51 protein-coding genes and 1 other RNA gene (2 of these 52 running past the window's edge) are annotated in these 57,671 nt (G+C 45.2%); 10 read left to right on the top strand and 42 right to left on the bottom strand.

Annotation, left to right across the window (positions count from 1 at the left end):
* Both OCV12_RS03050 and grpE read right to left on the bottom strand, forming a co-directional pair.
* Window positions 1-673, bottom strand: partial view of a dicarboxylate/amino acid:cation symporter gene (locus OCV12_RS03050; protein ID WP_017629404.1) — the 5' portion only. Its footprint begins 602 nt before the window's first position; the window shows 673 of its 1,275 coding nt (coding positions 1-673); it begins with the start codon at window positions 671-673; its stop codon lies beyond the left edge, outside the window.
* Between the two features lie 380 nt (window positions 674-1,053).
* Window positions 1,054-1,635 (bottom strand): nucleotide exchange factor GrpE, encoded by a 582-nt coding sequence (gene grpE / locus OCV12_RS03045; RefSeq protein ID WP_017629405.1) that lies wholly within the window; start codon window positions 1,633-1,635, stop codon window positions 1,054-1,056.
* A 143-nt stretch (window positions 1,636-1,778) separates the two neighbouring features.
* On the opposite strand from grpE, the gene nadK reads away from it, so the two are divergent.
* The 3 genes from nadK to bamE all read left to right on the top strand — a co-directional run bounded on the left by nadK (window position 1,779) and on the right by bamE (window position 5,147).
* Window positions 1,779-2,663 (top strand): NAD(+) kinase, encoded by an 885-nt coding sequence (gene nadK, locus OCV12_RS03040; RefSeq protein WP_017066747.1) that lies wholly within the window; start codon window positions 1,779-1,781, stop codon window positions 2,661-2,663.
* 292 nt (window positions 2,664-2,955) lie between these two features.
* Window positions 2,956-4,620 carry a DNA repair protein RecN gene (gene recN / locus OCV12_RS03035; protein ID WP_261885316.1) on the top strand — a complete coding sequence of 555 codons (1,665 nt, stop codon included), beginning with the start codon at window positions 2,956-2,958 and terminating at the stop codon, window positions 4,618-4,620.
* 167 nt (window positions 4,621-4,787) lie between these two features.
* Entirely contained in the window at window positions 4,788-5,147 is a 360-nt protein-coding gene (bamE, locus tag OCV12_RS03030; protein WP_009848326.1) for an outer membrane protein assembly factor BamE, read from the top strand.
* Window positions 5,148-5,349: 202 nt separating this feature from the next.
* On the opposite strand, the gene OCV12_RS03025 is transcribed toward bamE, so the two are convergent.
* Both OCV12_RS03025 and OCV12_RS03020 read right to left on the bottom strand, forming a co-directional pair.
* Complete coding sequence (locus OCV12_RS03025; RefSeq protein WP_004737569.1) at window positions 5,350-5,658, bottom strand: RnfH family protein; 309 nt, start codon at window positions 5,656-5,658, stop codon at window positions 5,350-5,352.
* 3 nt (window positions 5,659-5,661) lie between these two features.
* Complete coding sequence (locus OCV12_RS03020; protein ID WP_016767156.1) at window positions 5,662-6,090, bottom strand: SRPBCC family protein; 429 nt, start codon at window positions 6,088-6,090, stop codon at window positions 5,662-5,664.
* 119 nt (window positions 6,091-6,209) lie between these two features.
* Between OCV12_RS03020 and smpB the strand changes: the two genes are divergently transcribed.
* Complete coding sequence (gene smpB / locus OCV12_RS03015) at window positions 6,210-6,695, top strand: SsrA-binding protein SmpB (RefSeq protein WP_004735156.1); 486 nt, start codon at window positions 6,210-6,212, stop codon at window positions 6,693-6,695.
* Between the two features lie 66 nt (window positions 6,696-6,761).
* Window positions 6,762-7,128, top strand: a transfer-messenger RNA (tmRNA) gene (gene ssrA, locus OCV12_RS03010).
* A gap of 208 nt (window positions 7,129-7,336) precedes the next feature.
* On the opposite strand, the gene OCV12_RS03005 is transcribed toward ssrA, so the two are convergent.
* From OCV12_RS03005 to OCV12_RS02990, 4 genes are all read right to left on the bottom strand, one after another.
* Window positions 7,337-9,217: an ATP-dependent zinc protease family protein gene (locus OCV12_RS03005; protein ID WP_261885315.1), complete on the bottom strand. Its 1,881-nt coding sequence runs from the start codon at window positions 9,215-9,217 to the stop codon at window positions 7,337-7,339.
* A gap of 305 nt (window positions 9,218-9,522) precedes the next feature.
* A complete protein-coding gene (locus OCV12_RS03000; protein WP_261885314.1) occupies window positions 9,523-10,332 on the bottom strand; it encodes a M15 family metallopeptidase in 810 nt (269 codons plus the stop codon).
* A 78-nt stretch (window positions 10,333-10,410) separates the two neighbouring features.
* Window positions 10,411-11,139 carry a DUF429 domain-containing protein gene (locus OCV12_RS02995; RefSeq protein ID WP_261885313.1) on the bottom strand — a complete coding sequence of 243 codons (729 nt, stop codon included), beginning with the start codon at window positions 11,137-11,139 and terminating at the stop codon, window positions 10,411-10,413.
* Window positions 11,140-11,190: 51 nt separating this feature from the next.
* Window positions 11,191-12,903 carry a class I SAM-dependent methyltransferase gene (locus OCV12_RS02990; protein ID WP_261885312.1) on the bottom strand — a complete coding sequence of 571 codons (1,713 nt, stop codon included), beginning with the start codon at window positions 12,901-12,903 and terminating at the stop codon, window positions 11,191-11,193.
* A gap of 244 nt (window positions 12,904-13,147) precedes the next feature.
* On the opposite strand from OCV12_RS02990, the gene OCV12_RS02985 reads away from it, so the two are divergent.
* The 4 genes from OCV12_RS02985 (at window position 13,148) to OCV12_RS02970 (ending at window position 18,541) form a co-directional block, all read left to right on the top strand.
* A complete protein-coding gene (locus OCV12_RS02985; protein ID WP_261885311.1) occupies window positions 13,148-14,092 on the top strand; it encodes a hypothetical protein in 945 nt (314 codons plus the stop codon).
* Window positions 14,093-14,283: 191 nt separating this feature from the next.
* A complete protein-coding gene (locus tag OCV12_RS02980; protein ID WP_261885310.1) occupies window positions 14,284-15,051 on the top strand; it encodes a 1-acylglycerol-3-phosphate O-acyltransferase in 768 nt (255 codons plus the stop codon).
* Between the two features lie 142 nt (window positions 15,052-15,193).
* On the top strand, window positions 15,194-16,534 hold the full coding sequence (locus tag OCV12_RS02975; RefSeq protein WP_261885309.1) for an MBL fold metallo-hydrolase: 1,341 nt from the start codon (window positions 15,194-15,196) through the stop codon (window positions 16,532-16,534).
* 459 nt (window positions 16,535-16,993) lie between these two features.
* Window positions 16,994-18,541 carry an alanine/glycine:cation symporter family protein gene (locus OCV12_RS02970; RefSeq protein ID WP_176681909.1) on the top strand — a complete coding sequence of 516 codons (1,548 nt, stop codon included), beginning with the start codon at window positions 16,994-16,996 and terminating at the stop codon, window positions 18,539-18,541.
* A 124-nt stretch (window positions 18,542-18,665) separates the two neighbouring features.
* Here the strand turns inward: OCV12_RS02970 and OCV12_RS02965 are convergent, their stop codons facing one another.
* The 5 genes from OCV12_RS02965 to guaB form a co-directional block, all read right to left on the bottom strand.
* Window positions 18,666-19,259 carry an acetate uptake transporter gene (locus tag OCV12_RS02965; RefSeq protein ID WP_261885308.1) on the bottom strand — a complete coding sequence of 198 codons (594 nt, stop codon included), beginning with the start codon at window positions 19,257-19,259 and terminating at the stop codon, window positions 18,666-18,668.
* Between the two features lie 854 nt (window positions 19,260-20,113).
* On the bottom strand, window positions 20,114-21,664 hold the full coding sequence (locus OCV12_RS02960; protein ID WP_261885307.1) for a Na+/H+ antiporter NhaC family protein: 1,551 nt from the start codon (window positions 21,662-21,664) through the stop codon (window positions 20,114-20,116).
* A 274-nt stretch (window positions 21,665-21,938) separates the two neighbouring features.
* Window positions 21,939-23,636, bottom strand: a complete 1,698-nt coding sequence (locus tag OCV12_RS02955; protein WP_261885306.1) for a chitinase — start codon at window positions 23,634-23,636, stop codon at window positions 21,939-21,941.
* Window positions 23,637-23,977: 341 nt separating this feature from the next.
* A complete protein-coding gene (guaA, locus tag OCV12_RS02950) occupies window positions 23,978-25,531 on the bottom strand; it encodes a glutamine-hydrolyzing GMP synthase (protein WP_017059729.1) in 1,554 nt (517 codons plus the stop codon).
* 202 nt (window positions 25,532-25,733) lie between these two features.
* Window positions 25,734-27,197, bottom strand: a complete 1,464-nt coding sequence (gene guaB, locus OCV12_RS02945; RefSeq protein ID WP_017062496.1) for an IMP dehydrogenase — start codon at window positions 27,195-27,197, stop codon at window positions 25,734-25,736.
* Window positions 27,198-27,441: 244 nt separating this feature from the next.
* On the opposite strand from guaB, the gene xseA reads away from it, so the two are divergent.
* Window positions 27,442-28,788 (top strand): exodeoxyribonuclease VII large subunit, encoded by a 1,347-nt coding sequence (gene xseA / locus OCV12_RS02940; protein WP_261885305.1) that lies wholly within the window; start codon window positions 27,442-27,444, stop codon window positions 28,786-28,788.
* Between the two features lie 92 nt (window positions 28,789-28,880).
* On the opposite strand, the gene ureG is transcribed toward xseA, so the two are convergent.
* From ureG to hscA, 29 genes are all read right to left on the bottom strand, one after another.
* A complete protein-coding gene (ureG, locus tag OCV12_RS02935; RefSeq protein WP_017062498.1) occupies window positions 28,881-29,519 on the bottom strand; it encodes an urease accessory protein UreG in 639 nt (212 codons plus the stop codon).
* 48 nt (window positions 29,520-29,567) lie between these two features.
* Window positions 29,568-30,248, bottom strand: coding sequence for an urease accessory protein UreF (locus OCV12_RS02930; protein ID WP_239849061.1), 681 nt, complete (start codon window positions 30,246-30,248; stop codon window positions 29,568-29,570).
* Between the two features lie 40 nt (window positions 30,249-30,288).
* Window positions 30,289-30,885 (bottom strand): HupE/UreJ family protein, encoded by a 597-nt coding sequence (locus tag OCV12_RS02925; RefSeq protein WP_261885922.1) that lies wholly within the window; start codon window positions 30,883-30,885, stop codon window positions 30,289-30,291.
* Between the two features lie 73 nt (window positions 30,886-30,958).
* Complete coding sequence (gene ureE / locus OCV12_RS02920; RefSeq protein ID WP_261885304.1) at window positions 30,959-31,411, bottom strand: urease accessory protein UreE; 453 nt, start codon at window positions 31,409-31,411, stop codon at window positions 30,959-30,961.
* A 104-nt stretch (window positions 31,412-31,515) separates the two neighbouring features.
* Window positions 31,516-33,219 carry an urease subunit alpha gene (ureC, locus tag OCV12_RS02915; RefSeq protein WP_123306348.1) on the bottom strand — a complete coding sequence of 568 codons (1,704 nt, stop codon included), beginning with the start codon at window positions 33,217-33,219 and terminating at the stop codon, window positions 31,516-31,518.
* A gap of 40 nt (window positions 33,220-33,259) precedes the next feature.
* Window positions 33,260-33,595: an urease subunit beta gene (locus tag OCV12_RS02910; RefSeq protein ID WP_017069302.1), complete on the bottom strand. Its 336-nt coding sequence runs from the start codon at window positions 33,593-33,595 to the stop codon at window positions 33,260-33,262.
* 11 nt (window positions 33,596-33,606) lie between these two features.
* A complete protein-coding gene (gene ureA, locus OCV12_RS02905) occupies window positions 33,607-33,909 on the bottom strand; it encodes an urease subunit gamma (protein WP_004735119.1) in 303 nt (100 codons plus the stop codon).
* Window positions 33,910-34,042: 133 nt separating this feature from the next.
* Complete coding sequence (locus tag OCV12_RS02900) at window positions 34,043-34,990, bottom strand: urease accessory protein UreD (protein WP_261885303.1); 948 nt, start codon at window positions 34,988-34,990, stop codon at window positions 34,043-34,045.
* The gene (urtE, locus tag OCV12_RS02895) at window positions 34,987-35,682 is read right to left on the bottom strand and encodes an urea ABC transporter ATP-binding subunit UrtE (protein ID WP_017629849.1); all 696 of its coding nucleotides are present in this window, start codon (window positions 35,680-35,682) and stop codon (window positions 34,987-34,989) included. The genes OCV12_RS02900 and urtE overlap by 4 nt, the downstream gene beginning before the upstream one ends.
* Window position 35,683: 1 nt before the next feature.
* Window positions 35,684-36,526: an urea ABC transporter ATP-binding protein UrtD gene (gene urtD / locus OCV12_RS02890; RefSeq protein WP_076650850.1), complete on the bottom strand. Its 843-nt coding sequence runs from the start codon at window positions 36,524-36,526 to the stop codon at window positions 35,684-35,686.
* Window positions 36,523-37,695 (bottom strand): urea ABC transporter permease subunit UrtC, encoded by a 1,173-nt coding sequence (gene urtC, locus OCV12_RS02885; protein WP_261885302.1) that lies wholly within the window; start codon window positions 37,693-37,695, stop codon window positions 36,523-36,525. Before urtC ends, urtD begins: the two co-directional genes overlap by 4 nt.
* Window positions 37,696-37,705: 10 nt before the next feature.
* Window positions 37,706-39,334: an urea ABC transporter permease subunit UrtB gene (gene urtB, locus OCV12_RS02880; protein ID WP_261885301.1), complete on the bottom strand. Its 1,629-nt coding sequence runs from the start codon at window positions 39,332-39,334 to the stop codon at window positions 37,706-37,708.
* 160 nt (window positions 39,335-39,494) lie between these two features.
* Complete coding sequence (gene urtA / locus OCV12_RS02875) at window positions 39,495-40,781, bottom strand: urea ABC transporter substrate-binding protein (protein WP_017629853.1); 1,287 nt, start codon at window positions 40,779-40,781, stop codon at window positions 39,495-39,497.
* Window positions 40,782-41,239: 458 nt separating this feature from the next.
* Complete coding sequence (locus tag OCV12_RS02870) at window positions 41,240-42,253, bottom strand: IS110 family RNA-guided transposase (protein WP_261884832.1); 1,014 nt, start codon at window positions 42,251-42,253, stop codon at window positions 41,240-41,242.
* A gap of 140 nt (window positions 42,254-42,393) precedes the next feature.
* Complete coding sequence (locus tag OCV12_RS02865; RefSeq protein ID WP_261885300.1) at window positions 42,394-42,621, bottom strand: zinc ribbon domain-containing protein; 228 nt, start codon at window positions 42,619-42,621, stop codon at window positions 42,394-42,396.
* Window positions 42,622-42,657: 36 nt separating this feature from the next.
* Complete coding sequence (locus tag OCV12_RS02860; RefSeq protein ID WP_261885299.1) at window positions 42,658-43,659, bottom strand: sensor domain-containing diguanylate cyclase; 1,002 nt, start codon at window positions 43,657-43,659, stop codon at window positions 42,658-42,660.
* Between the two features lie 289 nt (window positions 43,660-43,948).
* On the bottom strand, window positions 43,949-44,851 hold the full coding sequence (locus OCV12_RS02855; protein WP_261885298.1) for an alanyl-tRNA editing protein: 903 nt from the start codon (window positions 44,849-44,851) through the stop codon (window positions 43,949-43,951).
* 133 nt (window positions 44,852-44,984) lie between these two features.
* Window positions 44,985-46,466: a ribosome biogenesis GTPase Der gene (gene der, locus OCV12_RS02850; RefSeq protein WP_017629857.1), complete on the bottom strand. Its 1,482-nt coding sequence runs from the start codon at window positions 46,464-46,466 to the stop codon at window positions 44,985-44,987.
* 158 nt (window positions 46,467-46,624) lie between these two features.
* Complete coding sequence (bamB, locus tag OCV12_RS02845) at window positions 46,625-47,785, bottom strand: outer membrane protein assembly factor BamB (RefSeq protein WP_261885297.1); 1,161 nt, start codon at window positions 47,783-47,785, stop codon at window positions 46,625-46,627.
* Window positions 47,786-47,795: 10 nt separating this feature from the next.
* Window positions 47,796-48,410, bottom strand: coding sequence for a YfgM family protein (locus OCV12_RS02840; protein WP_017062513.1), 615 nt, complete (start codon window positions 48,408-48,410; stop codon window positions 47,796-47,798).
* A gap of 80 nt (window positions 48,411-48,490) precedes the next feature.
* On the bottom strand, window positions 48,491-49,759 hold the full coding sequence (gene hisS, locus OCV12_RS02835) for a histidine--tRNA ligase (RefSeq protein WP_017062514.1): 1,269 nt from the start codon (window positions 49,757-49,759) through the stop codon (window positions 48,491-48,493).
* Window positions 49,760-49,829: 70 nt separating this feature from the next.
* A complete protein-coding gene (ispG, locus tag OCV12_RS02830) occupies window positions 49,830-50,951 on the bottom strand; it encodes a flavodoxin-dependent (E)-4-hydroxy-3-methylbut-2-enyl-diphosphate synthase (protein WP_017629859.1) in 1,122 nt (373 codons plus the stop codon).
* Between the two features lie 7 nt (window positions 50,952-50,958).
* The gene (gene rodZ / locus OCV12_RS02825) at window positions 50,959-51,909 is read right to left on the bottom strand and encodes a cytoskeleton protein RodZ (RefSeq protein WP_261885296.1); all 951 of its coding nucleotides are present in this window, start codon (window positions 51,907-51,909) and stop codon (window positions 50,959-50,961) included.
* 440 nt (window positions 51,910-52,349) lie between these two features.
* Entirely contained in the window at window positions 52,350-53,492 is a 1,143-nt protein-coding gene (locus OCV12_RS02820; protein WP_017629861.1) for a bifunctional tRNA (adenosine(37)-C2)-methyltransferase TrmG/ribosomal RNA large subunit methyltransferase RlmN, read from the bottom strand.
* Window positions 53,493-54,264: 772 nt separating this feature from the next.
* Complete coding sequence (gene ndk, locus OCV12_RS02815; protein ID WP_008222758.1) at window positions 54,265-54,699, bottom strand: nucleoside-diphosphate kinase; 435 nt, start codon at window positions 54,697-54,699, stop codon at window positions 54,265-54,267.
* A gap of 106 nt (window positions 54,700-54,805) precedes the next feature.
* Window positions 54,806-56,101, bottom strand: coding sequence for an aminopeptidase PepB (gene pepB / locus OCV12_RS02810; protein WP_261885295.1), 1,296 nt, complete (start codon window positions 56,099-56,101; stop codon window positions 54,806-54,808).
* 206 nt (window positions 56,102-56,307) lie between these two features.
* A complete protein-coding gene (iscX, locus tag OCV12_RS02805) occupies window positions 56,308-56,508 on the bottom strand; it encodes a Fe-S cluster assembly protein IscX (RefSeq protein WP_004735099.1) in 201 nt (66 codons plus the stop codon).
* Window positions 56,509-56,600: 92 nt separating this feature from the next.
* The gene (gene fdx / locus OCV12_RS02800) at window positions 56,601-56,939 is read right to left on the bottom strand and encodes an ISC system 2Fe-2S type ferredoxin (RefSeq protein WP_017098073.1); all 339 of its coding nucleotides are present in this window, start codon (window positions 56,937-56,939) and stop codon (window positions 56,601-56,603) included.
* Between the two features lie 20 nt (window positions 56,940-56,959).
* A protein-coding gene (hscA, locus tag OCV12_RS02795; RefSeq protein WP_261885294.1) for a Fe-S protein assembly chaperone HscA crosses the window boundary here: on the bottom strand, window positions 56,960-57,671 show its 3' end. The gene runs 1,151 nt beyond the window's last position; only the last 712 of its 1,863 coding nucleotides appear in the window; its start codon lies off the right edge, out of view; its stop codon occupies window positions 56,960-56,962.

The raw sequence follows: 57,671 nt of genomic DNA, 5'->3' as shown, positions 1-57,671 counted from the left end.
AACCAGCAACTGACATTAGCGTGTCTGCATCCAGTGTTGCGCCCAGCTGAATCATCAGAGCAAATACACCGTAAGGCGCCAAGCTCATTACTAGACCGATAAGCTTCATCATGATTTCGTTAGCCATCTTGAATGTCTTGATAGCTGGACCACCACGAGAATCAAGCGCTTGAATAGCAAGACCTGTCAAAATTGCCATGAAGATGATTTGTAGCATATCGCCGCTTGCGAACGCTTCTACAGGGTTGCTAGGAACGATGTTAACAACAAGAGAGAAGATGTCTGGTGTTTCAGTTGTTGTAAGCGCAATTGTCTCAGAAACCGTACCTGCTAGGTTTGCACCTGCGCCAGGTTGGAAAATAAGACCAATCGTTAGAGCAGCTGAAATCGCAATGATGGTGTTAATAATGTAAAGACCAAAGGTTTTACCACCAAGGCGACCAAATGAACGGATATCTTTTAGTTCAACGATACCGCAAACAATAGATACATATACAAGAGGCACTACCAGCAACTTGATAAGTGATACGAACATACCACCAGCGCCTTCCGCAGCACCAAGTAGGTAAGTGTCAAAAATAGCAATACCGCTGAATAGGTACTGAATAGCAGTACCAATAAGTAGGCCGGCAAACAAGCCTACAAAAATCTTACTTGAGAGCGATTTATCCATCGTTCTTCTCCAGTCTGTTGTGTTTAAAATTTGTACTTTTATAGTTATATATGCGACTAAAATCGCTATATGGCAGTGGATTTTACATACAAAGATAACAATTAAAAGTATTTATTTACAAAAACATTACAAATGTGACATCAAAACATTTCTTCATTAACAACCAGTTTCATAATATAAAACTCTAAACCGTTGATATGGATAAAATAAAAAGAACGACATTCTTAATGCGGTTTTGATGACTATTTACGTGGACTCTCAAGTAACAGGCACAAAAAAAGAGAGGCCTATGCCTCTCTTTCATTTTACGGTAGCCAGTGAATTATGTTGCAGCCCCTACTTATTCAGTAAGTGCGCCAGTCAATCACTTGGCGACTTAATTACTTAGCAACCATAACCATTGCAGGACGAACTACACGACCGTTTAGTTCGTAGCCTTTTTGCATCACGAACATAACCGTGTTTGATTCGTGATCTGGGCTTTCTTGGATAGACATTGCTTGGTGGAATTCAGGGTTGAACACTTCACCTTCAGGGTTGATCTCTTTAAGACCAAACTTAGCCACCGTGTCTACAAACGTTTTGTGCGTTAACTCAACACCTTCAAACAAAGGCTTAACCACTTCGTTTTCAGCATCTGCCGCTTGCATTGCACGCTCTAGGTTGTCGATTACAGGAAGTAGACCTTCAGCAAATTTGTTCAAAGCGAATTTACGCGCTTTATCAATTTCTTGCTCGCTACGACGACGCATGTTTTCAACTTCAGCTTTCGCGCGAAGAACAGAATCTTGCTGCTCTTTCACTTTAGATTCGCTAGATAGCAGTGCAGCTTCTAGTTGAGCGATTTTTGCTTCCTGCTCATCAGCAGCGTCTTCGCTCAGCTCAGCAGCTTCCACTTTTTCTGCTTCAGCAATGATCTGATCTAGCTCTTCTTCGGTTACTTTGTTTTCTTCGTTGCTCATGATATCTCCAGAATTCGTTTTCAATGCAAGTGACAGGCGTGTTTGCACCCCAAATTGATATAAAACACTCGCATAGACGTTCAACTTGCCTTTATTATGGGGATGAAGAATTTTGATTCAAGCCTAATTCGTTTGGAAACGTTATGAAAAAGCCATTTGAAGTCATTGCCATTATCGGTAAACCTCGAGATCAGCAAGCAATTCAGACTCATAGAGAGCTCTATCAGTGGTTAAGTGCTGAGGGTTATCAAGTGTTTGTTGATGACAGACTCGCCACAATTTTAGACGATATCCCAAAAGAACATTTTTCTAGCCTGATTGAATTAGGTAAACGCGCCGATCTTGCGATTGTGGTCGGTGGTGACGGAAATATGCTTGGTGCCGCTCGAATCCTGTCACGCTTCGATATTTCAGTGATCGGTGTTAACCGAGGCAACCTTGGTTTCCTAACCGATCTTAACCCTGAAAACTTCCAGAGCGCGCTGACGGATGTGCTTAAAGGCGAGTTCATGGAAGAAGAGCGCTTCTTACTTGAAACGGAAATTCATCGCCACGGCCAAATAAAAAGCCACAACGCCGCACTCAACGAAGCAGTACTTCACCCCGGTCAAGTTGCACACATGATCGAGTTTGAAGTATACATCGATGACAGCTTTGCTTTCTCTCAACGTTCTGATGGTTTGATCGTTTCAACTCCGACAGGTTCTACCGCCTATTCACTTTCTGGCGGCGGTCCTATTTTGTCATCAAGTTTGAATGCGATCTCATTGGTACCCATGTTCCCGCACACACTTTCAAGCCGCCCACTTGTAGTCGATGGCAAGCGCCGTATCAAGCTGATCGTATCGCCTGATAACCGTGGCACTCAAGAAGTCAGCTGCGATGGTCAAATCTCATTACCTGTGTCTCCGGGCGACGAGATCCACATTTACCAAAGCCCAAATGTGCTCAAGCTGATCCACCCGAAAGACTACAACTACTACCATGTCCTACGTAACAAACTAGGCTGGTCGAGTAAGCTGTTTTAACTAAACGGCTCTAACAATAACCGAAAATTTTAAAGGCTGTCGACATTCGTCAGCCTTTTTTATTGTCCATAGAAAGCCCGCTGGCTCTAGCTTCTCCTCAATTTTCTTGTACCGTCATTCCCAAAAAGGAGGAACGACTGAGTTGGGAATCTATAGTGCTTTCAGTGATCTACAAACAAGTTCAATTCTGAGAGCTATCGCAAAAAATTTTCACCTGTCGACTTTACTGTATAAAGAAACAGTATATACTGAGCTTATATACAGTATTGTTCAGTTATACAGGTAAATAAAAATGCTGGCTCATTTAAGTGTTAATAATTTCGCTATTGTTAAGTCTTTACAGCTAGAACTCTCTAAAGGCATGACAACAATCACCGGGGAAACTGGTGCGGGTAAATCTATCGCTATCGATGCTTTAGGCTTATGTCTTGGGGGAAGATCAGATGCAGGAATGGTTAGACAAGGTGAAGAGAAAACCGAAGTCAGTGCCGCTTTTTTACTTGAGAACAATCTGCATGCAACTCGCTGGTTAGAAGACAACGAACTGCTTGATGGCAGTGAATGCATCCTACGCAGAACCATCTCTAAAGAAGGTCGTTCTCGTGCATTCATCAACGGCAGCCCAGTTCCTCTTTCGCAACTGAAATCACTGGGACAACTGCTGATCAACATTCATGGTCAACACGCGCACCATCAGTTAATGAAGAGCGACTACCAAATGGCCATGCTTGATCAATACGCAGGCCACTTAAACCTATTGAAGTCGACACGTAACGCTTACCAAGCATGGCGACAAGCGGATAACCATCTAAAAGAGTTACGTGAAAACAGCCAACAAAACCAAGCTCAAAAACAGCTTCTTGAATATCAAATCAAAGAGCTAAACGAGTTATCGATTGGGGAGGAAGAATATGAAGAGCTCGAACAAGAGCATAAGCGCCTCTCCAATAGCGGAGAATTGGCCTCAACCTGCCAGCAAGCTATCGAACTTATTTACGAAGGTGAAGAAGTTAATGCGCTTGGTATTTTGCAATCGGCCAATCACTCCCTAATTCAACTAGCTGATTTAGATGAAAGATTAGCTGAGCTACCAAACCTACTGTCTGAAGCTATCATTCAAATTGAAGAGACCAATAGCGAACTAAGAAGTTACCTAGACAGCATTGATGTCGACCCTGCTCGCATGGCTTATGTAGAAGAACGCTTCTCTAAAGTGATGTCGATGTCGCGTAAGCACCATGTTTTGCCAGAAGAACTTTATAAGCACCACCAAGACTTGCTACAACAAGTCGAAGCACTGGATTGCTCTGATGAAAAGCTGGATGAATTAGCCAACGAGGTTGAGAGCCAATACCAGTCGTTCGTGGCGAAATCAGAAAAACTTCATAAGTCACGTACTCGTTACGCGAAAGAGCTGAACAAACTGATCACGCAAAGCATGCACGAACTGAGCATGGAAAAAGCGCAGTTTGCCATTGAAGTGAACAACACCAATACACACCCATCACCACTGGGTATGGATAACGTGACCTTTATTGTCTCCACAAACCCAGGCCAACCAATGCAGCCAATTGCTAAAGTAGCGTCTGGTGGTGAGCTATCACGTATCTCACTCGCGATTCAGGTCATCACGGCACAGAAAGTCGACACACCAAGTCTGATTTTCGATGAAGTCGATGTGGGTATCAGTGGACCAACCGCTGCGGTTGTCGGAAAAATGCTGCGTACACTAGGAGAATCAACACAAGTTATGTGTGTGACTCACTTACCTCAAGTAGCAGGCTGCGGTCACCAACAACTGTTCGTTGCCAAGAATACCAAGTCAGGTAAAACAGAGACGCAAATGCACACGCTTGATGAGCAACAACGCGTTTCAGAGCTTGCTCGCCTGCTTGGTGGCAGCCAAATTACAGAATCGACCCTTGCCAACGCAAAAGAGTTATTAATCGCAGCTTAGGTCAAATATTCAGCAATTTTCTGATAATTTACCGAAAATTCTTGGCAATTTTGCAACTAAATTCAAAATTGCCAGTCATAACAAGCTCAAAGCGCAAGGAGCTTTTTACTTCTTGCTGGAGCTTGTTTATTATCAGGCAGTATTTTAGCGAAGAAAGATCTCAAACTATGCGAATTAAAAAGTGGTTAGTTGCAGTTCCACTTGCACTAACAATGTTGACCGGTTGCTCTCTACTAGAGAAGTTGGTTTATCGAATTGACATCAATCAGGGTAACTATGTTGAACAAGAAGCTGTCGACCAGCTCAAGTTTGGCATGACAAAAACACAAGTTCGTTACGTTATGGGCTCACCTATGCTTATCGAAAATGGCTACCCAGATACGTGGTACTACATTTACCACCATCAAAAAGGTCACAACGACCCTATTCAGAAAAACCTTGTCGTGAACTTTGATGCTACTGGCACTCTAGTAACGATCAATGGTGATTTTGAAGCCAGTGATGAGTTCTTCGAAAGCCTTCGCTAGCTTTCCAGTCGACAAAGCTCTAAACCGATAAAACTATCGGTCGACAAAACTATCAGTCGACAAGGTATGAATCGCAAAAGCCTGCTCAAATGAGCAGGTTTTTTAATATCCGCTAACAAATTAACTCACGGTGCCTAACTAACAGGCACAAAAAAGCTCACCAATATAGCGAGCTCTTCTTAATCAAATCGGTTTTACGAAACTACTTGGCAGCAGCTGCTTTCGCTTGTTCTGCACGCTTACGGCGAATCTCTTTTGGATCAGCCAATAATGCGCGATAGATTTCGATACGGTCTTTATCACGAACCGTCGCATCTAACTTAACGTTACGGCTGAATACACCAACCTTGTTCTTCGCTAAGTCGATCTCTGGATACAACTCCAATACACCTGACTGCGCAATGATCTCTTCAACGGTCGCGTTCTTGTTCACGACTAAGGTAAACACACGCTGCTCATGCGGAAGCGCAAACACAACTTCTACGTGGATCATATCTGATTCAATAGTCATGGCTTAGTAAACCTGTTTCGCGCGTTGAGTAAAAGCACTGACCATATTGCTCGTCAGCTCATTGAAAATCTTACCAAAAGCCATCTCAATCATTCTGCTAGAGAACTCAAACTCCAACTTAAGTTCAACTTTACACGCTTGATCGTCAAGCGGAGTAAAATACCAACCGCCTTGCAGTTTCTTGAATGGGCCGTCCACCAGCTCCATCAAAATCTCAGCACCTTCCGCTAAGCGATTCGACGTAGTAAATGTTTTGCTGATACCGGCTTTAGAGACATCAACCGAAGCCACCATAGTTGAATCTGAAGATTCGATCACACGTGAACCAGAACACCCTGGCAAAAACTCGTGATAACGAGCAACATCATTGACCAAGCTGAACATCTGGTCGGCACTAAACGACACTAATGCTGAACGAGTAACCTTTGGCATATAGACTCCTGTTAAAGACAGCGTTACATTAACACAAACTGCAATTTTAATTGTATTGGGCCAGAGCGCAAATAAAAAGGATTCCCCAACTAGGGCGCAATCCGTATAATGAGGCCATTATGGCAAAGAATAAATCAAAATCAAAAGCCGGTAGTAATACCATTGCGCTTAATAAGAAAGCTCGCCACGAATATTTCATCGACGATGAGATAGAAGCGGGGCTTGAGCTACAAGGCTGGGAAGTAAAATCCCTACGTGAAGGCAAAACCAATATCGCAGAAAGCTACGTTTACATCCGAGATGGCGAAGCATTCATCAGTGGTATGACGATCACTCCGCTAACTCAAGCGAGTACTCATATCGTGGCGAACCCAACACGTATCCGTAAACTCCTTATGTCGAGAAAAGAACTCGATAACCTTATCGGTCGTATTAACCGTGAAGGCATGACACTTGTCGCAACCGCACTTTACTGGTCTCGCTCTTGGGCGAAGATTAAAGTTGGCGTAGCGAAAGGTAAAAAGCTGCACGATAAACGTACTGATATGAAAGAAAAAGATTGGGCGAGAGATAAAGCACGAATTATGAAGAGTAATTTGCGTTAATTTTAAGCACTTAAACGCACAGTGCTAGACAGGTTAAGCTTTTCTGGTACTATGCAAATAACACTTGGGGCTGATTTAGGATTCGACAGGAATTTTGAAGTCTGAGGTGCATGCCGTGGGGCGGTTGGCCACGTAAAAAGCCGCAAAAAAATAGTCGCAAACGACGAAAACTACGCACTAGCAGCTTAATAACCTGCTCAGAGCTCTCTTACCCTAGCTTCCGCTCGTAAGACGGGGACCAATAAGAGATCAAACCCAAACTAGCTAGCGTGGCTTCTCCCACCTGAGAGGAAAAGCGCGAATTATAATTCAGGTTAGCCTTTAACTAGCGTGTCGGTTCGCAGGTTGCTGGTGAAATTAAAGATCGACTAAGCATGTAGTACCAATGATGAATGATTTTTGGACGCGGGTTCAACTCCCGCCAGCTCCACCAAACGTTTGGAAAGGGCCAACTCGAAAGAGTTGGCCCTTTTTGTTTGTCTAAAGGTTGTGTATTAGGACATAAAATTTTTAATAACAAGAACTTAGATACCTAACCGTAAATATCAAAAACAGACACTCAATAAAAAAGCCACACATCCCATTACTGAAACGTGTGGCTATTTAGAACTGTTCTATTTCGCTCTTAGTAAGTTGAGGCGTTACTCCATCTCACCTAGTACGTAATCTTCATCACTACTTACTACCGCGCCGTGCTTCAGGAAGTTCTTACCTAAAATCATGCTGTACTCGAAACGAGAGCGATCTTGAAGGTTTACTCTCACCTTCTTCTCTAGGTCGCCTAGCTTAACGTTCATTTCGACTACTGGGCGAATGTTCACCTTCTCGCCTTTCTTGGCTTTAATGCGCATTACATCAATCACTGGCTTAGTGAACTCTTGCTTATCGCCTTGATTGTTTTGATAAGTAAAGGTCACCATGTCTTGACCATCTTTCTTGAATCGTTTGATGTTCACCGCATTCATTGAGCTTACATCAGCACCAGTGTCTAGCTTGGCTGGGAATGTCATGCCGTTCACTTCAACGACTTCAATGTGTCCTACTTTAAACAGAGGTTCGGCTTTCAGTAGGTAGTCAGAACGCGTGTTCACGTAAACGCCCTCTTTCGCCATCTTCTTACCAAGGATGAAGTAAGCTTCTTTTTCATTGCTGTCTAGCACATCAATTGCAAAATCTTGTTGGCGAACTTTGCCAGAAACCGAGAACTCACCACTTACAACAGGGCGAGTATCTTCCCCTACTTTCAGCTTTTTAATAATTGGCTTGGTCACCTTCTGCTTTTCGCCATTGACGTCAGTTAGGTAAAATTCAACGGATTCATCTTTGCCCTTGCCGATAATCTCGAAGCTATCGACCTTCAACAGGGGGGTATTTACCGTGAAAGAAGCCACCGCCTTAAGAGGGAAGTCGTCGATGGTAATGTCTTCTTCCGGCGAGATGATCAACGGTTCACTTGCCTCAGCCACATCACTAAAGCTCTCTGATCCTTCTGAAAGAATATTCTCAGCATTGGTATCAATCATGAAGAGTTCGCTGGCGGTGTTGGTGCCCAATCTTAACTGTGAGCTACTGCTTGAACGGTCACGTAAGTACACGAGAACATCTTTAGTCGTGTTCTCATCAAGTTGAACAGGTACATACACTAATGGTCTCTTGTTTCCGCTTACGCTTAACATGCGAACCAACGGCAATGTCATCTCTTTCTGTTTGCCATCGTTATCGAACATATCAAACGTCACTTCGTTGTTCTTTTTGTCTACGTCGATATTTTTCGCATGCAAAATACTGTAGCGGTTCTTTAAAGAGAAGGTCGCATTCATCGCCATACCCGAGATAGACACTACCTCTTTACGGCCAACCACCGTTGCGTTCTCTTGCTCTTGCAAATAGTCGTAGCCAGCAAAGACTAACGCATTATCTGCAAGGAAGGTTTTTCCGATCAATACAGGCGCGGAGAAGTGACTTCTGTCTGTCAGGTTAACATCGGTTTTTAGCTCTTGGCCTGCAATAGTCAGAGACATTTTAATCGTCGGGCGAAGCAAAGGTGTGCTGCTGGTACGGCTGCGAATCATGCTAACACGCTCTAGTGGCGCCTCAACCAATACCATCTCACCAGTACGTGGGTTTTGAACCTTGAAAGAGACCACAGCTTGGTATTTCGCAAAGGTGCTGCCATCCCAATCATCGTAGTCAACATCACTATTGTTCAACACATCTTCGGTTAATGCCGCCATCAACTCTTTGTCTTTGAGGTTCTTGTAATCGGCATGTGTGCTTTTTACATGAATGTCTTCTGCATGCATGGAGGTGGTTTCAGCACCGGTGTCGATTTTTCCAATGAAAGGAACCTCTTTAAGCCCTTGAACGCTAGAGAGGTACACATTCTCAGTACGACCTAATACCGCCTTACCATCGAGTTCGTAAGTCGGATTTTGCGTGGTGTGTGAAGTGTCTGTAGCCAAAGAATACTGTGAAAAAAGTAGAGTGCTTAAAAGAGTTAGAGCCAAAGGTATCTTTTTCATTAGTTGGTCCGTTGTGATCAGTTCACTAATAATACTGGCGAATAGGCTAGAAGTTCCCCCACCAGCGATGGTTCTCACATAACGTTTACGCTATGACTTTTTCAATGACAAACCGATGACTTTGCGCCGCATTACTTCATCAATTATTGACTAACGGATACCCAATAACCTTTTGATTGCTCGGTGTTCTATTGGAGAAACGAATATAAAAAAGGCCAACGACATGCGTTGACCTTAGCGATTCAAAATACCCTTGAAGCGAGCTTAACTTGCTAAAACACAAACGGTTCTAGATAAACATAGCACTAAAAAGTCCCGACTGTTTTCTTTGCACAGATAGCACGAGCTTTTTCTGCGCCCTCGCCTTTATTTTTATTAAAACATTGGCGATAAGATTCGACGTATCGCTCAAATAGTACTTTGGCTTCAGGTTCTGGTTTAGAGAGCAGTTGATTAACGAACTTTCTCGAACCGACCTCGAAATGCTGAGTATCGATTGGGGTATTCCAGTCCCCTCCCCAGATCATAAAACCATGATGTGCAAAAAGCTCGACCACACCTTCCGCCATGCCTCGGCGTTCAATGTCATTGCGTGCACGAAAGCGCGTTCTGTTCACATAGCTGGTTGCCGATTGTGATGGCTTTACCGTAATGGTCCCGTTGCTATCGAACTCTAAGAAAGGGTTTTGAACTGGGTTGATGTCGATTGCCACACCGTAAGCATGCTTCGACCAACCTCCTCCGCCAGTGATAGGCCGAGCGTTAAACGCACTGCTATTATTGGCTTCCATCGAGGCATTGTCGTCACCGTTGAACTCACGCATTAGGCGCGCAGAATGCAGCGGGAAATTACGCTGTTTGAGTTCTAAAAAGATTTGCTCAACAGAAGGGGCGATAACGTCAAGCACAATCATGTTCCCCTGCTGCGTTTCGCCCTTAAAGTTAACGAAATCAAAGTCTACTTTGGATAGGCGATCACACCCAACAGGTGCTCCGTTATTCAACACCTTGTTCTTTTTCATCATGTCACATTGCCACTGAGAGACAGGCGCAACTTGGGCGTAACTCGCCGCACTGATCAAGGTTGCCAGCAAACCAACAATTAAACGTTTCATATCAAGGCTAAAAAACAATAAGAGTAAAAAACAGGAGGTAGAAAGTAACACACTCAACCTAACAGAGCGCATACTTTGCTATTGCATTTTCTTCCAATACACGATTTCGCGAACTCGACCATTCTGATCCTTATCAGCCTTTCCGCCGACATCAGAAAATTCAGGCAAGCACGACAATGTTGGAGCGTGAGAAGCAATCAACATCAATATGAATGCGTCATAAATATCATCTATCGCGACATCTTTACGCTTGGTGTTTGAGATAGCTAACGCCACAACCTCACACCATTGCGGGGCGAGTTGCTGAATAATCGAAAGCCTTTCCTCTTTGCCCTCTTGAGTTCGCTTAGAAAAGGTAAGCGGCTCCCCTTTCAAAGCAGCGAACACGACCTCAGGGTGAGACTCTCTGATCGATAAGTTTGGGTGATCGTCGATGAGTTTATCCAACTCTCGGATTTTAGGAACAATCCCCCAAGTTTGCTTAGAGAACTTCTTACCAAGCTGCTGCACATTGGCATTACACGCCGTAATGTAATCGGTTTGGTAAACCGCCTCACGACACGGAACTGGAAACACCGAAGAACCACGTTTGCTGGTTAGAAAACGCCTTGCTGCTTTGTCGCATAAACGATCTGGAGTCTGCGCGTCACTGAAACCAATCGGCATGTCGATAAGCGTCGTTGAACCGATGAGATCACTCGCAAGCTCATCAAGCGCCTTTACTACTTTGAAAACTGGCGCCTGATTATCAGAGACAATCCAAGCGATCCAACCCGCCTTACAGCCATCAATTCCGATGTATTTCATTGTTTACTCTACCGTTGTTTAAAAGGTGAATTTTGCGGATAAACGTGGAGATCAATGCCACTCATTGATTAACAGTCGACTTTTCACGCCACGTACCTGTAAACCCATTGCGTCAAACACCTCTTCGAAGTCTCGACACTGTGGTGGAATATTGGGTAAAGAAAGTGCCGCTTCAGAAAAGAACTGCTGTTCAAAATGAGCCGAATCACTCCACGCCAATTGCCACCATTCGAGAATACGAGGTTTAGACGCGCGAAGTTTTTCAGCGGTAGGCACTTTGTCACTTTTACTTAGATTCTCTTTGCTTGTGGTTGGAAAGAGGTTCCACTTATCGTTATTCGGCCAGTAAGCAAAAGGCAGACAGTGATCAACGTGGTACTCGTTTTTAAGTGACTTTCCACTCCAGACGCTGACAATGTCTGCATGTTCAGCTCTAAGTTGCTCAACTCTTTTGCGTACATCACGAGTATCGTGGTTTCGGTCAATCCATACTAAGCAGTCGTGATAGGTCTGAAGTGAGATATTGCGCTGTCGATTTAACTCAAAACGTTGCATCTCCATGACCCATTGATTCACTACTAGCGGCTCAATCCAAGAGTGATAGATTCTGAAGCACTCCCACAAGCTTTCATCCAATGTGAAGTAACCAAAGCTTGCTAAGAACTCACTGTCGATGACCAATGATTCTCGACTCTTACGTCGCTGCTGAGATGGGAGTATCTCAAACAACTTATTCTCTTTAGAGCCCTGATAAATAAAGGTCACTGGACCCGATTTAATAGTACTGATCGTTTGTGAAAACAGCTTCTGCAATGCTTTGGCTTCATCACCAAGAAATAGAGCGCCTATCGCTAAATCATCGGCACTGAGGTGTTTGAGCTTGTTCCAACCATCGTCTTTTACAAAACCTAGGCCTTTACTCGTGTTGCTGTTTTGCTGAATCCCAATGCCTTCTATATCGATATCAATTAGACGCTTAAACTGCCTAACCCAATACAGAGCAACCAAACCCACCGGTAGAGATATTTTGCCATCCGTTCGATCAAGCACGGCACCTGAATGGGCATCTGCGATTCTCAGCAAGGTTCTTAACAATGCCAATTTGTATGTAGCCGACTTATTGTCATTCACAATAATGTGGCGCACCTTGTTTAAATCACCCGAGCCATCATCTGGCAGCGTCATAACTACGGTTTGCCACCAAACCTCACTGCGCTTCAAGGTGTCTTGGCTGTTATCGACATGACGCACCAACAAAGCACTGTTCTTCGATAAACGCTCAAGCTCTTCAACCGAGACCTCATAGCCCTCTCGGTCGTCATGAAACTCTCCGTGACGTAGCGTAATCACCAACTTGCCATTTGGAGCGAGTAAGTTAGATAACTTTCTGAATGCTCGCTCTCGATATGACGGTGCAAGATGCATCCATACTGCACTCACCAGTATCAGGTCAAAACGCATTCCGAGGTTTTCAGTGCGGCTCAATGATGGCAGTGAATCATCTAACCATGTAACACTTGGCCCAGTGTATTCTGAGCCTTGCTTGCGTAATGACGCACTAGGTTCTATCGCAATGACTTCAGCTCCGGCCTTATGCATCCATAACGCATCACGGCCACTTCCCGCACCGACATCTAGCACCTTATCGCCCTCTAAAGGCCAGTATGCTTGCCAGCTTTTATGTACCACTTCGAAAGCCACGGAGTTGTACTGCTGACAAAGTGCATGAGCATTTTTATCGTAAAAAGGAATCGATGAGGACATATGCGCTATTGGAGTAAGGAGACTACTCCCATAGTAATGGTGGCCTAATAGGATTACTAGCGGCACATGTAGGTTCAGCAACATCCGTCAACATTCATCATTAGTGGCTGTTTTATATCAACATATCCCTATCGAGCTAGTCCAAAGAAAAGTGAAATAAACCAGGTGCAAGGTGACACTCGAACAGAGATAATTACTTTTACAACAATACCCCTAACCTCAATCCCTAGCCGATAGAAGTTCAATGACCCAATACTCATACATAGACATCCCATTCAACCTGCGCCACACCTGTTGGTTTTGTGGTGAGCCTTCTAATCACACGGTTGAGTTTCCTAAAACTGCTCAGTTTTTTGCCAAGGTTGGTCATGCGCCGATAGCACTGCCAGCGTGTAAAGAATGCGCGAGTGTGAAATATGCGAAAGACCTGACATCTATATGGACGGTGCGCGACCAGATAAAGCATGCGCTCATTGATAAGTATGCCAAGCACTTAGGCATTGGTGAGAACTGGACTGAGCAAGAGCTGATAGACAGCGAGTTTACAGGCTCGACACTTGGCGGCTTTGGGCGCAGCGCTTGGAAGATGTATCAAATCGCCAAGCAGCGAGTCGAGTATCAAGGCTGGCCTTTGTCGGTTGATAACACCGCCATTGAGGCCTACGACGAAACCAGTGGCTTTGAATTTGAAGGCACTCGTTATGCTTCAATCCACTCTTGTATCGACTATTTCACCAAGGCTGCTGGGGTAGACAAAGAACTGCTGTCGGAACTGGTCAATATTGTGTCATCAGAAAGGTTTAGCTACGCACTGAGAATTGCGAAGCTGAATAAGAATGTCTCAAATATAAAGCGCTTGGCGATCATCGACGAGGTGCTACTGCAAGAATTTGAGCAACAAGAGATTCTACAGGAACAGGCTAACGCGATGTTTAGCCCAAATATCGAAGAAGTGTCAGTTGCAGGTTCAACAGCTCCAGTGTTTGCGATTCAATGGGCAATCGCAAACAAGGTGGAAGATTTAGCTCACCTATGTGCACTTGAAGATGACTATTTTGACTATTTTGAACACCTTGGTGGCCCTGCGGCTTTCATGTCTTATAACGGTCTTCAACTCTATTTAGAAGCTCGCCAAGATCCTGAGTGGGTAGAACAATCCGACCCAAATAAACAATTTTGGTTATCATGAACCATTACTGGTGAACACGTGTAAGCTCGATATGCGCGTCTAATACCTATTGTTAGTCATTGTTTTATATAAAGATCTAAAAAAAGGCTTCTAGCACAGTTAATTGTTGCAATTCGGTTAAATAGAGTGAAAACTTCAACTACCTAAAACTATTTAATTGCTGCACCCTTGCAGTGAATAAGGAGTGAGTTGTGCTTGCTGTTCTTCGTATTATCTTGGCTACGGTGTTTATTATTTTCACCACTCTATGTGCTTTTGTTTACTGCTTGTTTAGCCCCAAGAACCCTAAGCATGTGTACGTTTTCTGCCGTTGGTTCAATCAACTACAAAAGATAGTTGGTGTAAAACTGGTTCAGCGCGGCCTAGAGAATGCGCCAACACCAGAAAAAAGCGTGTATATCTCTAACCACCAAAGCATATTGGATTTTGTCACCGACCCTGGAATGCTAAGACCACGCACCGTTTCTTTAGGAAAGCGCGATTTGTTAGTGGTGCCGTTTTTTGGGCTGCTGTATTGGATCACCGGTAACATCATGATTAACCGTGAAGATAAATCCAAAGCGCGCGATACCATTAAGCAAGTGGCGGAAGCGATTCATCAACGAGATCTGTCTGTGTGGGTTTACCCTGAAGGAACTCGTAGTAAAGGCCGCGGGCTATTGCCTTTCAAAACGGGCGCTTTCCGAATGGCAATTGAGGCGGGTGTGCCTATCACCCCTATGTGCACGAGCACCACTCACAACAAAATCGACTTTAACCGATTAAACAACGGTATTGTGATTACCGAGATGCTTGAACCTATTGATGTGTCTGGATACAAACTGAGTGACGCTAGAGAGCTGGCCAATCACTGCCATGCGCTAATGGCTGAGAAGATTGCAGAGCTTGATGCCGAAGTCGCTAGATTGGAATCACAACAAAACCCAGAGCTTGATTCAGACCGTTCTTCTACTAACTAACTCGCAACGAACACACTGAGTCATCGCTCAGTTACTTAAAAAGATACTCAACGATCGCAACTCTCATTGTTCTTGTTTTACTTGCTGACACTTATCCGCAAAATAAAACGCGGGAAACGGCATAGAGCAATGGGAGTAAACGATGGAAGTAATTCACCATGGCGGTAAACATACGGTCACAGGATCTTGTCACGAGTTAAGAGATTCAGGCCAATCGGTGCTCATCGATTGTGGCCTCTTTCAAGGTTCGGACGCTCGCCCTCTTGATATCGATTTTGAAACATCCCACCTCAATGCTCTACTGCTAACTCATACTCACATTGACCATATCGGGCGACTGCCTTGGTTGCTCGCCAGTGGCTTTAACCAACCGATTTATTGTACTCAAGCGACGGCTGAACTTGCCCCTTTAATGATTGAAGACGGACTAAAGCTGCAAGGGCTCAGTCATAAACAATCCAAACTCATCCTTAAAAAGATTCATTCGCTAATAGCGCCCAAGCCTTATGGAAATTGGTTTCCTATCACCTCTAAACAGCAAAACAACGGAAAGGATCATAATAGGCCAAATACTCTGTATGCTCGTTTTCAACCTGCTGGACATATCTTAGGTTCTGCCTATATCGAGATAAAGTTACCTAATCAAGAAGTGGTGGTGTTTTCTGGGGACTTAGGGCCCAGCAACACACCCTTACTTCCTGACCCTATGCCGCCACAACAAGCCGACTATCTGTTTATCGAATCCACTTATGGCACAAGTACACATGATGATATTGCAACACGAGCAGAGCGTCTTAAAGCGATCATTGATCGTTCACTACTCGATGGCGGTGTCATCCTAATTCCGGCGTTCAGTATCGGTCGAACACAAGAGCTGTTATTTGATATCGAACACCTGATCTTTGAGCATCAACTCAGAGCCGATATTCCTATCATCCTCGATTCTCCGATGGCAGAGAAAGTGACACGTTCCTATCGACGTTTTAAAGAACTCTGGGGACAAGAAGCAAAACAACGCCTAGAACTGAAACGTCACCCACTTGCTTTTGATCAGTGTATTACTGTTGATGGGCATAGAATGCATAAGAAAATCGTTAATCGCCTCAAGTCGACAGGTGAACCAGCGATTGTGGTCGCGGCATCAGGAATGTGTCAGGGTGGCAGGATCATGAACTACTTATCCGCCTTACTTCCAGATAAACGAACCGATGTGATTCTGGCAGGATACCAAGCACACGGCACCCTAGGACGAGAGCTTCAACAGGGTGAAATGCAGGTTTCAATCGACAACAAACAAGTGGAAGTGAATGCTCAAATTCATGGCATGTCTGGCTACTCGGCTCACGCCGATAAAGAGGATCTCAATCGATTCATTACTGGCATTCCTGTTAAGCCAAAAGAGTTGCATTTGATACATGGCGAATCAAATACTCAGTATGAATTCGCTCAAGAGTTGCGAAAACAAGGATTCAAGGTCGTTTGAAACAAGTGTCTAATTAGGCACTTTTCCTACCGTAAAGATAAAAACTATCATTTTATCCCCTCAAAAAATGATAGCGCTCTAAAACTGCCTAACTATTCTGAGCAAGTGATATATTCCAACTTCCCCGTAACAAATGCACTCTAACAGCCGTTCATGCTAAATGGTCGATTCGTCTATTTTATCGCCACCCTTTCTTAGTTACCGACCGCGAAAGTTACTTGTTTGTATTAATCACTATTTATTCACTTTGAAAAAAACCAAAACAAAGCAACTAGTTGCACTTGCGTTTAAATGAAACGATTTCCGAGATAGCACTAAGCGTTAACAATTAGCCCCTGTAACATGCTTTATGTCACAGTAATCCCAATGCGTAGTTAAATAATTTAACACTCAGGTTACAAGTGAAGTATTGTGTTGTTCGAAAAACAATCACAAGTAAAACTAACAGGGAAAATACTCATGCAGTCATTCGTTGATTTTTTGAATGGAATTATCTGGAGTCCAGTGCTTATCTACCTATGTTTAGGTGCAGGTTTGTTCTACTCCGTCATGACTCGATTTGTACAAATCCGTCACTTCTTTGAAATGTGGCGCTTGTTACTTTCGGGTAAAAGCTCATCAAAAGGCATCTCGTCTTTCCAAGCTCTAGCCGTTTCGCTATCTGGCCGTGTAGGTACAGGTAACATTGCAGGTGTTGCTGCCGCTATCGGTTTCGGTGGCCCAGGTGCAGTATTCTGGATGTGGGTTGTAGCCTTCTTTGGTGCAGCGACTGCTTATGCAGAATCAACGCTAGCGCAAATCTACAAAGAAGAAGACGAAGGCCAGTTCCGTGGTGGCCCGGCTTACTACATCGAAAAAGCGATGGGTCAGAAATGGTACGCATGGATCTTCGCAATCGCGACTATTTTTGCTTGTGGTATTTTACTTCCAGGTGTTCAGTCAAACAGTATCGGTAACGCTGTAGAAGCTGCATTTGGTTCAGGTGATATGATCGAAACAGCTGTTGGTACATTCAGTTTTGCTAAAATTTTCACTGGTACTGTTGTCGCTATCATCCTTGCTTTCATCATCTTTGGTGGTGTTAAACGTATTGCGAACTTCACACAGATCGTTGTTCCTTTCATGGCATTGGCTTACATCATCATCGCGTTCGTTATCATTCTGCTAAACATCAGCCAAGTGCCAACTGTTTTCGCAATGATTGTTGGTGATGCATTCACACCTATGGCAGGCTTCGGTGCTGCAATTGGTTGGGGTGTTAAGCGTGGTGTTTACTCAAACGAAGCGGGTCAAGGTACTGGTCCTCACGCGGCAGCGGCTGCAAGTGTTGATCACCCAGCTCAGCAAGGTTTGGTACAAGCGTTCTCTATCTACATCGATACACTTCTAGTATGTTCTGCTACAGCGTTCATGATCATCATCACCGGTGCTTACAACGTTCACGGCGGCGCTGAAGGTGTATTCCTTGTTCAGAACCTAGCAGCAAACATCGGTGCAAATGGTCCTGTATTTACACAGCTCGCTATTGAAAGTGCACTACCAGGCATTGGTAAGCCATTCATCGCATTTGCTCTGTTCTTCTTCGCATTTACAACGATTCTTGCTTACTACTACATCGCAGAAACGAATATTGCTTACCTACGTCGTACCATCAAGATCCCTGGCATGATGTTCGTACTTAAGCTTGTTCTTATCACTGCAGTTTTCTATGGCACAGTTAAAACAGCGAACCTTGCATGGGCAATGGGTGATGTTGGTGTTGGCTTGATGGCATGGTTAAACATCGTAGGTATTCTGATTATCTTCTTCATGTCTAAGCCTGCGCTTAAAGCACTGGCTGATTACGAAGAGCAACAGAAGCAAGGCGTAACTGAGTACACGTTCAACCCTGTAAAACTAGGCATTAAAGGCGCTACTTACTGGGAAGAGAAGTACAAGCGCAAAACGGGTAAATCGCCAGAAGCCGAAGCGGCAGACAGCAAGCCTGTAGAGCAGCCTTCAGCGTAAGACGTTCAAAAAATGATATCGCTTTAAATGATAACGATGTTTTAGATACTGTTTTTCTTTGAAGCAAGATGCAAAAAGGGTTAGCCATGGCTAACCCTTTTTTATATTTCTAAGAAGCTCGAGATTAAGCAGCGATTTCTTGTGTTGCCATTTGAGGCGCTTTCTTCTCACCAACTGGCAGTACTGTGCGACCGTATTCGTTGTTGATCACTTGTGCCATTGCAAAGTAAATAGCAGAAGCGCCACAGAAGATGCCTTCAAAACCAGCGATAGTGCCGATCACTGAGCTGCCTGTGAAGTTATGAGCTGCAAGTAGGAAGAACAAGATAGTTAGTGAACCGAATACTACTTGCTTCGCTACTGGGTAGCATAGAGAGCCGATGAACATGAAGCCTGTGAAGATGCCCCATAGTAGTAGGTACCAACCCATGAATGCAGCAGGACTTGCCGGTAGGCCCATGTAAGGCATTACAATCAAACCAACCAAAGACAACCAGAACAGGCCGTAAGAAGTAAACGCAGTTGTACCGAACGTGTCACCACGTTTGAAACACATAGTGCCCACGATAACTTGGCTCAAACCACCGTAAAAAATACCCATCGCAAGGATCATTGAATCCATAGGGAAGAAACCTGCGTTGTGGATATTAAGAAGAATAGTGGTCATACCGAAACCCATTAAGCCTAGTGGCGCTGGGTTAGCTAGTTTGGTCGACATTGCGAATTTACCTTATTAAAGTGGTTGATTAAAAAAAATCGATAAAATTTGTAAGAAAATTTTAATTGATAAATTGCTTTTGGGATAATCCAGTTATCGAAAACTAAGGTTGTTGAAATGATCACATGGAAAATTAGTTTCATAACAAGCTGTATTGATTCACAGAAACTATCAATGAGCAGATTCCCTATCGCGCTATAAAAGAGATGCGAGTAACGAGATACGAGATGAGAAAAGAGTCTGTAGATTCGAGTAAGCGGGATAAGAGGAACAGGTCTCGATTGAAGCGTCATTCCAGAACCGAGGAACGAGGTATGAATTAAAGAGAAATAGAAGGCATGCATTTCATTGTTCGTTTGCTTACATCTCGTCTCTAGTCTCTCGAGCATCATTCCAGAATAGAGGAACGAGGTATCTGGAATCTCCTCTTCGATATAAGCACGTTTGGAGCACTAAAGAGATTCCCTATCACGTTCGTTCCTCACTGTAGGGAATGACGGAGGTTTAGTAGATGCGGTATGAGAACAGCGCGTTCAGATTGAGTAAGCGAGAAACTAAATAGCAAACTCAAGTAATAATAGGGCGATCTTTTCTTTACTCGTTTACTCGCATCCCGTATCTATTCATCGAATCGTCATTCCAGAATCGAGGAACGAGGTATCTGGAATCTCCTCTTCGGTATAAACACCGAGAACACTCAAGAGATTCCCTATCACGTTCGTTCCTCACTGTAGGGAATGACGGAGGCTTGCTTAGGTGCGAGTAAGTGAGATGAAGAACAAGAGAGCGAGCTTTTCGTTACTCGATTACTCGCATCCCGTATCTAATTTCTCATTCCTCATTTGCATCTAAAATTACGCTTGTTGAGTGTTAGATTCAGAGACTTGAGATTGAACTTCTGAAGAAGCGTTTTTACTCGCATCACGCTTGGCTAGCAGTGTCACAACAACCAACTGAGCGACAAGTGCACCTAGCACAACTAGCGAACTACCAGTAAAGCCTGCAACAACAAAGCTCACTAGAGCAATAGAGCCGTTCATCAATGCATAAGGCAGTTGTGTCTTAAAGTGCTCAAACTGATCACAACCTGCCCCTGTTGAAGAGAGAATGGTAGTTTCAGAGATCGGTGAGCAGTGATCACCAAACAAGCCGCCAGATAGCACCGCACCAATCGCAACCAGCAGTGGTGCATCAATTGCAATCGCCGTTGGGATAACCAATGGCATCATTATCGCGAAGGTTCCCCATGAAGAGCCAGTAGCGAATGAGATGATAGCCGACAGTAAAAAGGCTACCGCAGGCACTAACCAGTAAGGGAACCCGCTCTGCGCTTGCTCCGCAATATAAGCGGCTGCACCTAACTCTTTACCAATAGTGCTTAATGCCCAAGCCAGTACCAAGATAATCGCGACGGGCATCATGTTCCCCATGCCCTTTAGGTATACAGCAACACCATCCGAAAGTTTTCTAACGCCGTAGTAAGCCATCAGCGAGATCAAGGTAATCGCAGCAAAGAAGTAAGCCGAAGATAATGCTGCTCTGAATGAAGAACCTGCAACCTTTTGGAATGGGAAGCCTTGTGGAACTAACATGGCACACAATACCACCAGCATCACTAACAATGGTGCCCAAACAAAAGAGGCCTTTGCATTTTTATGCGAGAAAGGATTAAGTGATTCGCTATTCACGCCAGAGTTGATTCCCACTTGGCAATCACGCTCGGCTTTTGCCATCGGGCCGAAATCTAAGCCTTTAAATGAAACCAATGGAACGATGAAAATCGCTAGGAATGCGTAGAACTGAAAAGGAATCGCACCGATGAAGGCATCCCAGTCAGACATGTTGACATTCAAAGCCGTGAACTCTTTTTGAATCAGGCTCATGATGTAAACGCCCCATCCAATGAAAGGAATCAGGATCGCAACTGGCGATGAGGTTGAATCAATAATGAATGCTAGCTTCTGTCTTGAAAGTTTCAGTTTATCGAAAAGGGGACGAAAAACAGGGCCAACGATTAAAGGGGTGCCTAAGTCAGAGAAAAATATAACGATTCCCCCAAACCAAGCAGACAGTTGAGCTTGGCACTTGTTACTGACCCACTCGGTCACACGCTTAGCAAACGCAACACCACCACCCGACTTTTCCATCAGAGCGACAAAGCCACCGATGAACACCAACAGCATAATCACGCCAGCGTTATAGTTATCAGTAAGCTGAGGGACTAGGTAACCTTTAACCATGGTACCAAACGTATCAAGCGGATTGAGTGCGCTGAACATGCCAGTCAGCATCGCAACGCCACTTAGCACGCCAGCAAAAAGGCCTATCACCACATTCCTTGTCGCCAACGACAACACCAAAGTAATCACAATGGGGATGAGTGACGTGATATCTGTCTGTTCCATAGGTACACCTTAATCCTAAAAGCAAAGAATAAATATAAATTAAATTTGAATATAAATTCACAATAACAATTTGTACAGGACTTTATTCTCTAACTGGATAATTAGTCTTTAAATACGCTTTAACATAGCCTAATAGACCAATCGACCTTCCTAGGTAGCCAAGTTCGAAACGAAAAAAAGCCGAAAGTAGAAACTTTCGGCTTTTGATTATTTATATCGCTACAGTCGTAATACTGAACTCATCGTTTAAACCACCTTTTCGATATTCAGACTATCAATTACAACTGATTTCATCCCAGAACCAATTCGACTGAACAGGACTCTCCCAAACACCCGGACCATTTTTAGCCACGAAGCACTTACCGTTATGTGTCACTTTGTCACCGTTACTTACTTGGCTAACTCCCGCTTCCCATGTGATAAACACCGATGGGTCAACAACGACAGGTGGCTCAGTTACTGGTGGCTCAACTGGTGTTGGGTCCACTGGAGCAGGATCAACAGGTGCAGGGTCAGTCACTACCGGTGGTGTTGGCTCCCCTGCTACTAGTTTCCAAGGGCCGCCATTGGCAGGGTCATCCCCTTGCGTCCACCATTTCGCTTCGTAAGTCGCACCATTGTGAGTCACTTGATCGCCAGCGTTGTAAACCTTAGTCGCGCTCCAACCGTTGCCACCAGGATCGGTTCCTGGGTCTACCGGATCAAGCTTGTCGACCACTTTCACTTCAGGCCAACTCGCATGAGAGCCATAGAAGTTAGTCACACACTTCTCGTAATCGCCCGCCACTAGCGCTGAATATGCAGTTTGGAATCCAACCAACTCACATTCAAACGAGTAGCCTTCAGGACGGTCTGCGTAGTATTTCCAGTTACCATCCCAGTTGGTGTACAGCACGTCAGTGGCACCGTTGAGGTTCAAGCTTCCATAAGGCGTTTGCTGCCAACAGGTATTAGCTTCATCTGCCTCTACAGGAATTTCATAGTGCGCTGCTAGCCCTTCCCAGTAACGAATGCGGTTAACTGGTTGGCCTTTGTCTTTATTCTGTTCACCACACTCAATACCACCGTTGATCACGTTGATGGTAGTACCAAAACCATAACCAATGCCCGCATCCAGTTCTCGTTGAGATGGCGTCCATGTACGGTCGATAACATGCAGCATTGCAGGCTTAGGCGCTTGTGGTGTTAAGAAGAACCAGATAGCTGACGCTAAGTTCAACCAAGAGTCAGCAACTAAGCCCGGATTATTCAATAGTACCGTCGCATCGCCATCAAACATCACCTCAGAGAAGGCACCGTAGTTAAAATGATAAGAAAGCTGCTTAGCGCCACGACCGAAGTATCCCTGCCCTGCGGCACATGGCCAGCGTGCATTTTGCCAATCGTTCTGACCACAACCAGTGGTGTAGCCTTCTTGCCCTTCAGACCACCCCATTTCACGAACATGTACCAGCGCTTGCTGCCACTCTTCGAGAGCTAATGGGTTATCAGAGGTGTTGTCTATCGCGATGTGACCGCCCGTCTCTTGAGAGAAGTGAGCAAAAGCGGTGATGATGGATTTCTTACAGATAGCATCAGAATCACGGCCATCAGTGTACTCTCCACAGAAGGCTGGGAATTTACCAATCGCGCGTAAGAAACGAGTGTAAGTGTATTCTGGTGCCGCCATCTGAGTGAGGGAATCCCATTCAGATTGAGGGAATACACGTTCAACCCGTTTTACGTTTTCAGGGTTAGAAGGTGAACCGGGTTCAATCGCTTCAACGATCGTGTTCGAACGAGTTTGTAGGGCCTGTGACCAGATCGCGTACATAGGATCCGAGGTTTTTGCTTGTTCAGCGGCTTGTAATGCCGACTTTTCAACAAGGTAGCCATTCGGGTTTTTCGGATCAGGTTGAATGTTCAAAGACGCATGACTTTGTGCTGCTAAGGTGCAACCCAGTACTGTCGCCAAATATTTGATTTTTAACATGATGGATTCTCTTATCTGTCCTTAATAAGTCCATCAAAGAGTATGTGGCACGTGGGAAATAGCCTAGCTGTTGCGGTATGAATTTATAAAAAGTGCGAGTGATAGTTTTATGTATAGTTAAACGTAACAACACGTCTCATACTTTCTTGAGCTGATATCTAGTTTCCAACTGATTCGGTTTCTAGGCATTGTTCATTTACTTTCTAGGTATTGCTCACAAGCCTTTAATGCAATGGATCAATATAATGAATCGAAAAGAAAAAAGCCCCGAACTGAGTTCGAGGCTTTTAATAACTAAATCAAATAGTAGCTAAATCAACGCAGGTTAAATCTCTAAGAGATTATTCCCACTCGATAGTTGCTGGTGGTTTACCAGAAATATCGTAAACAACACGTGAAATGCCGTTAACTTCGTTGATAATACGGTTAGATACCTTACCTAGGAAGTCGTATGGTAGGTGTGCCCAGTGAGCAGTCATGAAGTCGATAGTTTCTACAGCACGTAGAGATACAACCCAATCGTACTTACGGCCATCGCCCATTACGCCAACTGAACGTACTGGTAGGAATACCGTGAATGCTTGAGATACTTTGTGGTAAAGGTCAGCAGCGTGAAGCTCTTCAATGAAGATAGCATCTGCGCGACGCAGTAGATCACAGTACTCTTTCTTGATTTCGCCAAGAACACGAACACCTAGACCTGGACCCGGGAATGGGTGGCGGTAAAGCATGTTGTATGGAAGACCAAGCTCAAGGCCGATCTTACGTACTTCATCTTTAAACAGCTCACGTAGAGGCTCAACAAGACCCATTTCCATATCATCAGGAAGGCCACCTACGTTGTGGTGAGATTTGATTACGTGTGCTTTACCTGTCTTAGATGCTGCAGACTCGATTACGTCTGGGTAGATAGTACCCTGAGCAAGCCATTTAGCATTAGACAGTTTCTTAGACTCTTCATCGAAGATATCTACGAATACGTGACCAATGATCTTACGCTTAGCTTCTGGTTCAGCTTCGCCTTCCAGAGCTTTAAGGAAACGATCTTCTGCATCTACTTTGATGATGTTTAGGCCGAACTGATCGCCAAACATATCCATAACTTGCTCAGCTTCGTTTAGACGAAGAAGGCCGTTATCAACAAATACACATGTTAGTTTGTCGCCGATAGCACGGTGAGCGAGCATCGCAACTACAGATGAATCAACACCACCAGAAAGACCAAGGATAACTTCGTCGTCACCTACTTGTTCTTTAATACGTGCAACTGCATCTTCAATGATTGAAGCTGAAGTCCACAGACCTTCACAACCACATACGTTAAGAACGAAGTTCTCAAGCATTTTCAGGCCATTTTTAGTGTGTGTTACTTCTGGGTGGAATTGAACACCGAAGTATTTCTTCTCTTCGTTTGCCATTGCAGCGTATGGACAAGTGTCTGTTTCAGCGATCTTTGTGAAATCAGCTGGGATCTCAACTACTTTGTCGCCGTGGCTCATCCAAACGTCTTGAGTAGACTCAAGGTCAGCGAAAAGTGCAGATTCACCAGTAACTTGTACAGCAGCGTAGCCGAACTCGCGCTCAGTAGACGTTGCTACTTTACCGCCAAGTTGCTCAGCCATAGTTTGCATGCCGTAGCAGATACCGAATACAGGAACACCTGAATCAAATACGTACTGAGGTGCACGTGGAGAGTTCTCTTCCGTTACACTTTCAGGGCCACCAGATAGGATGATACCGTCTGGATTGAATTCACGAATATCCGCTTCTTCTACGTCCCAGCTCCAAAGTTCACAGTAAACACCGATCTCACGAATACGACGAGCTACTAGCTGTGTGTATTGAGAACCGAAGTCCAGAATTAGAATACGTTGGTCATGAATATTTTTAGTCATTGTAAGCAGTCTTATTGGCTATGTGATAAAACGGAGGCGAGTTTACTCACCTCTGATTAACTCTTCAAGAAATAAAGCAAACGTTTTCGTTGGTTATCTGTAAGTCGATGTTTTGCAAAAATCATACGTTCAACAAAACAAGCTTTAGATAAAATAATGTGCCGACTAAATCAGCACATTATTCAAACGTTTGGACGTATTATTAACCTAAACGGTAGTTAGGTGCTTCTTTCGTGATTTGAACATCGTGTACGTGAGATTCTTTCATGCCCGCACCAGAGATACGAACAAACTCAGCTTTAGTACGCATGTCTTCAACAGTTGCAGAACCTGTTAGGCCCATGCTTGAGCGTAGACCGCCCATCTGTTGGTGAACGATCTCTTTTAGACGACCTTTGTATGCGATACGACCTTCAATACCTTCTGGAACAAGCTTGTCTGCAGCGTTGTCAGATTGGAAGTAACGGTCAGAAGAACCTTGAGACATAGCGCCAAGAGAACCCATACCACGGTAAGACTTGTAAGAACGACCGTTGTAAAGGATAACCTCACCCGGTGCTTCTTCAGTACCAGCGAACATTGAACCAACCATCACACAAGATGCACCAGCAACGATAGCTTTACAGATATCGCCAGAGAAACGGATGCCGCCATCTGCGATTACTGGAATACCGTATTCGTTTGCCACTTCAGCTGCGTCTGCGATTGCTGTTACTTGAGGAACACCAACACCAGTAACGATACGAGTCGTACAGATTGAACCCGGGCCGATACCTACTTTAACCGCACTAACACCAGCTTCGATAAGAGCACGAGCGCCAGCGCCAGTTGCTACGTTACCACCGATGATTTGTAGGTCAGGGTATGCAGCGCGAGTTTCGCGGATACGGTTAAGTACGCCTTCAGAGTGACCGTGTGAAGAGTCGATAAGTAGAACGTCTACGCCAGCTTCAACTAGAGCAGCAACGCGCTCTTCGTTACCAGCACCAGCACCAACAGCTGCACCTACACGTAGGCTGCCGCGCTCATCTTTACAAGCGTTTGGTTTACGTTCTGCTTTGTGGAAATCTTTTGCAGTGATCATTCCAGTCAGTTGGAAGTCATCATTTACAACAAGAACTTTTTCAACACGCGCTTCGTGCATTTTCTCTTGAACTTCTTCACGAGTTGCACCTTCTTTAACAGAAGCAAGGCGAGCTTTAGGCGTCATTACTACATCAACTTTCTTAGAAAGGTCAGTAACAAAGCGAACGTCACGGCCAGTAATGATACCAACCAATTCGTTTGTTTCAGTAACAACAGGGAAACCGGCGAAGCCGTGTTTTTGAGTAAGGGCTACAACATCAGCGATTGTCGCATCAGGGCTTACAGTTACTGGGTGAGAAACCACACCAGCTTCGTAAATTTTAACCTGGCGAACCATTTCAGCTTGCTGCTCGATTGACATATTCTTATGAATAAAGCCAATACCACCTTCTTGCGCAAGGGCAATTGCTAGGCGTGCTTCCGTAACAGTATCCATCGATGCAGAGATCATTGGGATGTTTAAAGAAATGTTTTTCGTTAACTGAGTGCGAAGATCAGCTGTGTTCGGAAGAACGGTTGAGTGTGCTGGGACGAGTAAAACGTCATCAAAAGTTAAAGCTTCTTTTGCGATTCGTAGCATTTGCAATATCTCACAACAAAGGTGTTAAAAGGAGTAAACCCAACTTTATCGTTTCGCATAATAAAGTGATTTGGATTTGATATTGCAGACGGATTATACGCACGGCGAAATCGCTTGGCTACACATTTTTGTATTTTTAATTTGCATTTACCCCCTTGCTATGTATTATATTGCCGCTATCTTCCATACTCACGCCCTGTGAGATTCCAAGAAAGACCTTCCTTCAAGGAAAGATAGTGCTTCTATGACTAATCCAAACATCTTTACTGTTTCTCGCCTCAACTCAGAGGTTCGTCTCCTATTAGAAAACGAAATGGGAATAGTCTGGCTCGTTGGTGAAATCTCAAACTTCTCTGCACCTGTCTCTGGTCACTGGTACCTCACGCTTAAAGACTCTCGCGCTCAAGTTAAGTGCGCCATGTTTCGTGGCAATAACCGCCGAGTAACGTTTAAGCCTCAGAACGGCAATCAAGTTTTAGTCAAAGCTCGCCTATCTCTTTATGAACCACGCGGTGACTACCAACTGATCATCGAAAGCATGCAGCCAGAGGGTGACGGTAAACTTCAGCAAGAGTTTGAAAAGCTAAAGATGAACCTTGCCGCAGAAGGACTTTTTGCTCAATCAAGTAAGCAAGCTCTTCCTGAACACCCAAAACGTGTTGGCGTTATCACCTCTAAAACCGGTGCAGCGCTGTTTGATATTCTTGATGTATTGAAAAGGCGCGATCCTTCATTGCCGATTGTGGTTTACCCAACCATGGTTCAAGGCGAAGAGGCGGCGATTCAGATTGCTCAAGCGATTGGACGTGCCAATGAACGCAATGAGTGTGATGTGTTGATCGTGGGTCGTGGCGGCGGTTCACTGGAAGACCTATGGTGCTTCAATAATGAGATCGTAGCTCGCACAATCGCAGCAAGCCAAATTCCGATTATCAGCGCAGTTGGCCACGAAGTTGATGTCACTATCGCCGATTTCGTCGCAGATATGCGCGCTCCAACACCATCAGCAGCCGCTGAATTGGTTAGCCGTGATAACAGTCATAAAGAACAAGCTTTCTCGTCTAAACGTGCTCGCTTAGTGAGTGCGATTCGTCATGTGTTAATCAAACAAGCGCAATCCACTCAAACGTTGAAATACCGCTTAGAGAAGCAACACCCTAGCTACCAGCTGCAAAAGCAGAGTCAGCAGCTTGATGACCTAGACATGCGTTTGCGTCGTGGTATGACTCAATACCTAAAGCAGCATGCACAGCGTGTTGAACGTAAACAGCACCAGCTTCAATTGAACTCACCAGTGAAGCGCCTTGGCGAACAGAAACTGCATCTGCAACGTTCAGAACAAAAGCTATTGGATGCAATGGACAAGACATTACTAACGACTCGCCACCAGCTAGCAATGGCTGCAGAGAAGTTAGAAACAGTGAGCCCACTGGCTACCCTAAAGCGTGGCTACAGCATTACTCATTCTGCATCGAGCAAGACAGTATCATCAATTAACGACGTCGAAGTGGGTGAAGTGATCACCACTCAAGTTGAAGACGGTGTTATTGAGTCGCAAGTGACTACTAGAGTCACCAAGAGCGATCTTTAAGTTCGACTTGAACGTTTGAAACCAGAAAGCCCTATCGATAATCGACAGGGCTTTTTGATATCTAACGGTTTAAAAACTCAATGATTCCCACCCTACTCAGTAGTAGAAGGCTCCTTCATGGTGAGCATCCCTTCGGTCACAATAAAGTTGATGATGAAATCTAACCCTTGGCTCTCTTTGAGGTTGGTGAATACGTAGGGTTTGGTTGGACGCATGCGTTGTGTGTCTTGCTCCATGACTTCAAGTGACGCACCAACATACGGTGCCAAATCGATCTTGTTGATAACCAACAGATCAGAACGCGTAATACCCGGGCCACCTTTACGTGGGATCTTCTCGCCTTCCGCTACATCAATCACGTAGATAGTCAGGTCGGCTAATTCAGGGCTAAACGTCGCACTGAGGTTGTCGCCACCGCTCTCTACAAACACCACATCAAGGTTCTTATGTAGCTTAGCCAGCTCTTCAACTGCCGCGAGATTCATCGACGCATCTTCGCGAATCGCTGTGTGTGGGCAACCGCCTGTTTCCACACCGATAATACGATCAGGTTCGAGAGCTTCAGCTCGTGTAAGTATCTTGGCATCTTCTTGGGTGTAAATATCGTTGGTTACTACGGCAATGTTTAGCTTGTCGCGAATCGCCTTACACAGCACTTCCAACAGTGCGGTTTTACCAGACCCAACTGGGCCACCAATACCAATTCGAAGTGGTTGCTTATAACTTTCCATAATCTACTTCCTTATATTCTTTTCTTGCTACCTCGTTAGCGCTCACCGCTACGAACGAAATAGTCGTGTATATTGTGTTTCGTGCAATGAACTCGCTAATGCCATCGAAGGCGAAAAGCTACCTATCATCCAATCTTCAATCGTGCGTGCTTTCTCAATCACCTCGGGAAAGGTGTTGGTGATATTAATCAGCGCCAACTGCCCATCGGTTTGGCCTAAAGGCACCAGCTTTACACCTGCCGTAACGATATTTTCAAGCCAGCTCCATAGATACCCCTGCTTAAGGCTTTCTAAATCGATGTCCCAATGTTGAGCGGCAATACACATACCCAACAGTTGATTTGGGTGGCTATCAACAGAATCCACCAGCGAAATATCGATCTCTAAGCGCTTCAACAAGGTATTCAATGCATGCCCACGCTGCTTTTCTTCTGCTCGCAATTCACTGGTCTCACGGCTCGAGTACAAGTAGTTACACCAATGCTCAATCTCATCGAGTTCACCTTTTTCTAGAGCATGGTAAAGACGCTCTAAGATAGGTAATTCCAAGGTCGCGACACTGGAACTAACGATGGTATTAAGCCACTGTTCCATGCTATCGCGATTAGTCACCCACCCCGCCTCAACCGCCAGCTCTAAGCCTTGCGAATAAGTGAAACCACCAATCGGTAATGACGGACTGATCAATTGGAACAGACGATAAATCGCGACATTTTCTGTAGTGCTCATACTCTGCTCTCTGTCTTCTAAAATCGAAAAGTTCGAGAGCTTACGCGCCTAACAGTAATACTGCGCTCGCTGAAGCCACGCCAACTGAAAGCCACTTAGAGTAAACTGCGCGCCCAACAAACGTACCGACAACCATTAATACCAAAGCAGTGATGCTCATACCTATCACAAATTGAGTTAAGTTACTCGCAGCTTCAACGCCGTGTGCGTAACCATGGAAAAACAACATCGCAATAGAAGCGACTAATACGCTGTTTACACGCTTTGTTGATGGTGAGAATACGTGCCATAGACATAAGCTGACGACGAACAGAGAAGCGATGATTGCTGGTTCAACAATCACAGAGAAACCTAAGGCTTGGCCTGCGATAAGCCCAACGACTAATGAAGCCAATCCACCGCCAATCAAAGCGGCTTTTATCTTGGTTGAAAACGACAGTGCGCCAATTAACAAACCGAAAGCGATCAGCATGATCAGGTGATCCATACCTGTTACCGGGTGAGTTAAGCCAGACATAAATGAGTGAGACTCATGAACCGAATGCGAACCATGTCCCGGGTGAGCCAATGCCAATGTCGATGTTGTTAGAGAAGCTAGTGTGAAAGTGCATAAGCCTGCAGCTGTTTTAAAGTTCATCGCGAGTTCCTTGCGTTTATAGTTATTAATATCGTTGTTATATAAATCGTTTAGTGAGCCATCAATGACTCGATTAATGATGGTGATGATGACCACCTGAGCGACCGCCATAAGCGCCACCTTCAGGTTCAAAAGGTTGTTTTTCAGTCGTCACTGTCGCGCCCAAACCTTCAACCATTTCATCCAAAACATGGTCGTGTTGATAACGAACCCAGCCCGCTTCCACTTGCAGCGGAACATGTCGGTTGCCTAGATGATACGCAACACGCGTAAGTAGGTGTGCATCGTCACAGTAGACGGTAGATACGGTTTCTGGTGCAGCTTTCACTTCGACAGTTAGGCCACACTCACTAGTTAGCTGTTCTCCGCCACGCAAGATATGACCGCGTGGTAGAAATAGCCCTGCATCTCGACCATCATCCAATGTCACTTTAAGACGGCTTTTAATGCGGCTATCGATAGGCAGGCTTAAATAGCCGTCCGGTGCATTTTGTATTTGAGTATTCAGTTGAGTCAGTTCAATCATGCTATTACCTCAATCTCCTTGTGAGATTTATAACGTTCAAAATAAGAGTCTTCAGTCAAAAGCCCTCAGGCAAAGACTTCAAATAAGAGCCTTCAGCAGAGCTATTAAAATAGAAAATATCTTTGAGCCATTGGCAGTTCTTCAGCAGGCTCACACGTCAACAGTTCACCATCAGCGCGTACTTGATATGTCTGAGAATCAACTTCGATCTTCGGCATCCAATCGTTAAGCTTCATGTCCGCTTTGCTGATATTTCGGCAGTTGCTGACTACGCCAATTAGGCTCTTTAATCCCAACTGCTTATCGATGTTTTGTGCCTTGGCTTCTTTAGAAACAAACAGCATCGATGTGTTCTGACATGCCTTGCCATAGCTTCCAAACATAGAGCGATAGTGAACAGGCTGAGGTGTTGGGATTGAAGCATTAGGATCACCCATTGGAGCCATCGCGATCATGCCACCCTTTAAAATCACACTCGGTTTGACACCAAAGAAGGCTGGTTTCCACAGCACGAGATCCGCGAGCTTTCCTGCTTCGATAGAGCCGATCTCATGTGCCATGCCGTGCGTGATCGCAGGGTTAATGGTGTACTTAGCGACATAACGTCTGAGGCGGAAGTTATCGCTGTAGTCAGAATCTTCTTTTAGACTGCCACGTTGCACTTTCATCTTGTGTGCAGTTTGCCAAGTACGTGTTACGACCTCGCCTACGCGCCCCATCGCTTGTGAATCCGAAGCGATCATCGAGAATGCGCCTAAGTCATGAAGAATGTCTTCTGCAGCAATGGTTTCACGGCGAATACGTGATTCAGCGAACGCGACATCTTCAGCGATCGAAGGTGATAAATGGTGACACACCATCAACATGTCTAAGTGCTCATCGACCGTATTGACGGTGTAAGGACGTGTTGGGTTAGTAGAAGAAGGCAGAACGTTCGGCTCACCTGCTGCGCGAATAATATCGGGAGCGTGGCCGCCGCCCGCACCTTCCGTGTGATAGGTATGAATCACGCGGTCACCGATGGCGCCAAGTGTCGATTCAACAAAACCCGATTCATTTAGCGTATCGGTGTGAATTGCAACTTGTACGTCCATCTCGTCAGCAACACTCAAGCAAGTATCAATTGACGCGGGTGTGGTTCCCCAGTCTTCATGCAACTTCAAACCAACAGCACCCGCTGCTACTTGCTCACGCAATGCTTCCGGTTGGCTCGCATTGCCCTTACCTAACAAACCAAAGTTCATTGGGAATTGATCGAGTGATTCCAACATACGGTGCATGTTCCACGGACCCGGTGTACATGTGGTTGCGTTAGTCCCTGTGTTTGGCCCGGTGCCACCACCTATCATAGTCGTCACACCCGATGCCAATGCTTCTTCAATCTGTTGCGGACAGATGAAGTGAATGTGTGAATCGATGCCACCCGCAGTGAGGATAGAACCTTCGCCGGCCAAAATTTCCGTACCCGGACCAATAACAATATCAACACCCGGTTGAACATCTGGGTTACCTGCTTTACCTAAAGCTTGAACTCGGCCGTCTTTAATAGCGACATCGGCTTTTACGATGCCCCAGTAGTCCAACACAATCGCGTTAGTAATCACCAAGTCTGGCGTTTCGGCACTTGGACGTTGACTTTGCCCTTGCCCATCGCGGATCACTTTACCGCCGCCAAACTTCACTTCGTCTCCGTATACGGTGTAATCCTTTTCAACTTCTAGCCATAAATCGGTATCAGCAAGACGCACTCGGTCTCCGATTGTTGGCCCAAACATTTCGGCGTAAGCCTGTTTGGATATCTTCGCCATGATCAATCCTTTGTTATTTTCATTATTTCCGTGAGAGCGCTTAGAGCTTGCCCATCACTTTCCCTTGAAAGCCATAGATCTCTAACTTACCGGCGTAACGCACTAACTCGACACTGCGAGACTGACCCGGTTCAAAACGGGTGGCGGTGCCTGCAGGGATATTGAGTCGAAAACCTTTAGTAGCTTCTCGGTCAAAGATCAGCGAAGGGTTTGCTTCATAGAAATGGTAATGAGAGCCAATTTGCACGGGACGGTCACCAATGTTTTGAACCTTAACGGACGTCGTGTCTCGGCCTTCATTTAGAGTGATGTCACCGGGAGCGGTTTCTACTTTTCCGGGAACTAAGCCTGAATATTGTTTGGTGGAGCCAGCCATATGTCTTCTCCCTACACGATAGGTTCATGAACGGTCACCAACTTGGTGCCATCAGGAAAAGTCGCTTCGACTTGTACATCTGGGATCATGGAAGGGATCCCCTCCATTACGTCATCGACGGTAAGCAGTGTGCGTCCAAAATCCATCAATTCCGAAACGGTTTTCCCCTCACGGGCACCTTCAAGAATGGCACTGCTGATCAGGGCAATAGATTCTGGGTAGTTGAGTTTTAAGCCTTTTTGTTTGCGCTGCTGTGCCAGCATTCCTGCGCAGAAGATAAGTAGCTTATCTTTTTCTCTTGGTGTTAATTCCATTTAGCCGCCCGCTGTTAGTGTTGTTTTCTTATTGCTCAGAAACGCATGAGCAGTAAGTGGGATTCAATCACAGCAAGCTTGAAAAAATGTACCGAGGGCCGGAAGTCGCCCTCGGTACAAATAGGGCTAATCGCTAAGTCGCCCAAATCCTTGGTAAATCAGGAGTCGTACCACATAAATGAGAGCGAGTTGCTTGCCATATCTGACCAAAGGCTTGGAGGATGTCTTCACTCCAATAACCCAAGGCTCGCACCACAATCAATCCTTCTATCTGCGTCGCACCCAATATTAATGTGGGTTCACTCGACGTTATTGATGTAACTGATTGCTGTGAAGCTTGCTGTGTAATAGATAAGAGCAAGCTCTGTACCAACTCTAAATCTTGCTTCTCATTTGAGGTGAGATAAAAGGTACCCATCATTGAAAAATCAAGTAACCCCATATTTATCATTAACTTATCGCCACCATGAAAATTAAAACCTTCAGTCAGAAGCCTTTGATTATCAAGGTAGATTTCCGTCTTCCCAACCAGGTGACCACGCTCAAATCCCTCATTCTGTGCAGGCCGCCCAAAACAGTGCATCTCCCAACCCCAAAACTGTGCACCCTTTTCAAGGCGAATTTCAGTGTCTAGACGAACGTGTGCATTGGGGAAAAAGATGTTCTCTTGTGGCATCCATTCCAAGCGCGCACCTTTCTTCACTCGAAGGGTTTGCTTTTGCTTGGCGTACTTGTTGTTAGAACGATAGAACTTGGTCGCTCCGGGGGTGGTGATCAACGTATGAGCACCGCTTTCTACGGTTGCCTCAATATTGAGAGTGTCACCACCTACCACTCCGCCGGGGGGATGGAGTAAGTAGGTGTGACACGTTTCCCCATCAGGATACAGGGGGCGTTGCACCGCAAGCGGACCAGACTGCTGACGATTCTTTAATACGGTTTTGTCACCACGGTCGACAAAAGTGAGGTTTAAGCTCGCTTGCCAACCGTCTCGAATATCTTGTTCGATGGTCTCATTCAGAGATAATGCTTCGACTAAAGAAGCCTTCCTTACTTCATTCGGAGAAAAGAGAGAATTCATACGGTTAGGTACTCCTTAATCAAGGACTCATCGAGCCCTGTCATTTCACCTTCTGCCACTTGGCGCCCACGGTCGAGAATACAAAAACGGTCACCGACCTTTCTCGCAAATGGCAGCTTCTGCTCAACCAACAACACCGTGAGTCCCATCTTCTCGTTGAGCATGCGAATGATGTCGCCAATCTCTTGCACAATATTGGGTTGAATACCTTCCGTCGGCTCATCCAAGATCAATAGCTTGGGATTAACCACCAGCGCACGACCAATCGCAAGCTGTTGCTGCTGACCACCTGATAAATCACCACCGCGGCGATGCAGCATCTCTTTCAATACAGGGAAAATATCGAAGATGAATTCGGGGATTTTACGATCGCCCTTCTCACGAATCGGTAAGCCAACCTCTAGATTTTCTTGAACGGTGAGCATCGGGAATATCTGACGACCTTGCGGTACATAACCGATCCCTTGGCGAGAACGATCCTCGGCATCGGTTTTCAAAAGTGACTCACCCGATAAAGAGATGTCACCACTTTCAACCTTAACCAACCCCATGATGCATTGCAGCAAGGTGGTTTTTCCGACGCCATTGCGCCCCATTAACACCGTGCACTTGCCCTCAGGGATCTGCATATCCAAGTCCCACAAGGTGTGGCTCTCACCGTAATATTGATTAACTGATTTAACCTCTAACATCCTATTCTCCGAGATAAACTTGTTTAACTTCAGGGTGAGCCTGCACTTGGTCCATGGTGCCTTCTGCCAACACGTGACCTTGATGAAGCACGGTGACATGGCTAGCAATCGAACGAACGAAATCCATATCGTGTTCAACCACAACCACTGAGTGCTTACCCGCCAATGAGTTCAATAACTCAGAAGTCCGATCCATCTCTTGGTGAGTCATACCTGCAACGGGTTCATCGACTAGCAACAGCTTAGGGTTTTGCATCAGTAACATACCGATTTCTAACCACTGCTTTTGTCCGTGAGACAGATTGCCCGCCAAGTTTGCCGCTTCGTCTTTGAGGTGAATAAGCTCAAGTACCGAGGTCAGTTTGTCTTTTTGCTCACCAGACATCACGGCTGTGAAAGTCGCCCACACCGAGCGATCACCTGCCATGGCTAATTCAAGGTTCTGCCACACGGTTAAACATTCAATCACGGTCGGCTTTTGGAACTTACGTCCAACACCTGCATTAGCAATTTCAGCTTCGTTCATCTTGAGTAGATTGATGTTCGAACCTAGCCACACTTCGCCAGTATCTGGTTTAGTCTTCCCGGTGATGATGTCCATCATGGTCGTTTTACCTGCGCCATTCGGGCCAATGATGCAGCGCAGTTCGCCCTCTTTGATATAGAGATTGAGATCATTTATCGCTTGGAAACCATCGAAGCTTTTATTGACGCCTTCCACGTACAACAACACGTTGTGGCGGGTATCGATGGCAGGATGAACATCGGGTTTAAGGTAATCAAAAACTTCGTCTCGACGAGTGAACGCCTGAACCGATTCCTTTACGCTGTTAAATGTGGTCATGCGATTGCCTCCTTGCCTTTATGTTGATCATCCTCATCTTGTCCTTCGCCTTTTGAGTTCGATGCCTTGCGTAACTGTTGCCACTTTTCACTGACAAAGCCAATCACACCTTGTGGAAAGTACATAGTTGAAAGAACGAATAGACCACCGAGAGCAAATAACCACACCTCAGGGAATTCAACGGTAAACCAGCTCTTGGCGTAGTTGATGATCAGCGCACCAACGATGGCACCAAACAGAGTGGCACGACCGCCCAAGGCAACCCAAACCACAATCTCAATCGAGTTAAGCGGTGCAAACTCTCCCGGGTTGATGATGCCAACTTGAGGAACATATAAAGCACCAGCAATACCCGCGATAACCGCAGACAAAACGAAGACCCATAGCTTAATGCCATCGACGTCGTAACCCATAAAGCGAGTTCGAGACTCGGTATCACGAATCGCCAGTGCCACACGACCTAATCGACTGGTCACTACCATGCGACACGCAATGTAGCTGAGAATGAGTGAAATACCCGTCGCGACAAACAGACCTATCTTGACCGCATCACTCTGCAAACTCAGGCCGATGATGTCTTTGAAATCCGTCAGTCCATTGTTACCACCAAAGCCCATCTCGTTGCGGAAAAACGCCAGCATCAATGCGTAAGTTAACGCCTGAGTCATGATAGAGAGGTAAACACCAGACACGCGAGAACGGAAAGCCAAATAACCGAACAAATAAGCCAATGCACCCGGCACCAACACCACCATCAGACAAGCAAACCAGAACTGATCGAAGCCCTGCCAAAACCACGGCAACGCCGACCAATCAAGGAACACCATAAAGTCAGGCAAGATTGGATCCCCATAAACCCCACGCTCACCAATCTGACGCATCAAGTACATGCCCATGGCATAACCGCCAAGCGCGAAGAAAGCGCCATGGCCTAGGCTCAGTATTCCGAGATAGCCCCATACAAGATCGAGCGCCAACGCCAACATTGCGTAGCTCAGGTATTTGCCCATCAGTGAGATAGTGAAAGTCTCAACATGAAGCGGGTGCCCACTTGGCAACATGGTATTAGCCAGTGGAATAAGAATCACGGCCGCAAGAATGGCAAGGATGGTCAGTTGCCCACCTTTATCACCACGCATCGCCGAAAGTACAAATGATTTAGACTGCATGATGTTGTCCTTAACCTTCAGCCGCACGACCACGTTGCGGGAACAATCCGCGTGGGCGTTTTTGAATAAATAGAATGATGAAAACCAGTACTAGAATCTTGGCGAGTACTGCGCCAGCCCATGGCTCTAAGATCTTATTGAACAAACCAAGACTCAGACCTGCGACTAATGTTCCCCACAAGTTGCCAACTCCGCCGAACACCACCACCATGAAAGAATCGATGATGTACGCCTGTCCCATATTCGGTCCAACGTTAGTCAATTGAGACAGCGCCACACCCGCGACACCTGCAACGCCAGAACCTAAACCAAAGGTCATCGCATCAACACGTTCAGAACGAATACCCATCGCGCGCGCCATGCCACGGTTTTGAGAAACCGCACGAACCTGCAAACCTAGCGGTGTCTTTTTCAGAACCATCAACAAGCCCATAAACACCAAGCCACAAAACAAGATGATATAAAGTCGGTTGTAGGTCAGAGACAACATTGGGTTCAATTGCAATGCGCCAGACATCCATTCAGGCGTGCTCACTGAGCGGTTAAGTGGCGAGAAAATAGAGCGAACGGCTTGTTGCAAGATCAAGCTGATACCGAAGGTCGCAAGTAAGGTTTCCAATGGGCGACCGTAAAGATGACGAATCACGCTGCGCTCTATCGCAATACCGACCAAACCAGACACAATAAATGCCGCTGGAATGGAAAGTATCAGCGCTAAACCGATATGATTCGGCATTAACAATTGCAATACATAGGTGGTGTATGCGCCAATCATGATCAACTCACCATGAGCCATGTTAATCACGCCCATTACGCCAAAAGTGATCGCTAAGCCAATTCCTGCCAACACCAATACCGAACCTAAACTCAAGCCAAAGAACACGGTCTCAACGCCCGAGTAAAGAGCTTGGCTCTGTTGATAATCGTCCATCGCGCGCTCTGCTGCCGCCAAGACTTTTGGGTCTTGTTCGCTGTTGAGCAATTGATTCAAGGTTTTGAGTACCACTGAATGTTTGAAGTCACCGACTCGGTCAATCGAAGCCACACGATCGTCAATCGTGGCACTCTTATCAAGAGAGATGAAAATGGCTAACGACAAGTCCATCAACTCAGCGACTTTGCCCTCTGATTCACTGGTTCTGAGTACAGCTAAACGATCGATAATGTCAGAATCTTTGGTACCGAGCAGATCCACAACCGCTTTATAACGCACGTCTGGGTTACTACTGTTCAGGCCAATCGAGGCAATTTCTCCACGCAAGATCCCGCGAAGCTTGTTATTCACGCGAACTTTTTTGAACTGTCTAGCATTCTCGATACTGAGACTTGATTCATCCCACACCGATTGAGCTGTGGTTGCCGTTTTAATGCTTTGAATCAGGTAGAGCTGTTTATATTGCTCGCTTTGTTTGTCATTAAAGTAATAGAGATTTCCGTTTAACCAGCCATCCAAAATAGGTTTCGACACGTCTTCCGCTTGTGTCTCAATAACCCAATCGATAGCCAACTCTTTATCCGATGTTTTCTTACCAACTAGCGCCTTGGTAAAGCTAGCTTCATCCGTTATTCCAGCAAAAGCCAACTGAGCACTGACTGCCATAAGCAATAGCGCCTTAAATACGTTCAATACGTTTTTCATCCCTGCTTCCTTAATCCACCTAGCTAGATATTGTTATTTTTGCTTAGTGGACATGTGGAGAATTATTGTTAGTTGAAACGATGAGCCTTCCGTTTACTTCACCTCTTAAACAGAGGCGTTCTTCCCAAACAAGAAGGCTCAATGTTCCTAAGTTAACGATCTAGTTACCGCCAGAACACTTCTTGGTTTCGACGTTAAACGCACCACATGAGAATGGCTTAGACCAACTAGAGAACAACTTCGCTGATTCAGGTAGGTAACTAGACCAAGCGTCACCCGCAACAAGGCCCGTGGTTTCCCAAACGATATCGAATTGACCATCGTCTTGGATTTCACCGATCAGAACAGGTTTAGTGATGTGGTGGTTTGGCAGCATGGTGGAGTAGCCGCCAGAAAGGTTAGGAACAGACACGCCAATCAAGGCATCTTGTACAGATTCAGGATCGGTTGTGCCCGCGTTGGTTACTGCTTGCGCCCACATGTTGAAGCCAACATAGTGCGCTTCCATTGGGTCGTTGGTGACACGCTTTTCACTCTTGATGAATGACTGCCATGTTTCAACGAACTCTTCATTGGCTTCGGTATCAACACTCATGAAGTAGTTCCAAGCCGCTAGGTGACCAACCAGTGGTTCAGTATCCATACCTGACAGTTCTTCTTCACCAACAGAGAATGCAATTACCGGGATGTCTTCAGATGAAATGCCTTGTGCGCCAAGCTCTTTGTAGAAAGGGACGTTCGCATCGCCGTTCACAGTAGAAACCACTGCGGTTTTCTTGCCTGCTTCACCGAATTTTTTGATGTCTGAAACGATAGACTGCCAATCAGAGTGACCAAATGGCGTGTAGTTGATCATGATGTCTTCTTCTGCGACACCTTTATCTTTTAGGTAGGCTTCAAGGATCTTGTTGGTCGTGCGTGGGTAAACGTAATCGGTACCCGCGAGTACCCAACGTTCAACTTCAAGCTCTTCCATCAAGTAATCCACAGCAGGAATTGCTTGTTGGTTTGGCGCAGCACCGGTGTAGAAAACGTTTTTCGAAGACTCTTCACCTTCATACTGAACTGGGTAAAAAAGGATGCTGTTAAGCTCTTCAAATACTGGCAGCATCGATTTGCGCGATACCGATGTCCAACCACCGAAGACCACATCGACCTTCTCTTTTTCGATCAGCTCACGGGCTTTTTCTGCAAATAGCGGCCAGTTTGATGCAGGGTCAACAACCACAGGCTCTAGCTTTTTACCCAGCAAGCCGCCCTTTTTGTTCTGCTCTTCGATGAGCATTAGCACGGTATCTTTTAGCGTGGTTTCACTGATCGCCATGGTGCCGGACAGTGAATGTAGAACGCCGACCTTGATGGTCTCGTCAGCCGCAAGCACAGATGCAGAAGAAAATGAAAGTGTTGTACACAGTGCAGCTAGCGATAAATTGAACACCTTGTTCATGATAGTACTCCATAATTGTATTTTTGTTATTCAATTACAGAGTTACAAGAAGAGTGCCAAACTTAAAAATTAACCATCAAAATTATAAGCCATTGTATTAATGGAACTAAAAAACCATTCACACCAATAGCGTGCATAGCAATCATGTAACTATGTTTCATACTGGTGCAGCGACGATAAGAATGAACCAAGATGAGACACAACCGCACAATGGATACAAAAATGTATGGTCCGCCCCGTTATTGCAACTACAATTAAGTAATAACGGAGTTGGTTTGCGCTAATGTATTCGGAGTCCTTGTTGGGAGCACTAGCTTCCCAGCTCCACGATGATATCCGCGCCAGATTACCCTTAAAAAGCCCAAAGCATTGATTGCTATTTTTTGTGTCAGGTTCTTAATCTGGCCGATTGACCGTTTTTGTCATCACGTTCATTGGCGTTGCAAACTTGGTTATAGCTAAACAGCCTTAAAAGCTTGGCGGTGGTATAACACCGCCCAAGCTATCCTCACTAGCTTGTTGGCTAATGCGACTACCACTACATTAAATGGTTTGGTGGCTCGTAGGTTCGCAAGCCACTCTCCGAACACTTTCCCTGTCGTCTCTAGTCTAGAGAGTACAGCCCTTGCCCCATGGACAAACAGAGTTCTGAGGTGTTTATTCCCTCGTTTACTCATACCAAGTAGTTTGGTCTTTCCTCCCGTTGAGAATTGCCTTGGCACAAGCCCCAACCAAGCCGCCATCTCACGGCCATTGGTAAAGTTATTCGGAGAGCTTACATCGGCTATACACAATGTGGAGGTAAGATCGCCAATTCCAGGGATAGTTTTTAATAATTGAGCACTTTCATTGTTATTAACAATAGTTTGAAGCTTGTTATCTTGAGTTTTGATTTGTTCATTAAGGTACTTGTAATGTTCGTGGATAGATATCAATTCACATAGCAAGCTTTTTGGTAATGAGACGGTTTGTTCAGCTAACCATTGAAACAGAGACTTCATCTTTGCATGCCCTTTGGGAAAGCTAAGGCCGAACTCAAGTAAGATCGCGCCGATCCGCGACATAGTGGCAGTTCTCTCCTTGATATAACTATCTCTGACTCGATGAATCGCTGCGATGACTTGAGCCTCTTCACTTTTTACAGCTACAAACCTCATGGTCGGTCGACCCGCAGCCTCTGCGATCGCTGAAGCATCGATGAAATCGTTTTTATTGCCTTTGACATAAGGCTTTACATACTGAGGAGGAATAAGTCGGGGTTGATGACCAAACTCACTACACTTTCGAGCAAGCCAATGAGCACCGCCACAGGCTTCGAAAGCAATAGTTGTTGGTTCTATTTTACTAAGAAAGATTAAGAGTTGGTTACGATTAAATTTACGACGAAGCACCTCCACTCCACAACGGTTATGTGCGATAGCATGGAAGCAATGTTTACCTAGGTCGATACCTAAAATATGAATAGAAGACATATGGTTCACCTCATTCTGAGAGCCTACTCTAAGCTTAAGGGCTTGAGAGTGAGGCGGACCATATAATTAAGCCCAATACATAGGTATTAGGCCTCTATTAAATAGTATAGATTTCGATACTGAACCTTCTCGCTTTCAAGCTAGCCCGCAGGTTGGAATTCGAATTTTACTCTCGACTTAGATTTAAGCTCGTTACAGTCACCATTACAAAAATAGCTCGCAGCACCACAGGCTTGAAGCTTCTCTAACTGACTGTTGCACTCTGGGCAGAACCCAACTTTGGTAAAATGAGCCCGACAACTTTCACAGTGATACTTACCATCCCAGCCTAGCTCTGACTGGCACTTAGGGCAGATATTTTCACTCATTAGCATTTCCTAATTCACTACTATTTTTACAATCTACTACTGCTGAGACTTAGCTTGCTTGATTTGGTACATGTTCTTATCAGCTTGTGCGATCAAAGCTTCTAACGACTCAGGATCTTTTTCGTAAGAAAGCCCTACACTGACCGCAAATTGAGTATCGTTGATATAAAGAGCCTGTTCCAAGGTTCTTTCTAAGCTTAGATAAAAGTTAAGCACGCTTTCTTGATCGTCAAAGCAAGAGAACACCACAAACTCATCACCACCATAACGCCCTATCTTGGCACAGGCTGTTGTCGCCTCATCAAGCACTTTGGCAACCGCTAACAGCACATCATCACCAAAGCTATGACCATAGGTGTCGTTGATTGATTTGAATTTATCGACATCAACAAACAAGCACACCATCACCTTTTGTCCAAAACAGCGCTTGGTTAACACTTGCTCGGCTTCTCTCAATAAGGCTCGACGATTCAAACTGTGTGTCAAAGAGTCGCGGTTGGCAAAGAAGTTGAGTTGATTCTCTAACTCATACTTTTCCAGTGCGACTGAATACAGAGACGCTAACAGCTCTAAGATCTCTAGTTCAAACTCATGAGGTTCAGAAACATATTGGCTGTAAATCGCGAAGGTACCTAATACATGACCATGTGAAGAGATGATTGGCACTGACCAACACGCATGAAGATTGGCTTGATTCGTTAAGGCTAAGAAAGGTGCCCAATTGGGGTGAGTATTAATATTGGAGATCATAACGGCTTTTTTAAGCGCCGCCGCCTCACCACAAGAACCAATCCCAGCACCAATGCCTACCCCTTCTATCTGTTGATTATAAAAATCCGGTAGGTTCGGGGCATATTCAAGATGCAGAGTATTTGACTCGGAGTTGAGCAGTAAGATTGAAGCCATACGCTGACCAAAAAGCTGTTCAGTAAGCTGAATGATCTTATGGTTTAAGTCCTTGCGATCCATCCCAAGGGCAAGCTTCCGAAGCAAACTATTGACTGCTCGGTGGCCTTCTAATAAAAATTGTTGTTCCATTCACTAAAGCTTTCAATTGTGTAATTGGGTACAGCCTGTTCTTATGCAAGCTTGTTATTGGTTAATAATAACACACTAAGTTAGTACCACACACAACCGAAGATCATAGGTTGATCTTTCGCTTTATCTATTTTGATCAGCGATCTACCCCAAAAAGAATATTTATATCACCACACACCGAAAGCATAAGTTACATGTGCTGCATTTCAATTTTAAATAGTCATTTATATTAAAAGTGACATCCAAAAACAAAATAAACAGCACAAGTCATTTCGATCTGTAACCTAAATCATCGAATTACATGCGTCAGCATTTCAATGTGTTGGTCATCTAACTGGGTTAATTTGACCGATAATGCATTAAGCTCTGAGGTGTTATCGATGTGAGTGCCACCACACGGAATCGACACCAGCGTCTCAGCATCCAGTTGCCATTCCCAATAACGAGAGTCAGTGAGTGCCTCACCTTCCAGTCTCATCACCACTGGAGTCGATTGTGCGAGCCAGCCTGAAATCATCTGATTAATATCAGCTTCGATACCTTCAAGGTTTGCAAGCATATCTGCAACGTTCAAGCCGCGCTTCTTCAGAGTTTTACCCAAACGATACTTATCAGTACATAGCTCAGGAGTCACAAAGCTGGTCACTTGTGCGTAGCTATTAAAGTCGTAACTGCCGAGCGGATCCTTTCTGTCGGCATCTTTGCGCCAGTAGCTCTCAGCCAATACTTTATTCAACGCTAAGAAAGCAATGTGACCCGCACTGTGACCACGACTCAAGCTTGCTTGATACTCTTTATCTACCGACAACACCACTTCGTCGTTAACATTAATCATAGAAGCAGATACAGGTAGTTGGTGGACTACCACAAACGCCCAACCTTCCGTATCACGCTTAACAGGAATATCTGCTGCGATATGAAGCTTGCCAGTAGATTGTTCTATTGCACCGACAAGGCACTCTTCCACTGGATGTTGAACGTCACCAACAGTCACAAAACCTTGGTCTGCCGGATGATCAGGCCAAATATGACTTACTGGGTGAAAAGGCGTCACATCAGTGATCAGGTAGGTTTTATTGCTGTCACTTTCTACATACAACGCTTTCGCCGTCAGTTGCCACGCTTGATGACAGAATTGAGTAATGGTTGGCGTGATTGCTTCAGCTTGTGTAATCAAATCGCTAGTGGTCATATCGTTCTTCTTTTGGAATCTAGTCTGATTCGTTAAGCCACAGCGAAACAAAAATGTGCCGTTATGGATTAACGTGAATTTTGCTTAAAAAAATACCCGAGACAGGCTCGGGTATCAAATCTATTGGAAAGGACTATTTACGGCCTTTAACCATGCTCATCATACGCTTACGTTTGCGCTCTTGAGAGATTGTCAGCTTGTTAGTCTTAGCTTCAAATGGGTTCTCGCTGTTCTGGAATTGAATGCGAATTGGTGTACCCATAATCTCTAGTGAACGACGGTAGTAGTTCATCAAGAATCGTTTGTATGAATCTGGCAAGTTACGTACTTGGTTACCGTGGATAACGATAATCGGTGGGTTATAGCCACCAGCGTGCGCGTATTTCAGTTTCACACGACGGCCACGAACCATAGGCGGTTGGTGATCATCAGTTGCCATTTTCATGATACGAGTTAGAACAGAAGTACCAACACGAGTCGTCGCTGACTTGTAAGCTTCTTGAACAGACTCAAACAAGTGACCAACACCTGTACCGTGAAGTGCAGAGATAAAGTGAATACGTGCGAAATCAACGAAACCTAAACGACGATCTAGCTCTTTCTTAACGCGCTCTTTAACGTCGTTATCTAGGCCATCCCACTTGTTTACCGCAATCACGATTGAACGACCTGCGTTCAACGCAAAGCCTAACAAGCTTAGATCTTGATCAGAGATGTTTTCACGAGCATCGATAAGTAGCAATACAACGTTCGCATCTTCAATCGCTTTCAGTGTTTTAACTACTGAGAACTTCTCTACTGTTTCGTTGATGTTCTTACGACGACGAACACCCGCAGTATCAATAAGAACGTATTCACGCTCGTCACGCTGCATTGGGATGTAGATAGAGTCACGCGTCGTACCAGGCATATCGTAAACAACCACACGCTCTTCACCAAGAATACGGTTAGTTAGTGTTGATTTACCTACGTTAGGACGACCAATGATCGCTAGCTTGATTGGTTGATCTTGAAGACGCTTGAATTCTTCTTCAGCTTCTTCTTCTGTAAATTCAACCTGCTCTTCTTCTTCGTCTTCAAACTCAGTTAAATCGCTTACTTCGCCATTTTCCGCTTTTAATGCTTCTGCGAACGGGTTAAGAGCAAGATCAATCAGCGCTGTTACACCACGACCGTGTGCAGCTGCGATTTGATACATGTCTTCTACGCCTAGTTGCCAGAAGTCAGCACTTGCAGCATCAGGGTCGATACCGTCAACCTTGTTTACTACTAACATTGAAGGCTTTTCTAGCTGACGAAGGTGCTTAGCAATCGCAACGTCAGATGGTGTTAGACCAGCACGGCCATCTACCATAAATAGAACAACATCAGCTTCATCAATCGCCGCTAGCGACTGTTCAGCCATTTTAGTTTCAACACCTTCTTCAGTACCGTCGATACCGCCAGTGTCAATAACAATAAAGTCATGCTCGCTAAAATGAGCATGGCCGTATTTACGGTCACGCGTTAAGCCAGGGAAATCCGCAACCAATGCATCACGAGTTCGAGTCAATCGGTTAAATAACGTAGATTTACCTACGTTCGGACGCCCTACTAGAGCAACAACAGGTACCATAACAACCTCTACAATTTCTTCTCTAAATGTAGTTATAGGTAAGCACTTGTTCGCAAGTTTAAACTCTTACCTATAACCACACGGTTTATTAATTTTTAACAACAAAACGGCTCCTGGCTGTTACCAACCAGGAGCCGACTGTGAATTATATCACGCTTTTATTGGCTAATCGTCAGTTTCTTTACATCGCCATTGCGAGTCGTCACTAAGTAGCCTTCAGGCAGTTCAATTGGTGCAACCGCAAAGCCGCTATCATCGACGAGCTGTTGAGCAACAAACTCACCCGATGAACGATCTAACCAGTGCAGATAACCTTCGGTGTCACCCACGACTACATAACCATTAATAATAGCAGGTGCTGTCAGTAAGCGGTTTTCTAGCAATGGAGTGCTCCAAAGTTCAGTACCGCTACGCGCATCAACCGCAACCACATGGTCTTTGTCGGTAACAACGAACAAGCGACTACCGTCACTTGCTAAATCAATCGCAGACGAGTAGTTACGCTTCCAAACTGGCTTACCAGAACGAAGATCGATAGCGATAAGCTGACCATTGATACCTACGGTATACAGTGTGCCGCCAAGAACAACTGGTGATGCATCAACATCAACCAAGCGATCAATTTCCGTAGCACCTTTTGGCGTGCCTACTGGCTGTTGCCAAATCAGTTGACCACGGTCCACGATGGCAGCTGCTAGACGACCATTTGCCGTGCCCCAGAATACACCGCCAGAAACCGCAACAGGTGTGCTGTCGCCACGCAGTGTTAGGCTTGGAACTTCGGTGCTGATTGTCCACTTCTGTTCGCCGCTTTCTTGGTCTAATGCGATCATCATGCCGCGACTGGTGTGAATCAGTACCATGTTGCTTTCAGTCGCAGGGGATGCAAGCACCTCACCGTTCACTGATACACGCCACAGTTCTTCACCTGTCGATTCGTCCATCGCGATCACTTCGCCATTTTCAGAACCAACAAACACCTTGCCGTAAGCAGCGGTTAAGCCACCAGACAAACGAGCCAGTACTTCTTTCTCAAGATCCACTTTCCATAGCTCTTTACCTGTTTCAGGATCAAGCGCCTTAACGAGACCTTCACGGCTTGCAACAAACACTTTGTCGTAAGCCAATTCAGGCGTTAGCTTTGAAAAGTAGTGGCCAACACCATCACCAACCGACGTAGACCATTCCTGTTTAGGAGTGAACTCGCTGTTTACTGTTGGTACTGGAGCCATGATTACGGTGTCTTCTTCACCTGCACAGCCAGCTAGTAGGCCAAGAGCAATCGCACATAACGCCGCTTTTGGAAACATCTTCTTCATTCAAAGCGCCTTATTTAGCTAGGTCGTCAAGTTTGATTTGAAGCGTTTGGCTAGCATCAACAGCTTGCTGTGCTTCTGTGTAAGCACTGTATGCTGCGTCAGTGTCGCCTTTACGAAGTGAAATATCACCGCGCAGTTCAGCAACACGGCCTTTCCAAGATTCGTCTGTCATTGCCGCAAGGTCAGTCAATGCTGCGTCAAATTCACCTTGCTCAGCTTTGATGCGTGCAACACGGTAAGTAAGTAGTGGCGCAAGTGCCGCGTCCTTAGTTGCCGATTTTGCCCACTCTAGCTGTTCAAGTGCCGCCGCAAGATCACCCGCTTGTACTTGTACTTTTGCTAGTTGCATAGCTGCAAGTACTGAGTACTCAGCGTCTTTGTTTGCGTCGATGAAAGCTTGAATATCAGATTGAGCATCAACGCCCTTAACATCAAGAGCTGAAATTACAGAAGTGTAGCTTTCTGAAGCTGCTTCACGCGCTTCAACTACTGAATCTTGGTAATAGCGCCAGCCAAATAGACCACCTAAACCAATAACCGCACCAAAGATTACGGCTTTACCGTTCTCTTTCCACCAATCTTTAATGGCTTCAACCTGTTGCTCTTCGCTATCGTAAAGTTCCACTTCCTGTCCTCTTTAAATTCTTTAAACGCCAGCATAGTGCTGACGTTAGTATTCATTATGAGCGTTTGCTCAAGGGCTAATTAGATTAGCGCAGCAACTTTTTCTGCAACTTCCGTTTGAGACACGGTTTCTTGCTCGCCGCCAACCAAATCTTTTAGCACTACTGTATTGTCAGCAACTTCGTTCTCACCAAGTACAAGCGCTACAACAGCACCTACTTTGTCAGCACGTTTGAATTGCTTCTTGAAGTTACCACCACCGAAGTGGTTCATTACACGCACGCCTTCAACGGTGTCGCGTAATTGATTCGCTAACTGCATGCCCGCGATCATAGTACCTTCGCCAGCAGCAACTACGTAAACATCAACGCTACGGCGAACTTCTGTTAGCTCTAGCGTTTCCATCATCAGAACCAGACGCTCTAGACCCATTGCGAAACCAACCGCATTGGTCGCTTTGCCGCCTAGTTGCTCAACAAGACCATCGTAACGGCCACCGCCACATACTGTACCTTGTGCACCAAGGCTGTCAGTGATCCACTCAAATACAGTGCGGTTGTAGTAATCTAGGCCACGTACTAGACGTTCATTAACTTGGTATTCGATACCAACTGCGTCAAGAAGTTCACACAAACCAGCAAAATGTTGCTTCGATTCTTCACCTAAATATTCAGATAGTCGAGGTGCGTCACCTAAGATAGCTTGAACATCTGGGTTCTTAGTATCTAGTACACGAAGCGGGTTGGTGTGCATGCGACGTTTACAGTCTTCATCTAGCACATCGATGTGTTGCTCAAGGAATGCCACTAACGCAGTGCGGTAGCTTACGCGATCTTCTTGAGAACCGATTGAGTTCAGCTCTAGGCGAACGTGCTTATCGATACCTAGCTCACGCCATAGACGTGCTGTCATCATGATAAGTTCTGCGTCTACGTCTGGACCGTCTAGGCCAAACACTTCCACACCACATTGGTGGAATTGACGGTAACGACCTTTTTGAGGACGCTCGTGACGGAACATTGGACCCATGTACCATAGGCGCTGTTCATCACGGTTGATAAGGCTGTTTTGAATACATGAACGTACACAACCTGCTGTGCCTTCTGGACGCAGCGTTAGGCTATCGCCATTACGGTCATCAAAGGTGTACATTTCTTTAGAAACAACGTCAGTCTCTTCACCAACCGCACGGCTAAATAGGTTCGTTTCTTCAACGATAGGCATACGTACTTCGTTGTAACCGTATGCACTCACCACGTTTTTAACTGCGCTTTCTACTTTCTGCCACAGTGGTGATTGAGTTGGAAGGCAGTCGTTCATGCCTCGAATTGCTTGGATATTTTTAGCCACAGTATTTATTCCGTAATTTCTCACGACCAGGTGTTAGTGCGAATAGACAATCACACCCCATCGCGTTGTATTAATCTTCTAAGTTTTCTACATCAATGCGATTTGCTTTATCAAGCACTGACGCTTTTGCTCGGATCTTCGCTTCAAGCTTGTCGACAAGGTCATCGTTGTCAAAACGCTCTTTCTGACGCTTACCGTCTTCGTAGAAGGCACTCTTACGTGCACTACCCGCTAAACCTAAGTGAGACACTTCAGCTTCACCAGGGCCGTTAACCACACAACCGATGATTGATACATCCATAGGGGTGATAACGTCTTCTAGGCGCTCTTCAAGGGCATTAACGGTGTTAATAACATCGAACTCTTGACGTGAACAGCTCGGGCACGCAATGAAGTTGATACCACGCGAGCGAATGCGCAAAGATTTAAGAATATCAAAGCCAACTTTGATCTCTTCAACAGGATCAGCGGCTAGCGAGATACGTAGCGTATCGCCGATACCTTCAGAAAGAAGCATACCTAAACCAACCGAAGACTTAACTGCACCAGCACGTGCACCACCCGCTTCGGTAATACCAAGGTGAAGCGGCTGATCAATCTGCTTAGCCAGCAAACGGTAAGAACCGACGGCTAGGAATACATCAGAAGCCTTAACGCTGACTTTAAATTGATCAAAGTTCAGACGGTCTAGGATATCTACGTGACGCATTGCAGATTCAACAAGTGCTTCTGCTGTAGGTTCTGTGTATTTCTCTTGGATCTCTTTTTCAAGAGAACCACCGTTAACACCAATACGAATCGGAATATTCATATCGCGTGCACAATCAACAACTGAGCGGATACGGCTTTCGTTACCGATGTTACCTGGGTTGATACGCAGACAGTCAACGCCGTACTCTGCCACTTTAAGAGCAATACGGTAGTCGAAGTGAATGTCAGCAACCAATGGAACAGAAACCTGCTGCTTGATTAGCTTAAAGGCTTCAGCGGCATCCATAGTCGGTACAGATACGCGAACGATATCAGCGCCAACTTTTTCCAAAGCTCGGATTTGAGCAACGGTCGCGGCTACATCTGTTGTTCTTGTGTTGGTCATGGATTGCACAGCAATTGGTGCACCATCACCGATCGGCACATCACCCACATAAATACGGGTTGATTTGCGACGAATAATAGGAGATTCGTGTTGCATATTAACTCTAAGGTAAGGTTATTCTGGCTACTTTGCCTGAAGTATACCCAGAAAGGTCGACAGGTTCACTTGCAAATGTCATTGATACGCCCTCTGGCGCACCTAGAATCACTTTATATGGCGCAGTTCCTGATAGATTTAATGACTGACCTGCTTTTTTGATGCCAGTCGACAAGGTTTTGCCTGTTGCATCTTTTACTTGGATCCAGCAATCAGCAGAGAACTGCATCACTAACTCGTTCGCTACAGCTTCAGGAGCAGTACTTGCTTCAACCACCTCTGGCTCAGCAGCAACTACAGCTGCGGTTTCTGTTGCTGATTGTGCGTCAGTCTCATCAGCTTGCGTTAAAGCCTCTGAAGTGTCTGCCGCGTCACTGATTGCAGTAAGGCCTTCAGTGTCTTCGATAACAGAAGCAGCAGCGTCGTTTTGTTCCGCTTCAATCACTTCTAAAGAAGCAAACTCAGGATCAAGAGACTCTTCTACTGTGAGCTCTTCTGAGCTTTCAGTATTCACGAGAGATTGAGATAGCGTGTCTTGTTGTTGGTTCTGCCACCACCAAAGTGAAGAGATGCCAGCAATCACAGCAAAAATGCTCCAAGTAAGGATCATAATGCGGCTGTTGTGCTTCTCGGTTTTTGTTTTACGAGAGAAGCTCAGCATTTCTTGTTCTTGATGTTGAGCATCACCAGCATGATGAAGCGCGTTCAGTACCACTTTTTCATCAAGATTGACGTATTTCGCGTATGAACGAATGTAGCCACGCATGAACGTTGCGACTTGGTCTGATTCGAATTGGTTTTCTTCAATTTGCTGGATCAACGTAATACGAAGTTTCAGGCGGTCTGAAATCTGCTTTTGCGTTAAACCAAGAGATTCGCGCTTGTTCTTAAGCAGCGTTCCCGCTTCTAAAGCAGGAGAAATCGTTTCTTGCGTTTGTGTTTCGTGTTCTGTGTTCATAGAGAGTGAACTTCTAAAGTATTATCGCAGGTTGACGAGAGCGGTTTTTATTGTCGTTTAAGCTCAATCTAACAACCCACTTTATGTGGAATTTTTCCTGTTACCTAAATCATCAACCCTTAAAGACGAACGTCACGCATATTGTTATGGATGACCTTCTCAGGAAGCTAGTTTATCAAGTAGCCAACCTAAATAGACATATTGATGATCAGTAGCAAGCGAGCACTTAAATTAATTTAAGATTAGTTAATCATAAGCTAATGCCATTACAAGGCAAAAACACTTTAAACAAAATTTACCGTCAGCTCATGGTTTTGTCCAAAATTTGACGAAAAATGTAAGAAAGCGTGGGCAAGAAGTCCAAAAATAGAAAAACCATCCCCCAGAAAAGCAACAAGCCAGAAGTAAGACTTCTGGCTTGTTTAGGTTCAATTCGCGTTTTATACCGCTTTTACTTCAATCACACCACCGGCAATCAAGTTCGCTTCTGAGGCTGCTTTGATCATTTTGGTACGTTTGGTTCTATCAATCACATCACCGACTAACTGACCACATGCGGCATCAATATCATCACCACGAGTCTTACGAACGGTTACTGTGTAGTTGTATTCCATCAACGTTTTTTGGAAGCGGTCAATACGAGAGTTGCTTGGCTTCTTATATGGTGAACCCGGGTAAGGGTTAAATGGAATCAGGTTGATCTTACATGGCGTATCTTTCATCAGCTCAGCAAGTTCACGAGCGTGGTCCATATCGTCATTCACATGATCCAATAGAACGTACTCAACCGTCACTTTACCGCGGTTAGCATTTGAAGATGCAATGTAACGACGAACAGACGCTAGGAAGTCTTGAATATCCCAACGATCGTTGATCGGCATGATTTGGCTACGAAGTTCATCGTTTGGCGCGTGTAGAGAAATAGCCAGCGCCACATCGATGTTGTCAGTCATTTGGTCAAGGCCAGAAACAACACCAGAAGTTGATACAGTTACACGACGCTTAGACAATGCGAAGCCTAGGTCATCAAGCATGATTTCTAATGATGGCATTAGGTTCTTCATGTTCAATAGAGGCTCACCCATACCCATCATTACGACGTTAGTAATTGGACGACGACCTGTTTCTTTCTCTAGGCCGATTTCACGAGATGCACGCCAGATTTGGCCAACAATCTCTGAAACTTTTAGGTTACGGTTGAAGCCTTGTTGAGCTGTAGAGCAGAACTTACATTCAAGTGCACAACCAACCTGTGAAGATACACACAGCGTCGCACGGTCACCATCTGGGATGTATACCGTTTCAACGTCTTGGTCGCCAACGCTCATCGCCCATTTAATTGTGCCATCTGAAGAGTGTTGAGCTTCAGAAACAACAGGTGCAACAATCTCACAACGACGTTGAAGTTTTTCACGCAGTTTTTTGTTGATGTTGTTCATCTGTTCGAAGTCATCGACACCGAAGTGATAAATCCACTTCATCACTTGCTCTGCTCGAAACGCTTTCTCATTCAGTTCTTCTGTGAAAAATTTACGAAGACCTTTACGATCAAAATCGAGTAGATTGACTTTAGCTGTGGTCATGATGCCTCTCAATGACGGAACAATAATTAAGGGCGCGAATTGTACAGGCTTTACGCAACTTCAACAAGCACTGTAAAACCCTGTGTTTATTAAGACATTCAAAGTTAAGCGATTAAAAATTGTACAATTACATTTATCGGCTTGAGATTACCCAATTTAAAGACAAGATTCCCGATTACGCTCCTCCGTAGCTTTCAGGAATGACGTAAATAATCTCCAACAGCTCGGTAAGATTTACTACGAGATTGTAGCCCCGCAATTCATCGTCACCAGGTCATTAGCTCCTCAAATCCCGTCATTCCAGAACTGAGGAACGAAGTATCCGGAATGATTCCCGACTACGCACCTTCGTCGCTATCGAGAATGACGTAAAAATTTACCCAGTAACTTCCCATTCATAATCATCAGGTCACGAGTGCCTCAAACCTCGTCATTCCAGAACCGAGGGACGAGGTATCTGGAACCTCCAACAGCAAACAGAGATTCCCGATTACGCTCCTTCGTCACTATCGGGAATGACGTAAATAATCACCAACAGCTCGGTAAGATTTACCACGAAACTGTGGCCATCAGGTCATGAACTTCTTAAACATCCGTCATTCCAGAACAGAGGAACGAGGTATCTGGAATCTCCAATAACAAACTCAAATTCCCGACTACGCTCCTTCGTCGCTCTAGGGAATGACGACTAAATTGATTATCGAGAACGCAAAGTCCACTTACAAAAAAGGCCTCACCGAAGTGAAGCCTTTAGAATGATTTGCTGTGCCGATTATTGAGCTGGGCGCGGGCAAATTTCAGATTCTGGGAAGAAGAATTCGATTTCGCGAGCTGCAGACTCAGGGCTGTCGCTGCCGTGTACTGAGTTGTAACGCATGCTGATTGCGTAGTCAGCACGGATAGTGCCGCACGCCGCTTCTTCTGGGTTTGTTTTACCCATTAGTTCGCGGTAACGAGCAATCGCGTTTTCGCCTTCAAGTACTTGAACCATGATAGGGCCAGAAGTCATGAACTCTTTTAGCGGACCAAAGAATTCTTTACCTTCATGTTCTGCGTAGAAGCCACTCGCTTGCTCTTCAGTAAGACGAACCATCTTAGCAGCAATAATTTCTAGGCCTGCTTTTTCGATACGGTGGTAGATTTCACCAACAAGGTTACGCTTAACTGCATCTGGCTTAACAATTGAGAACGTTCTTTCTAGAGCCATAGGGATTCCTTCACTTCATTTTTTTGTTATTAAATACTGAAATTACTGAGATCTTTCGATCTGAGCTTAGGAATGAGCGGCACCGAAATACCGCTCACTCTTATTATTATTTTGCTTGGTCAACAAGAAGACGAGCCAGTGTGCGAACACCCATACCCGTTGCGCCTGCAGCCCATTTATCACTTGCTGATTTACGGTAAGTACCCGCACAATCCATGTGAATCCAACCTTTTTTGTAGTCATCTACAAAGTAAGAAAGGAACGCAGCCGCTGTACTTGCACCCGGCGTGTAATCACCCGTGCTGATGTTTGAAAGATCAGCAAAGTTTGAAGGCAACATACCACGGTGGAAATCAGCAAGAGGCAGTGGCCATAGGCCTTCTTTCTCTTGGTTTGCCGCCGTTAGCGCTTGGTGAGACAGCTCATCGTCGAAGCTTAATAGTGCGTGGTAGTCGTTACCTAATGCATTTTTAGCGGCGCCAGTTAGCGTTGCACAGTCGATGATAAGCTCAGGATTTTGTGCACTTGCGTACATCAGACCATCAGCAAGCACCAAGCGGCCTTCTGCATCGGTGTTCATGATTTCAACTGTCTTACCATTTTTGTAAGTAATGATGTCGCCAAGCTTCAATGCACGACCAGAGATCATGTTCTCTGCACAACATAGGATAAGCTTGATGCGCTTGTTCAGACCACGTTCAATCGCTAGACCTAAGCCACCAGTGATGGTTGCTGCCCCGCCCATGTCAGCTTTCATTGCTGTCATGAATTGACCAGGCTTGATGCTGTAGCCGCCTGAGTCAAAGGTAATACCTTTACCTACTAGACAAGCAAACACTGGCTCGTTTTCGTCGCCTGTTGGGTTGAAGTCCAATTGCAGCATTGCTGATGTACGCTCAGAGCCACGGCCTACCGCGTAGATGCCTTCCCAACCTTCAGTTAAGAGATCTTTGTCTTTAACGATTTTTGCTTTTACTGTGCCCGCTGGCGCCACTGATTTGATGTATTCAGCAGCCATTGTCGCTAGTTGACGAGGAGCAACTTCTTCAGCAGTTTTGTTGATAATGTCACGCGTCCAATCAGTAGCACGGATGCGAGCTTCTAGTTCAGCTTGGTCGGCTTCTGAAAGTGCATCCCATTCCAATGCATTCTTTTTCTTTGGTCCACGGTAGCCTTGGTAAAAAGCCCAAACGCTTTCTAGATCCCAACCTTCACCACGAAGTGAAACGAATGCGATACCTTGTCCGTCAAGCGTACGACCAGCACGTTGAACCGCGCCTAGATCGTGGCCTTCACCAATGTGAATTGTCGCTCCCGCTTCTGAGAACGATAAAATAGCTCTTGCTCCCCACTGAGGCTGGGCAACTTCTTGACTTAAAAATACTGACATCTGTGTAGACATGATTTCTCCTTGTCACGAACCACTTTGAGTGTGTGATTCTGATTATTTTTTATTAGCGCACTGATGTTAGCATTATGTAGGAGGAAAATGTCATTTTGATAAAAAAACGGACCATAAGGTCCGCTTTTTTTAGTAAGAATTGTTAACTTGACTGCGTTTTACATTGGACTGATACCAACCCGCGACCAAGTGATTAGACAAGAGGATTAATCCATCTCATCCATCCAGCACAATATAATGGCCTCTAGAATTTTCTCATTCGAGTGATTCGGCTCATCATCAAAATCTTCAAGATCTAGCACCCATTGATGCAAGTCCGTAAAGCGTACTGTTTTAGGATCGGTATCTGGGTATAAATCACATAGTTCAATCGCAATATCTCGCGAATCAATCCATTTCAAACTCATAACATTTCCTTATCTTTATCAGCGACGATTTGTCATCTTAGTGACTTATATTCTATGCCAGTTTTACTAACAGTTTTAGTCGAGCTTATTTCTTAATGCTCTTCAGAAGCTAAGTTCAATGTGTACTTTGGAATCTCTACAACAAGATCTGAATCAGCCACTTTAGCTTGGCAACCAAGGCGAGATTCCATCTCTAAACCCCATGCTTTATCTAGCATGTCGTCTTCTAGGTCATCACTTTCTTCTAATGAATCGAAACCTTCACGAATCACGACGTGACATGTAGTACATGCACACGACTTCTCACATGCGTGTTCAATACCAATACCGGCCTTCAATGCAACATCAAGAACCGTCTCACCAGTTTTTGCTTCTAAAACAGCGCCTTCTGGACATAGATCTTCGTGAGGTAAAACAATAATCTTTGGCATGTTTATCTATTCTCTAACTATTAAATATTATCGACTGACTGACCTGACAGTGCAGCTCGAATTGATTTATCCATACGACGAGAAGCAAAGTCTTGGCTCGCTTTGTCGGTATTCTTAATTTCTAGTTCGATGGCATCAGCACTTTCGCCATTACGCACTTCAATCAGTGCTTCAATAGCTTGCAGAAGGTGCTGTTTTTCTTGCTCATCAAGCAGCTCATCGCCATCAGCTTGCATTGCTGCAATAAGACCTTCGATAACACGATCTGCTTCTACACGTTGTTCAGCGAGAGCACGCGCTTGCATGTCTTCTTTAGCAAACGTCATCGAATCTTTCAGCATGTTCGCCACTTCATTATCGCTTAAGCCGTAAGACGGTTTAACCTGAATTTCAGCTTGAACACCTGTGCTCTTCTCCATAGCCGTCACCGATAGTAGGCCATCCGCGTCTACTTGGTAAGTCACACGAATATGCGCCGCACCAGCCGCCATTGGTGGAATGCCTTTTAGAGCAAAACGAGCCAATGAACGACAGTCATCAACCATCTCACGTTCACCTTGCACGGTGTGTACTGTCATTGCAGTTTGACCGTCTTTGAACGTGGTAAATTCTTGTGCGCGAGCAACAGGGATCGTGGTATTACGTGGAATGATCTTTTCGACCAAACCACCCATAGTTTCGATACCTAGAGAAAGAGGAATAACATCAAGCAGCAGCATTTCAGAGTCAGGC

This window comes from Vibrio pomeroyi (assembly GCF_024347595.1).
In the GTDB taxonomy this organism is placed as follows: domain Bacteria; phylum Pseudomonadota; class Gammaproteobacteria; order Enterobacterales; family Vibrionaceae; genus Vibrio; species Vibrio pomeroyi.
The sequence above is the reverse complement of the archived record's forward strand: the minus strand, read 5'-3'. Positions and strand labels throughout refer to the sequence as shown.

Coding starts and splice junctions, on each gene's coding strand:
- grpE (WP_017629405.1), bottom strand. CDS start 1,635: ATGAGCAACGAAGAAAACAAAGTAACCGAAGAAGAGCTAGATCAGATC.
- nadK (WP_017066747.1), top strand. CDS start 1,779: ATGAAAAAGCCATTTGAAGTCATTGCCATTATCGGTAAACCTCGAGAT.
- recN (WP_261885316.1), top strand. CDS start 2,956: ATGCTGGCTCATTTAAGTGTTAATAATTTCGCTATTGTTAAGTCTTTA.
- bamE (WP_009848326.1), top strand. CDS start 4,788: ATGCGAATTAAAAAGTGGTTAGTTGCAGTTCCACTTGCACTAACAATG.
- OCV12_RS03025 (WP_004737569.1), bottom strand. CDS start 5,658: ATGACTATTGAATCAGATATGATCCACGTAGAAGTTGTGTTTGCGCTT.
- OCV12_RS03020 (WP_016767156.1), bottom strand. CDS start 6,090: ATGCCAAAGGTTACTCGTTCAGCATTAGTGTCGTTTAGTGCCGACCAG.
- smpB (WP_004735156.1), top strand. CDS start 6,210: ATGGCAAAGAATAAATCAAAATCAAAAGCCGGTAGTAATACCATTGCG.
- OCV12_RS03005 (WP_261885315.1), bottom strand. CDS start 9,217: ATGAAAAAGATACCTTTGGCTCTAACTCTTTTAAGCACTCTACTTTTT.
- OCV12_RS03000 (WP_261885314.1), bottom strand. CDS start 10,332: ATGAAACGTTTAATTGTTGGTTTGCTGGCAACCTTGATCAGTGCGGCG.
- OCV12_RS02995 (WP_261885313.1), bottom strand. CDS start 11,139: ATGAAATACATCGGAATTGATGGCTGTAAGGCGGGTTGGATCGCTTGG.
- OCV12_RS02990 (WP_261885312.1), bottom strand. CDS start 12,903: ATGTCCTCATCGATTCCTTTTTACGATAAAAATGCTCATGCACTTTGT.
- OCV12_RS02985 (WP_261885311.1), top strand. CDS start 13,148: ATGACCCAATACTCATACATAGACATCCCATTCAACCTGCGCCACACC.
- OCV12_RS02975 (WP_261885309.1), top strand. CDS start 15,194: ATGGAAGTAATTCACCATGGCGGTAAACATACGGTCACAGGATCTTGT.
- OCV12_RS02970 (WP_176681909.1), top strand. CDS start 16,994: ATGCAGTCATTCGTTGATTTTTTGAATGGAATTATCTGGAGTCCAGTG.
- OCV12_RS02965 (WP_261885308.1), bottom strand. CDS start 19,259: ATGTCGACCAAACTAGCTAACCCAGCGCCACTAGGCTTAATGGGTTTC.
- OCV12_RS02960 (WP_261885307.1), bottom strand. CDS start 21,664: ATGGAACAGACAGATATCACGTCACTCATCCCCATTGTGATTACTTTG.
- OCV12_RS02955 (WP_261885306.1), bottom strand. CDS start 23,636: ATGTTAAAAATCAAATATTTGGCGACAGTACTGGGTTGCACCTTAGCA.
- guaA (WP_017059729.1), bottom strand. CDS start 25,531: ATGACTAAAAATATTCATGACCAACGTATTCTAATTCTGGACTTCGGT.
- guaB (WP_017062496.1), bottom strand. CDS start 27,197: ATGCTACGAATCGCAAAAGAAGCTTTAACTTTTGATGACGTTTTACTC.
- xseA (WP_261885305.1), top strand. CDS start 27,442: ATGACTAATCCAAACATCTTTACTGTTTCTCGCCTCAACTCAGAGGTT.
- ureG (WP_017062498.1), bottom strand. CDS start 29,519: ATGGAAAGTTATAAGCAACCACTTCGAATTGGTATTGGTGGCCCAGTT.
- OCV12_RS02930 (WP_239849061.1), bottom strand. CDS start 30,248: ATGAGCACTACAGAAAATGTCGCGATTTATCGTCTGTTCCAATTGATC.
- OCV12_RS02925 (WP_261885922.1), bottom strand. CDS start 30,885: ATGAACTTTAAAACAGCTGCAGGCTTATGCACTTTCACACTAGCTTCT.
- ureE (WP_261885304.1), bottom strand. CDS start 31,411: ATGATTGAACTGACTCAACTGAATACTCAAATACAAAATGCACCGGAC.
- ureC (WP_123306348.1), bottom strand. CDS start 33,219: ATGGCGAAGATATCCAAACAGGCTTACGCCGAAATGTTTGGGCCAACA.
- OCV12_RS02910 (WP_017069302.1), bottom strand. CDS start 33,595: ATGGCTGGCTCCACCAAACAATATTCAGGCTTAGTTCCCGGAAAAGTA.
- ureA (WP_004735119.1), bottom strand. CDS start 33,909: ATGGAATTAACACCAAGAGAAAAAGATAAGCTACTTATCTTCTGCGCA.
- OCV12_RS02900 (WP_261885303.1), bottom strand. CDS start 34,990: ATGAATTCTCTCTTTTCTCCGAATGAAGTAAGGAAGGCTTCTTTAGTC.
- urtE (WP_017629849.1), bottom strand. CDS start 35,682: ATGTTAGAGGTTAAATCAGTTAATCAATATTACGGTGAGAGCCACACC.
- urtD (WP_076650850.1), bottom strand. CDS start 36,526: ATGACCACATTTAACAGCGTAAAGGAATCGGTTCAGGCGTTCACTCGT.
- urtC (WP_261885302.1), bottom strand. CDS start 37,695: ATGCAGTCTAAATCATTTGTACTTTCGGCGATGCGTGGTGATAAAGGT.
- urtB (WP_261885301.1), bottom strand. CDS start 39,334: ATGAAAAACGTATTGAACGTATTTAAGGCGCTATTGCTTATGGCAGTC.
- urtA (WP_017629853.1), bottom strand. CDS start 40,781: ATGAACAAGGTGTTCAATTTATCGCTAGCTGCACTGTGTACAACACTT.
- OCV12_RS02870 (WP_261884832.1), bottom strand. CDS start 42,253: ATGTCTTCTATTCATATTTTAGGTATCGACCTAGGTAAACATTGCTTC.
- OCV12_RS02865 (WP_261885300.1), bottom strand. CDS start 42,621: ATGAGTGAAAATATCTGCCCTAAGTGCCAGTCAGAGCTAGGCTGGGAT.
- OCV12_RS02860 (WP_261885299.1), bottom strand. CDS start 43,659: ATGGAACAACAATTTTTATTAGAAGGCCACCGAGCAGTCAATAGTTTG.
- OCV12_RS02855 (WP_261885298.1), bottom strand. CDS start 44,851: ATGACCACTAGCGATTTGATTACACAAGCTGAAGCAATCACGCCAACC.
- der (WP_017629857.1), bottom strand. CDS start 46,466: ATGGTACCTGTTGTTGCTCTAGTAGGGCGTCCGAACGTAGGTAAATCT.
- bamB (WP_261885297.1), bottom strand. CDS start 47,785: ATGAAGAAGATGTTTCCAAAAGCGGCGTTATGTGCGATTGCTCTTGGC.
- ispG (WP_017629859.1), bottom strand. CDS start 50,951: ATGCAACACGAATCTCCTATTATTCGTCGCAAATCAACCCGTATTTAT.
- rodZ (WP_261885296.1), bottom strand. CDS start 51,909: ATGAACACAGAACACGAAACACAAACGCAAGAAACGATTTCTCCTGCT.
- OCV12_RS02820 (WP_017629861.1), bottom strand. CDS start 53,492: ATGACCACAGCTAAAGTCAATCTACTCGATTTTGATCGTAAAGGTCTT.
- ndk (WP_008222758.1), bottom strand. CDS start 54,699: ATGGCTCTAGAAAGAACGTTCTCAATTGTTAAGCCAGATGCAGTTAAG.
- pepB (WP_261885295.1), bottom strand. CDS start 56,101: ATGTCTACACAGATGTCAGTATTTTTAAGTCAAGAAGTTGCCCAGCCT.
- iscX (WP_004735099.1), bottom strand. CDS start 56,508: ATGAGTTTGAAATGGATTGATTCGCGAGATATTGCGATTGAACTATGT.
- fdx (WP_017098073.1), bottom strand. CDS start 56,939: ATGCCAAAGATTATTGTTTTACCTCACGAAGATCTATGTCCAGAAGGC.